This window comes from Pseudonocardia sp. NPDC049635, assembly GCF_040659795.1.
In the GTDB taxonomy this organism is placed as follows: Bacteria; Actinomycetota; Actinomycetes; order Mycobacteriales; family Pseudonocardiaceae; genus Pseudonocardia.
The window spans coordinates 1-55,264 of the sequence record NZ_JBFAON010000013.1 but is presented as its reverse complement, the minus strand read 5'-3'; the positions used below and the strand labels follow the sequence as shown (position 1 = coordinate 55,264).

General features: G+C 72.2%; 60 protein-coding genes and 1 tRNA gene (1 of these 61 cut by a window edge). 40 read left to right on the top strand and 21 right to left on the bottom strand.

All coding sequences use genetic code 11. From position 1 onward, the window contains the following. The 4 genes from AB0J24_RS17075 to AB0J24_RS17060 all read left to right on the top strand — a co-directional run. Window positions 1–10, top strand: the 3' portion of a protein-coding gene (locus tag AB0J24_RS17075) for a hypothetical protein (protein ID WP_358682171.1). It extends 845 nt beyond the left edge of the window; the window shows 10 of its 855 coding nt (coding positions 846–855); its start codon lies beyond the left edge, outside the window; it ends in the stop codon at window positions 8–10. Window positions 11–89: 79 nt separating this feature from the next. Further along, complete coding sequence (locus tag AB0J24_RS17070) at window positions 90–737, top strand: hypothetical protein (protein WP_358682168.1); 648 nt, start codon at window positions 90–92, stop codon at window positions 735–737. A gap of 90 nt (window positions 738–827) precedes the next feature. Next, the gene (locus AB0J24_RS17065; protein WP_358682165.1) at window positions 828–2,096 is read left to right on the top strand and encodes an SDR family NAD(P)-dependent oxidoreductase; all 1,269 of its coding nucleotides are present in this window, start codon (window positions 828–830) and stop codon (window positions 2,094–2,096) included. A gap of 53 nt (window positions 2,097–2,149) precedes the next feature. After that, window positions 2,150–3,145 (top strand): adenosine deaminase, encoded by a 996-nt coding sequence (locus tag AB0J24_RS17060; protein ID WP_358682162.1) that lies wholly within the window; start codon window positions 2,150–2,152, stop codon window positions 3,143–3,145. Window positions 3,146–3,154: 9 nt separating this feature from the next. Here AB0J24_RS17060 and AB0J24_RS17055 read toward each other — a convergent pair whose 3' ends face one another. Continuing rightward, complete coding sequence (locus tag AB0J24_RS17055) at window positions 3,155–4,753, bottom strand: NAD(P)/FAD-dependent oxidoreductase (RefSeq protein ID WP_358682159.1); 1,599 nt, start codon at window positions 4,751–4,753, stop codon at window positions 3,155–3,157. 152 nt (window positions 4,754–4,905) lie between these two features. On the opposite strand from AB0J24_RS17055, the gene AB0J24_RS17050 reads away from it, so the two are divergent. From AB0J24_RS17050 to AB0J24_RS17040, 3 genes are read left to right on the top strand one after another with little or no spacing between them, the layout of a single operon-like run. After that, entirely contained in the window at window positions 4,906–5,679 is a 774-nt protein-coding gene (locus tag AB0J24_RS17050; RefSeq protein WP_358682156.1) for an SDR family oxidoreductase, read from the top strand. Further along, complete coding sequence (gene pyrE / locus AB0J24_RS17045) at window positions 5,676–6,233, top strand: orotate phosphoribosyltransferase (protein WP_358682153.1); 558 nt, start codon at window positions 5,676–5,678, stop codon at window positions 6,231–6,233. The genes AB0J24_RS17050 and pyrE overlap by 4 nt, the downstream gene beginning before the upstream one ends. Before the next feature lie 50 nt (window positions 6,234–6,283). Further along, entirely contained in the window at window positions 6,284–6,883 is a 600-nt protein-coding gene (locus AB0J24_RS17040; RefSeq protein WP_358682150.1) for an RNA methyltransferase, read from the top strand. Between the two features lie 11 nt (window positions 6,884–6,894). On the opposite strand, the gene AB0J24_RS17035 is transcribed toward AB0J24_RS17040, so the two are convergent. Together AB0J24_RS17035 and AB0J24_RS17030 are read right to left on the bottom strand one after the other, a co-directional pair. Further along, the gene (locus AB0J24_RS17035) at window positions 6,895–7,311 is read right to left on the bottom strand and encodes a hypothetical protein (RefSeq protein WP_358682147.1); all 417 of its coding nucleotides are present in this window, start codon (window positions 7,309–7,311) and stop codon (window positions 6,895–6,897) included. Beyond that, a complete protein-coding gene (locus tag AB0J24_RS17030) occupies window positions 7,308–7,985 on the bottom strand; it encodes a sigma-70 family RNA polymerase sigma factor (protein WP_358682446.1) in 678 nt (225 codons plus the stop codon). The genes AB0J24_RS17035 and AB0J24_RS17030 overlap by 4 nt, the downstream gene beginning before the upstream one ends. 222 nt (window positions 7,986–8,207) lie before the next feature. Between AB0J24_RS17030 and fbaA the strand changes: the two genes are divergently transcribed. From fbaA to AB0J24_RS17010, 4 genes are all read left to right on the top strand, one after another. Beyond that, on the top strand, window positions 8,208–9,236 hold the full coding sequence (gene fbaA / locus AB0J24_RS17025; RefSeq protein WP_358682144.1) for a class II fructose-bisphosphate aldolase: 1,029 nt from the start codon (window positions 8,208–8,210) through the stop codon (window positions 9,234–9,236). Between the two features lie 73 nt (window positions 9,237–9,309). Continuing rightward, window positions 9,310–9,723, top strand: coding sequence for a DUF3151 domain-containing protein (locus AB0J24_RS17020; protein WP_358682141.1), 414 nt, complete (start codon window positions 9,310–9,312; stop codon window positions 9,721–9,723). 46 nt (window positions 9,724–9,769) lie between these two features. Next, a complete protein-coding gene (locus tag AB0J24_RS17015) occupies window positions 9,770–10,912 on the top strand; it encodes an FUSC family protein (RefSeq protein WP_358682138.1) in 1,143 nt (380 codons plus the stop codon). A gap of 172 nt (window positions 10,913–11,084) precedes the next feature. Further along, on the top strand, window positions 11,085–11,765 hold the full coding sequence (locus AB0J24_RS17010; protein WP_358682443.1) for a lysophospholipid acyltransferase family protein: 681 nt from the start codon (window positions 11,085–11,087) through the stop codon (window positions 11,763–11,765). 3 nt (window positions 11,766–11,768) lie between these two features. Here the strand turns inward: AB0J24_RS17010 and AB0J24_RS17005 are convergent, their stop codons facing one another. Beyond that, complete coding sequence (locus tag AB0J24_RS17005) at window positions 11,769–12,470, bottom strand: hypothetical protein (RefSeq protein WP_358682135.1); 702 nt, start codon at window positions 12,468–12,470, stop codon at window positions 11,769–11,771. 91 nt (window positions 12,471–12,561) lie between these two features. Here AB0J24_RS17005 and AB0J24_RS17000 point away from each other — a divergent pair, with 91 nt between their 5' ends. Next, complete coding sequence (locus tag AB0J24_RS17000) at window positions 12,562–13,836, top strand: adenylosuccinate synthase (protein ID WP_358682132.1); 1,275 nt, start codon at window positions 12,562–12,564, stop codon at window positions 13,834–13,836. A gap of 23 nt (window positions 13,837–13,859) precedes the next feature. Here the strand turns inward: AB0J24_RS17000 and AB0J24_RS16995 are convergent, their stop codons facing one another. The 5 genes from AB0J24_RS16995 to nth are packed head-to-tail and all read right to left on the bottom strand — an operon-like array spanning window position 13,860 to window position 18,538. After that, entirely contained in the window at window positions 13,860–15,056 is a 1,197-nt protein-coding gene (locus AB0J24_RS16995) for an MFS transporter (RefSeq protein WP_358682129.1), read from the bottom strand. Between the two features lie 59 nt (window positions 15,057–15,115). After that, on the bottom strand, window positions 15,116–16,321 hold the full coding sequence (locus tag AB0J24_RS16990; protein ID WP_358682126.1) for a MarP family serine protease: 1,206 nt from the start codon (window positions 16,319–16,321) through the stop codon (window positions 15,116–15,118). Beyond that, on the bottom strand, window positions 16,318–17,064 hold the full coding sequence (locus tag AB0J24_RS16985) for a CoA pyrophosphatase (RefSeq protein WP_358682123.1): 747 nt from the start codon (window positions 17,062–17,064) through the stop codon (window positions 16,318–16,320). Before AB0J24_RS16985 ends, AB0J24_RS16990 begins: the two co-directional genes overlap by 4 nt. After that, on the bottom strand, window positions 17,061–17,726 hold the full coding sequence (locus AB0J24_RS16980; RefSeq protein WP_358682120.1) for a TlpA disulfide reductase family protein: 666 nt from the start codon (window positions 17,724–17,726) through the stop codon (window positions 17,061–17,063). The genes AB0J24_RS16985 and AB0J24_RS16980 overlap by 4 nt, the downstream gene beginning before the upstream one ends. Then, complete coding sequence (gene nth, locus AB0J24_RS16975) at window positions 17,723–18,538, bottom strand: endonuclease III (RefSeq protein WP_358682118.1); 816 nt, start codon at window positions 18,536–18,538, stop codon at window positions 17,723–17,725. The genes AB0J24_RS16980 and nth overlap by 4 nt, the downstream gene beginning before the upstream one ends. A 237-nt stretch (window positions 18,539–18,775) precedes the next feature. On the opposite strand from nth, the gene AB0J24_RS16970 reads away from it, so the two are divergent. The 4 genes from AB0J24_RS16970 (at window position 18,776) to AB0J24_RS16955 (ending at window position 21,872) form a co-directional block, all read left to right on the top strand. Continuing rightward, complete coding sequence (locus AB0J24_RS16970; protein WP_344021712.1) at window positions 18,776–19,024, top strand: hypothetical protein; 249 nt, start codon at window positions 18,776–18,778, stop codon at window positions 19,022–19,024. A gap of 163 nt (window positions 19,025–19,187) precedes the next feature. Continuing rightward, window positions 19,188–19,862 carry a Crp/Fnr family transcriptional regulator gene (locus tag AB0J24_RS16965; protein WP_358682115.1) on the top strand — a complete coding sequence of 225 codons (675 nt, stop codon included), beginning with the start codon at window positions 19,188–19,190 and terminating at the stop codon, window positions 19,860–19,862. Between the two features lie 43 nt (window positions 19,863–19,905). Further along, window positions 19,906–21,165 carry an MFS transporter gene (locus tag AB0J24_RS16960; protein ID WP_358682113.1) on the top strand — a complete coding sequence of 420 codons (1,260 nt, stop codon included), beginning with the start codon at window positions 19,906–19,908 and terminating at the stop codon, window positions 21,163–21,165. Then, window positions 21,162–21,872 (top strand): hypothetical protein, encoded by a 711-nt coding sequence (locus tag AB0J24_RS16955; protein ID WP_358682110.1) that lies wholly within the window; start codon window positions 21,162–21,164, stop codon window positions 21,870–21,872. Before AB0J24_RS16960 ends, AB0J24_RS16955 begins: the two co-directional genes overlap by 4 nt. A 2-nt stretch (window positions 21,873–21,874) precedes the next feature. On the opposite strand, the gene AB0J24_RS16950 is transcribed toward AB0J24_RS16955, so the two are convergent. Continuing rightward, the gene (locus AB0J24_RS16950) at window positions 21,875–22,693 is read right to left on the bottom strand and encodes an MBL fold metallo-hydrolase (RefSeq protein ID WP_358682107.1); all 819 of its coding nucleotides are present in this window, start codon (window positions 22,691–22,693) and stop codon (window positions 21,875–21,877) included. Then, window positions 22,690–23,493: an NUDIX hydrolase gene (locus AB0J24_RS16945; protein WP_358682104.1), complete on the bottom strand. Its 804-nt coding sequence runs from the start codon at window positions 23,491–23,493 to the stop codon at window positions 22,690–22,692. The genes AB0J24_RS16950 and AB0J24_RS16945 overlap by 4 nt, the downstream gene beginning before the upstream one ends. 52 nt (window positions 23,494–23,545) lie before the next feature. Between AB0J24_RS16945 and AB0J24_RS16940 the strand changes: the two genes are divergently transcribed. Next, entirely contained in the window at window positions 23,546–24,430 is an 885-nt protein-coding gene (locus AB0J24_RS16940; protein ID WP_358682101.1) for a Gfo/Idh/MocA family oxidoreductase, read from the top strand. On the opposite strand, the gene AB0J24_RS16935 is transcribed toward AB0J24_RS16940, so the two are convergent. From AB0J24_RS16935 to AB0J24_RS16920, 4 genes are read right to left on the bottom strand one after another with little or no spacing between them, the layout of a single operon-like run. Beyond that, window positions 24,431–27,607 carry a hypothetical protein gene (locus tag AB0J24_RS16935; RefSeq protein ID WP_358682099.1) on the bottom strand — a complete coding sequence of 1,059 codons (3,177 nt, stop codon included), beginning with the start codon at window positions 27,605–27,607 and terminating at the stop codon, window positions 24,431–24,433. It lies immediately after the preceding gene. A 12-nt stretch (window positions 27,608–27,619) separates the two neighbouring features. Then, window positions 27,620–28,192, bottom strand: a complete 573-nt coding sequence (locus AB0J24_RS16930; RefSeq protein ID WP_358682096.1) for a hypothetical protein — start codon at window positions 28,190–28,192, stop codon at window positions 27,620–27,622. A gap of 11 nt (window positions 28,193–28,203) precedes the next feature. After that, window positions 28,204–28,659, bottom strand: a complete 456-nt coding sequence (locus AB0J24_RS16925; RefSeq protein ID WP_358682093.1) for a RidA family protein — start codon at window positions 28,657–28,659, stop codon at window positions 28,204–28,206. Next, a complete protein-coding gene (locus AB0J24_RS16920) occupies window positions 28,656–28,826 on the bottom strand; it encodes a DUF4177 domain-containing protein (protein WP_085914543.1) in 171 nt (56 codons plus the stop codon). Before AB0J24_RS16920 ends, AB0J24_RS16925 begins: the two co-directional genes overlap by 4 nt. A gap of 179 nt (window positions 28,827–29,005) precedes the next feature. On the opposite strand from AB0J24_RS16920, the gene AB0J24_RS16915 reads away from it, so the two are divergent. Both AB0J24_RS16915 and AB0J24_RS16910 read left to right on the top strand, forming a co-directional pair. Continuing rightward, window positions 29,006–30,040: an ArsA-related P-loop ATPase gene (locus AB0J24_RS16915; RefSeq protein ID WP_358682090.1), complete on the top strand. Its 1,035-nt coding sequence runs from the start codon at window positions 29,006–29,008 to the stop codon at window positions 30,038–30,040. Continuing rightward, window positions 30,037–31,182, top strand: a complete 1,146-nt coding sequence (locus AB0J24_RS16910) for an ArsA family ATPase (protein WP_358682087.1) — start codon at window positions 30,037–30,039, stop codon at window positions 31,180–31,182. Before AB0J24_RS16915 ends, AB0J24_RS16910 begins: the two co-directional genes overlap by 4 nt. 12 nt (window positions 31,183–31,194) lie before the next feature. Here AB0J24_RS16910 and AB0J24_RS16905 read toward each other — a convergent pair whose 3' ends face one another. Together AB0J24_RS16905 and AB0J24_RS16900 are read right to left on the bottom strand one after the other, a co-directional pair. After that, the gene (locus AB0J24_RS16905; RefSeq protein WP_358682084.1) at window positions 31,195–31,890 is read right to left on the bottom strand and encodes a class I SAM-dependent methyltransferase; all 696 of its coding nucleotides are present in this window, start codon (window positions 31,888–31,890) and stop codon (window positions 31,195–31,197) included. Window positions 31,891–31,935: 45 nt separating this feature from the next. Continuing rightward, window positions 31,936–32,310 carry a WhiB family transcriptional regulator gene (locus AB0J24_RS16900; protein WP_358682081.1) on the bottom strand — a complete coding sequence of 125 codons (375 nt, stop codon included), beginning with the start codon at window positions 32,308–32,310 and terminating at the stop codon, window positions 31,936–31,938. A 163-nt stretch (window positions 32,311–32,473) separates the two neighbouring features. On the opposite strand from AB0J24_RS16900, the gene AB0J24_RS16895 reads away from it, so the two are divergent. The 6 genes from AB0J24_RS16895 (at window position 32,474) to AB0J24_RS16870 (ending at window position 39,978) form a co-directional block, all read left to right on the top strand. Next, window positions 32,474–34,945 carry a penicillin-binding protein gene (locus AB0J24_RS16895; RefSeq protein WP_358682078.1) on the top strand — a complete coding sequence of 824 codons (2,472 nt, stop codon included), beginning with the start codon at window positions 32,474–32,476 and terminating at the stop codon, window positions 34,943–34,945. 397 nt (window positions 34,946–35,342) lie between these two features. After that, on the top strand, window positions 35,343–35,777 hold the full coding sequence (locus AB0J24_RS16890) for a hypothetical protein (RefSeq protein ID WP_358682075.1): 435 nt from the start codon (window positions 35,343–35,345) through the stop codon (window positions 35,775–35,777). Window positions 35,778–35,958: 181 nt separating this feature from the next. Continuing rightward, window positions 35,959–37,896, top strand: a complete 1,938-nt coding sequence (locus tag AB0J24_RS16885; RefSeq protein WP_358682073.1) for an MFS transporter — start codon at window positions 35,959–35,961, stop codon at window positions 37,894–37,896. Further along, window positions 37,893–39,044, top strand: coding sequence for a DNA polymerase III subunit delta' (locus AB0J24_RS16880; protein WP_358682070.1), 1,152 nt, complete (start codon window positions 37,893–37,895; stop codon window positions 39,042–39,044). Before AB0J24_RS16885 ends, AB0J24_RS16880 begins: the two co-directional genes overlap by 4 nt. A 209-nt stretch (window positions 39,045–39,253) precedes the next feature. Then, complete coding sequence (locus AB0J24_RS16875; RefSeq protein ID WP_358682067.1) at window positions 39,254–39,592, top strand: AbrB/MazE/SpoVT family DNA-binding domain-containing protein; 339 nt, start codon at window positions 39,254–39,256, stop codon at window positions 39,590–39,592. Continuing rightward, window positions 39,589–39,978 carry a type II toxin-antitoxin system VapC family toxin gene (locus AB0J24_RS16870; RefSeq protein WP_358682064.1) on the top strand — a complete coding sequence of 130 codons (390 nt, stop codon included), beginning with the start codon at window positions 39,589–39,591 and terminating at the stop codon, window positions 39,976–39,978. The genes AB0J24_RS16875 and AB0J24_RS16870 overlap by 4 nt, the downstream gene beginning before the upstream one ends. A gap of 451 nt (window positions 39,979–40,429) precedes the next feature. On the opposite strand, the gene AB0J24_RS16865 is transcribed toward AB0J24_RS16870, so the two are convergent. Together AB0J24_RS16865 and AB0J24_RS16860 are read right to left on the bottom strand one after the other, a co-directional pair. After that, the gene (locus AB0J24_RS16865) at window positions 40,430–41,059 is read right to left on the bottom strand and encodes a hypothetical protein (RefSeq protein ID WP_358682440.1); all 630 of its coding nucleotides are present in this window, start codon (window positions 41,057–41,059) and stop codon (window positions 40,430–40,432) included. Next, window positions 41,031–41,417 (bottom strand): hypothetical protein, encoded by a 387-nt coding sequence (locus AB0J24_RS16860; RefSeq protein WP_358682061.1) that lies wholly within the window; start codon window positions 41,415–41,417, stop codon window positions 41,031–41,033. Before AB0J24_RS16860 ends, AB0J24_RS16865 begins: the two co-directional genes overlap by 29 nt. A gap of 519 nt (window positions 41,418–41,936) precedes the next feature. Between AB0J24_RS16860 and AB0J24_RS16855 the strand changes: the two genes are divergently transcribed. The 3 genes from AB0J24_RS16855 to AB0J24_RS16845 all read left to right on the top strand — a co-directional run bounded on the left by AB0J24_RS16855 (window position 41,937) and on the right by AB0J24_RS16845 (window position 43,803). Beyond that, window positions 41,937–42,013, top strand: a tRNA-Thr gene (locus AB0J24_RS16855). 194 nt (window positions 42,014–42,207) lie between these two features. Then, window positions 42,208–42,993, top strand: a complete 786-nt coding sequence (locus tag AB0J24_RS16850; protein ID WP_358682059.1) for a tyrosine-type recombinase/integrase — start codon at window positions 42,208–42,210, stop codon at window positions 42,991–42,993. 525 nt (window positions 42,994–43,518) lie between these two features. Further along, window positions 43,519–43,803: a hypothetical protein gene (locus AB0J24_RS16845; protein ID WP_358682056.1), complete on the top strand. Its 285-nt coding sequence runs from the start codon at window positions 43,519–43,521 to the stop codon at window positions 43,801–43,803. On the opposite strand, the gene AB0J24_RS16840 is transcribed toward AB0J24_RS16845, so the two are convergent. After that, on the bottom strand, window positions 43,785–44,291 hold the full coding sequence (locus tag AB0J24_RS16840; protein WP_358682053.1) for a hypothetical protein: 507 nt from the start codon (window positions 44,289–44,291) through the stop codon (window positions 43,785–43,787). The two genes, AB0J24_RS16845 and AB0J24_RS16840, sit on opposite strands and share 19 nt — an antisense overlap. A gap of 293 nt (window positions 44,292–44,584) precedes the next feature. On the opposite strand from AB0J24_RS16840, the gene AB0J24_RS16835 reads away from it, so the two are divergent. The 8 genes from AB0J24_RS16835 (at window position 44,585) to AB0J24_RS16800 (ending at window position 51,979) form a co-directional block, all read left to right on the top strand. Beyond that, complete coding sequence (locus tag AB0J24_RS16835; RefSeq protein ID WP_358682051.1) at window positions 44,585–44,806, top strand: hypothetical protein; 222 nt, start codon at window positions 44,585–44,587, stop codon at window positions 44,804–44,806. Window positions 44,807–44,860: 54 nt separating this feature from the next. After that, window positions 44,861–45,067, top strand: a complete 207-nt coding sequence (locus AB0J24_RS16830) for a hypothetical protein (protein ID WP_358682048.1) — start codon at window positions 44,861–44,863, stop codon at window positions 45,065–45,067. A gap of 110 nt (window positions 45,068–45,177) precedes the next feature. Next, window positions 45,178–46,257, top strand: a complete 1,080-nt coding sequence (locus AB0J24_RS16825; protein WP_358682045.1) for an ATP-dependent RecD-like DNA helicase — start codon at window positions 45,178–45,180, stop codon at window positions 46,255–46,257. After that, entirely contained in the window at window positions 46,254–47,414 is a 1,161-nt protein-coding gene (locus AB0J24_RS16820) for a bifunctional DNA primase/polymerase (RefSeq protein WP_358682042.1), read from the top strand. The genes AB0J24_RS16825 and AB0J24_RS16820 overlap by 4 nt, the downstream gene beginning before the upstream one ends. Before the next feature lie 889 nt (window positions 47,415–48,303). Continuing rightward, window positions 48,304–48,537 carry a helix-turn-helix transcriptional regulator gene (locus tag AB0J24_RS16815; protein WP_358682039.1) on the top strand — a complete coding sequence of 78 codons (234 nt, stop codon included), beginning with the start codon at window positions 48,304–48,306 and terminating at the stop codon, window positions 48,535–48,537. Window positions 48,538–50,451: 1,914 nt separating this feature from the next. Next, complete coding sequence (locus AB0J24_RS16810; RefSeq protein WP_358682036.1) at window positions 50,452–51,174, top strand: hypothetical protein; 723 nt, start codon at window positions 50,452–50,454, stop codon at window positions 51,172–51,174. Beyond that, entirely contained in the window at window positions 51,174–51,524 is a 351-nt protein-coding gene (locus AB0J24_RS16805; RefSeq protein WP_358682033.1) for a hypothetical protein, read from the top strand. Before AB0J24_RS16810 ends, AB0J24_RS16805 begins: the two co-directional genes overlap by 1 nt. An 86-nt stretch (window positions 51,525–51,610) precedes the next feature. Continuing rightward, window positions 51,611–51,979 (top strand): helix-turn-helix domain-containing protein, encoded by a 369-nt coding sequence (locus AB0J24_RS16800; protein WP_358682030.1) that lies wholly within the window; start codon window positions 51,611–51,613, stop codon window positions 51,977–51,979. A 266-nt stretch (window positions 51,980–52,245) separates the two neighbouring features. Here the strand turns inward: AB0J24_RS16800 and AB0J24_RS16795 are convergent, their stop codons facing one another. Next, the gene (locus AB0J24_RS16795) at window positions 52,246–52,470 is read right to left on the bottom strand and encodes a helix-turn-helix domain-containing protein (RefSeq protein ID WP_358682027.1); all 225 of its coding nucleotides are present in this window, start codon (window positions 52,468–52,470) and stop codon (window positions 52,246–52,248) included. Between the two features lie 127 nt (window positions 52,471–52,597). Between AB0J24_RS16795 and AB0J24_RS16790 the strand changes: the two genes are divergently transcribed. The 4 genes from AB0J24_RS16790 (at window position 52,598) to AB0J24_RS16775 (ending at window position 54,881) form a co-directional block, all read left to right on the top strand. After that, window positions 52,598–52,789 carry a hypothetical protein gene (locus AB0J24_RS16790; protein ID WP_358682024.1) on the top strand — a complete coding sequence of 64 codons (192 nt, stop codon included), beginning with the start codon at window positions 52,598–52,600 and terminating at the stop codon, window positions 52,787–52,789. Further along, window positions 52,786–53,046 (top strand): hypothetical protein, encoded by a 261-nt coding sequence (locus AB0J24_RS16785; protein ID WP_358682021.1) that lies wholly within the window; start codon window positions 52,786–52,788, stop codon window positions 53,044–53,046. Before AB0J24_RS16790 ends, AB0J24_RS16785 begins: the two co-directional genes overlap by 4 nt. Before the next feature lie 230 nt (window positions 53,047–53,276). Continuing rightward, complete coding sequence (locus tag AB0J24_RS16780) at window positions 53,277–53,654, top strand: hypothetical protein (RefSeq protein ID WP_358682019.1); 378 nt, start codon at window positions 53,277–53,279, stop codon at window positions 53,652–53,654. A gap of 81 nt (window positions 53,655–53,735) precedes the next feature. After that, window positions 53,736–54,881 (top strand): FtsK/SpoIIIE domain-containing protein, encoded by a 1,146-nt coding sequence (locus AB0J24_RS16775; protein ID WP_358682016.1) that lies wholly within the window; start codon window positions 53,736–53,738, stop codon window positions 54,879–54,881. The last annotated feature ends 383 nt before the right edge of the window (window positions 54,882–55,264 follow it).

Below are 55,264 nucleotides of genomic sequence, written 5' to 3'. Positions count from 1 at the left end.
GCCCGGATGAACCAGCGGCACCCGGAAGGTGCACGTCCGGGCCGTGGCGCTACCACCTCGGCACCCGGATCGGGACTACGCTCCGCGGCATGTCGGTCTGGTTCGTCATCGCAGTCGTCGCGATCGTCGTCGGCGTCGGTCTGCTGGTCTTCGACCGGTTCCGTGGCGGCGCCACGCGCGACCGGAAGCGGTGGGCGTCGATGCGCGAGTGGGAGTACCTGGACTCCGATCCGGTGCTGCCCAGCCGCTGGCGTTACGGGACGATCCACCAGGGCGGGCCGGGTGTCGCCCGCAACCTGGTGTCCGGCGACGTCCCGACGCCGGACGGGCCGCGCCGGGCGCACGCGTTCGACCACGAGCAGGCCGGGCGGATCAGCTCCGTGCTGTGCGCGGTCCAGGTCCAGCAGTCGCTGCCGGCCGCCGTCGAGCTGCGGCTGCCCTCCGCCCCGCTCCCCGACGATGCCGGCCTGGACCTGTTGGAGCCGGTCGGCGAACGCTACGCCTTCGTGAGTGACGCCGAGGCCGTGCGCCCCCTGCTCACTCCGCGGCTGGCCGACGCCAGCGACGCGGTCGGTGAGGACGTCGAGCTGCTCTGGGCCGAGGACGCCTGGGTGCTCGCAGCGGCGCCGGTCGGCATCTCCGCCGACCGGATGCAGGATCTGCTCGCCGATCTCGCCGAGGTGGCGACGGCACTCGAAGAGGGGATGCACGCCAAGCGCCCCGCGATCGAGTCCTGATCAGGCCGTATATACGTAGCGTAGATCAACGGACACGGGAAGTGACCACCCGATTGTGCTAGCCCGATCGGGTCTCGATACCCTTTTCGGGTGGCTCTGGCACTCATCACCGGCGGTGGCTCCGGGATCGGCGCGGTACTGGCCGACCGGTTGGCCTCCCGCGGACACGATCTGATCCTCGTCGGCCGGGACCCCGAGCGGCTGCACGTGACGGCGCGGGCGCTCACCGCCCGGTACGGCGTCCGCGCCGACGGCCTCGTCGCCGATCTCGCGACCCGGCACGGGCTGTTCCGGATCGAGGCGTTGCTCGGCGGACCGGGCGCCCCCGCACTCGAGGTCCTCGTGCACGACATCGCACAGCACGGCGTCCCGCAGCACGGGGTCCCGCAGCTCGGGGTCCAGCAGCACGGCGTCCAGCAGCACGGGGTCCCGCAGCTCGGGGCCCCGCAGCACGAGGCTGCGGCTCGCGGTGTCTGGGCGCACGAGCGTCCGGTGCACGGCACGGCGCCGGGACACCCCGGGACCGCTGTACCCCGGACCGCCGTACCCGGGGCCGTCGACGAGCAGCAGACGCGGATCGACCTGGGTGTCACCGCGACGATGCGGCTGACCCACGCCGCACTGCCCGGCATGCTGCGCTGCGGCTCCGGCACGGTGATCGCAATCGGCGCCCCACCCGGGCCGGACGACGACCCGGCGACCGCCTGGGCGCTCGCCTTCACCGCCGGCCTGGCCGCCACGCTGGAGGGCACGGGGGTACGGGCGGTCACCGTCCGCACCGAGCGGGCCGCCGAGTCCGCGCTCGACGGTGACGGCCCGGCCGGGCAGGTGGGCGCGGCCACGCCCGGAGCGGCCCTGCTGGAGCTGCCCCGGCGCGCGGTGTCCGCCGGCCTGCGCGCGGCCCGCCGCGGCGCCCAGCTCGTCTCCGACGCCACCCGCGAGCCGTTGATGCCGGCCGGTGCACCGGGTACCCCGGCCGCCCCGGCGTGCGGGGACGTCCGGCAGTCGGCCCGGGAGGTCCCGGCCTGCGGCGGAGTCACGACGGCCCGGGTCGCCCCGGCGGACCGGGAGGCGACGACGGCGCCCGCGCGTCCGCGCCGTCCCGCCCCCGCCCCCGGGTGCGACCGGGCCGCTGCCGCGCCGCCGCTGCACACCCCGTCGCGGCTGCCGGACCTGCCCGCGCGGCCCGGCGCCGGCCGCTCGGTCGGCGCGGCGCCCGGCTGCGGTCGGTCCGACCACTACGTCGCCGGATCGCTGCGGACCCCCGAGCAGCGTGCCCGCGCGGCCGCCGCGGCCCGTAACCGCGCGCGTCGCCGGATCGACTCGGCGCATCTCACGGTCACCGTCACCGGCAGCTGACCCGGTGTCCCGGCGGGGTGGCAGGCACCCCGCCGGGCCGGGATGATCGCCGGATGACGACGACGGGGACCCCACCGCTGCCGAAGGCGGAGCTGCACCTGCACATCGAGGGCACCCTCGAACCGGAGACGGTCCTCGAGCTCGCCGACCGCAACGACGTCGCGCTGCCCTACCGCGACGTCGAGGACCTGCGGTCCCGCTACGAGTTCACCGACCTGCAGTCGTTCCTCGACGTGTACTACGCCAACATGGTCGTGCTGCGCACCCGGGACGACTTCGCGGAGCTGGCGTCGGCGTACCTGCGGCGTTGCCCCGGTGAGGGGGTCCGGCACGTCGAGATGTTCTTCGATCCGCAGGCGCACACCATCAGGGGGATCCCGATCGGGGACGTGATCGGCGGGCTCACCGACGCGATCACCGAGCACGCCGGGACCGTGTCGGCCGGGTTGATCCTCTGCTTCCTGCGTGACCGCCCGGTGTCCGAGGCGCTGGACACGCTGCGGGCCGCCGAGCCGTACCTGGACCGGGTCATCGGCGTCGGCCTGGACTCCGCCGAGGTCGGGCACCCGCCGTCGACGTTCACCGAGGTCTTCGCCCGGGCCCGGGGCCTGGGGCTCAAACCGGTGGCGCACGCCGGCGAGGAGGGCCCGGCCGACTACGTCCGGGAGGCGCTCGACGAGCTCGGCGTGCTGCGGGTGGACCACGGCATCCGGGCGATCGAGGACGACGACCTGGTCGCGCGGCTGCGCCGCGACGGCACCCCGTTGACCGTCTGCCCACTGTCGAACGTGCGCCTGGGCTGCGTCCCCGGCATCGGCCTGCACCCGCTGCCCGAGATGCTCGCCGCCGGGCTGAAGGTGTCCGTGCACTCCGACGACCCGGCGTACTTCGGCGGGTACGCCGACCGGAACTACGCCGCGGCCCGGGACGGTCTGGGCCTGTCGGCCGATGCGCTGCGGGCCCTCGCCGCGAACTCGATGGAGGCGTCCTTCGTCGATGCCGGCACCCGGGACGCGCTGCTCGCCGAGGTCGCGGCCTGGCGGGGTTGACCGCCGGGATCAGGCCGTCGCGGCCAGCCGTACCGGGCGCAGCGGCTCCAGCGGCCGCCCCGCACCGGTCCGGCCGCGCTGCGCGTGGAACGGCGAGAGCCGGAACCGCCGCGTCCGCAGCTGGTACTCCGCGGTGTTGGCCGGCCACATCACGACGTTGACGCCCTCGTCGTTCTGGTAGTAGCTGGAGCAGCCACCGGTCTCGTAGACGGTGCGGGCGGACCGCCTGCGGACCTGGGCGGTCCAGCGCTGCTCGACCTCCGGCCGGACGTCGACGGACCGGATGCCCTCGTCGGCCATCCGGCAGACCGCGTCCGCGACGTAGCGGGCCTGTGCCTCGGAGAACAGCAGCGTGGAGCTGGCCCCGCTGGTGGCGTTCGGGCCCTGCATGAGGAACAGGTTCGGGAAGTCCGGGCAGGTCATCCCCAGGTAGGCGCGCGGATTGCCGTCCCAGCGGTCGTGCAGCGAGCGGCCGCGTGCATCGCGTAGCCGGCGCGCGATCGGCGCGCTGGCGCCGACCTGGAAGCCGGTGGTCAGGACGACCGCGTCCACCTCGGCGCGGGTGCCGTCCCCGGAGACGAGGGTGCGGCCCTCGACCCGCACCAGTCCGCCGGTGTGCAGGGTGCAGTTCGGCGCGCTGATCGCGGGCAGGTAGGTGTTCGACACCAGCGGGCGCTTGCAGGCGTAGTCGAAACTCGGGGTCAACCGGGCGCGCAGCTCCGGGTCCGGGACCTGCGTGGCCAGGTGCCTCCTGCCGACCCTGGTCAGCGCCTCGCGCAACAACCGGGACCGCCGGGTCGACGCGAGCAGCTCCGCGCCGGCGTAGATCAGGTCGAACTGCATCTTGCTCAGGGTCGGGCTGGCGGCCAGTGCGCGCCGGGTCCACCGGCCGACCGGGTTCTCCGGTTTCGGCATGATCCAGGCCGGGGAGCGCTGCAGGACGTGCAGCTCGGCGACGTGGGGCTGCAGCTCCGGGACGAGCTGGACGGCGGTGGCCCCGGTCCCCACCACGGCGACCCGCTTCCCGCCGAGATCGACCGAGTGGTCCCAGCGGGCCGAGTGGAAGACCGGGCCGTCGAACCCGGCCAGGCCGGGTACGTCGGGCAGCTTCGGGTCGGCGACCAGGCCGGCGGCGCTGACCAGGACGTCGGCGGTGAACCCGCCGAGCGGCGTGTCGATCCGCCAGTGGCCTGCGTCGTCGTCCCACTGCGCGGAGTGCACGTCGGCCCCGAACCGGACGTGCTGGGACAGTCCGGTGGACCGGGCGAGCCTGCGCGCGTAGTCCTGCACCTCGTGCCCGGGCGCGTACAGCTCCGACCAGCCGGGATTGGTGATGGCCCGGAGCTGGTAGAGCGGGGAAGGGGTGTCGACGCCGACGCCGGGGTAGGTGTTGTCCCGCCACACCCCGCCGACGTCGTCGGCCCGCTCCAGCAGGACGAAGTCGTGCACGCCGCGGCGCAGCAGTGCCAGCCCGACCGCCAGACCGGTGAAGCCCGCGCCGATGACGGCGACCCGTGAGTGCCGGGGTGATGCTCCGGTCGGAAGCCCGCCGGCGTCCGGCGAGGACGGATCGGCCGGTCGCTGCAGCGGCGGCGCCTCGGACGTCATACCCACGACGGTAAAGGCTCCGTAACGGTCGGGCACGCGAGAGCGGTCCGTCTCACGGCGTTACACCGCGTCATTGTCGCCGGGGTCATATCTACCGATCGGTAGCCACCTCGCGCTGCATGATCGCGGGTGCCACGGACTAGGGTTGCCCGGTGCCCTCCGTCATGATCACGGGCGCGTCGTCGGGTATCGGGGCCGCCTTCGCCGACCGCCTCGCCGCGGACGGCCGGGACCTCGTCCTCGTGGCCCGCGACGCCGACCGCCTGCAGTCCGCCGCGAACCGGTACCGCGACCTCGGCGTCGCGGTCGAGGTGCTGTCGGCCGACCTGGCCGACGCGCAGGAGCGGCTGCGGGTGGTCCGGCGGCTGGCCGACCCGGACGTCGCGCCCGTCGACCTGCTCGTCAACAACGCCGGTCTCGGGCTCGCCACGTCGTTCCTGGCCAGCGAACCCGCCGATCTGACCCGTCAGCTCCAGGTCAACGTGGCGAGCGTGCTGGAGCTGACCCGCGCGGTGCTGCCCGGCATGGTCGACCGGGGCGCCGGCGCCGTGGTGAACGTGGCGAGCGTCGCCGGGTTCCTCGCCGGGGTCGGATCGAGCTACCCGGCGGACAAGGCGTGGGTCATCTCGTTCACCGAGGGGGTCGCGGCGTCGTTGCAGGGCACCGGGGTGCGCGCGATGGCGCTGTGCCCCGGGTACGTACGTACGGAGTTCCACGCCCGCGCCGGGATCGATGTCGGCGCCCGGCGCGGGCCGCTCTGGCTGGAGGCCTCGCAGGTCGTCGACGAGGCCCTCGCGGATCTGGACAGGGGACGGGTGGTGTCGGTGCCCTCGAGGCAGTACAAGGCGATCGTCGGGCTGGTCGGGGTGCTCCCCCGCGGCGTCCTGCGACGGATCACGGCGAGTTTCGACCGGGACCGCACGTGAGCGCGCACGCCGACCGGGCCCGGCTGGCCGCCCTGGTGCGGGAGATCGCCGTCGTGCACGAGCGGGTGACGCTGTCCTCCGGTGCGGAGGCCGACTACTACGTCGACCTTCGCCGGGTGACGCTGCACCACGAGGCGGCGCCGCTGATCGGCAGCCTGCTGCGGGCGCTGACCGCGGACTGGGCCTACAGCTCCGTCGGGGGGCTGACGCTCGGGGCCGACCCGGTCGCCACCGCGGTGCTGCACGCCGCCGCGCAGGAGCCGGACGCCGCGCCGGTGGACGCGTTCGTGGTGCGCAAGGAGACCAAGCGGCACGGTCTGCAGCGGCTCATCGAGGGCCCGGACATCGCAGGCCGGTCGGTGCTGGTCGTCGAGGACACCTCGACCACCGGCGGGTCCGTGCTCACCGCGGTCCGGTCGGTGCGCGACGCCGGCGCCGACATCGTCGGGGTGTGCACGGTCGTCGACCGGGACACCGGGGCGCGGCAGGCCGTCGAGGCCGAGGGAGTGCCGTACCGGGCGCTGCTGGGGCTGGCGGACCTGCAGCTGGGGTGAGCCGGTCCGAACCCGGGCCGAGCGAGTGGACGGTGCCGGGGCAGGTGGGCGTGGGGCCCTGGGCGGGGCCGTGGCCCGACGGTGACCGGTGGGACCCGGAGCTGCTCGAACACGGCGACCGGCGCAACGTCGTCGACGCCTACCGGTACTGGCGGCGCGAGGCCGTCGCCGCGGACCTGGCGGCCAGGGCCCACCCGTTCCACGTCGCGATCGAGAACCTCGGGCACGACCACAACATCGGCACCGTCGTCCGCACGGCGAACGCGTTCGGCGCCGGCGGGGTGCACATCGTCGGACGACGGCGCTGGAACCGGCGCGGTGCGATGGTCACCGACCGCTACCTGACGGTGCACCACCACCCCGAGGCGGCCGGTCTCGTCGGGTTCGCCCGGGAGCGCGGGCTCGCGCTGGTCGCCGTGGACAACCTGCCCGGCGCGACGCGGCTGGAGGAGACCGAGCTGCCCCGCGACTGCGTGCTGCTGTTCGGCTCCGAGGGGCCGGGGCTCTCGCAGGAGATCCGGGACGCCGCCGATCTCGCCGTCTCGATCGCCCAGTTCGGCTCCACCCGGTCGATCAACGCCGGGGTGGCCGCGGGGATCGTCATGCACTCCTGGGTCCGGCGTCACGCCGACCTGTCCGACGCCTGGTGACCGGACCGGTCTCAGCCCAGCGCGGGCAGCGCCCCCGGCAGCAGCACGGACACGAGTGCGATGCCGCCGCCCAGCAGTGCACCGACGAGCAGCGCGATCAGGGCGGCCCACAGGATCTGGACCCGCACCGCCCGGTTGTCCGGCGCCGGGCGTGCGGACGCGACCGGCGCCACCGCCGGCCGGTGCTGCTGGGGCGGCACCGGGCGGGGCGCGACGGGCGGCGGGACCCGGCCCGGACCGCGGGGCGGGGCCGGTGGTGGGCCGGCCGGGCGGGGCGGGGGCATCGGACGGCCACGGGCCTGCGCGTGCAGCGCCTCGCCGACCCGGCGCTCGGCCTCGTCGCGGTACGGGTCGTGCGCAGTGTCACGGTACGGGTCGTGCGCGGTGTCACGGTACGGGTCGTGCGCCGTGTTCTGCGGCCCGGTCATCGCGGCTCCTCCGGACGGCGCGGCACGGGTGCGCCGGCGCGCTCCTCCATGATGCGGGCGACCGCGTCGAGCGCCCGGCTGGCCGTCGACTTCACGGTGCCGCGGCTCATCCCGGCGGCCTCGGCGATCTCGGACTCGGTCAGGCCGCCGTAGTAGCGCAGCACCAGCACCTCACGCTGGCGTGGCGGCAGCAGGGCCAGCGCGTCCACCACCGACTGGTGTTCGGCGGACAGCATCGCCAGCGACTCCGCCGACCGGGCGTTCGCCGCGTGCGGCGGCACGTACTCGCGGGCGGTGCGGCGCCGGCGCAGCACCGAACGGGAGCCGTTCACCACGGCGGCGCGCAGGTAGGCCACGGCGGCCGTCTCGTCGCGCAACCCGGTCCAGTGCCGGTGCAGGCCGGTGAACGCCTCCTGCACCACGTCCTCCGCGGTGGCCGGGATGTCGACCAGGAGCATCGCCAGCCGCATCAGCCGCAGCCGGTGGTCACGGTAGAGATCGGCCAGGGTGAGCGGCTTCTCCTCGGCGGGCACCTGCTGCTGCCCGCCGGACCCGCCCGGGCCGTCCGGAACGGTCGCGAACGGACCGCTGCCCTCGGGCGCCGGTCTGCTGTCGATGGCGCGCAACCGGCCCAGCGTCCGGTCGACGGCGTTCTCGGCCCGCTCCTCCTCCACACTCAACAGCCTAGCGACCACCTCCGACACGGTCCGCGGGCTCGCCCTCCCGGGCCGCCGGAGGGGGCGACCAGGCCCGTCCGGCGGGTCACGAGCGGGTCCGAGCGGATCACTGCCCGTACGGGGCGGTCGGGGTGAAGCGGGTAGGTGATACTGACCCGGAGAGCACGTGCTGCACCGAGCCGTGACCCCGATGAGTTCCCGATGACGAGGAGGCCACCCGTGCCGATCGCCACGCCCGAGATCTACAACCAGATGCTGGACAACGCCAAGAGCGGCGAGTTCGCCTACCCGGCGATCAACGTGACCAGCACGGAGACGCTGAACGCGGCGCTGCGCGGGTTCGCCGAGGCGGGGTCGGACGGGATCGTCCAGGTCTCGACCGGCGGCGCGGAGTTCCTCTCCGGTACCCGGGTCAAGGACATGGTGACCGGCTCGGTCGGCCTCGCCGAGTTCGCCCACGTCGTGGCCGAGAAGTACCCGGTGAACATCGCCCTGCACACCGACCACTGCCCGAAGGACAAGCTGGACGGCTTCGTCCGCCCGCTGCTGAAGATCAGCCAGGAGCGGGTCGCCGAGGGCCGTGACCCGCTGTTCCAGTCGCACATGTGGGACGGCTCCGCGGTGGAGCTGGAGGAGAACCTCGCGATCGCCGCCGAGCTGCTCGACGAGGCGGCCAAGGCGAAGATCATCCTGGAGGTCGAGATCGGCGTCGTCGGTGGCGAGGAGGACGGCGTCGCCAACGACATCAACGACAAGCTCTACACCGCCCCCGGTGACTACGAGCGCACCGTCGAGGTGCTCGGTGCCGGCGAGAAGGGCCGTTACCTGCTCGCGGCGACCTTCGGCAACGTGCACGGCGTCTACAAGCCGGGCAACGTGAAGCTCCGTCCGGAGATCCTCAAGCAGGGCCAGGAGGTCGCCCGCGGCAAGCTCGGCGCCGGCGCCGCGGACAAGCCGTTCGACCTCGTCTTCCACGGAGGTTCCGGTTCGCTGCTCGAGGAGATCCACGAGGCGCTGAGCTACGGCGTCGTCAAGATGAACGTCGACACCGACACCCAGTACGCGTTCACCCGCCCGATCGCGGCGCACATGTTCGAGAACTACGACGGTGTCCTCAAGGTCGACGGCGAGGTCGGCAACAAGAAGGCCTACGACCCGCGGTCGTACCTGAAGAAGGCCGAGGTCGCGATGAGCGAGCGCGTGATCGAGGCGTGCGAGGCGCTCAGGTCCGCCGGGAAGGCCCTCTGAGATCCGGGCGCCGGGTCGTCGGGGCCCCGGCCCCGGCGACCCGTGGCCGGCCGTGCGGCGCCACAATGGCGGCATGAGTCTGCACGGCAACCTGCTCGAGCCCGACGACACCCGCCTGCCGGTGGACCCCGCCGCCGCCGAGCTGGACGGTGGTGCCGACCCGGCCGCGGTGGCCGCGGCCCATCCGTCGTCGAGCATCGCCTGGGCGGTGCTGGCCGAGCGGGCGCTGCAGTCCGGGGAGACCGTCGCCGCGTACGCCTACGCCCGCACCGGCTACCACCGCGCGCTCGACCAGCTGCGCCGCAACGGCTGGAAGGGATTCGGTCCGGTGCCGTGGTCGCACGAGCCGAACCGCGGCTATCTGCGCTCCTGCGGGGCGCTGCTGCGTGCCGCGGCCGCGATCGACGAGACCGCCGAGGTCGAGCGGTTGCGCACGCTGATCGCCGACTCCGACCCGGCTGCGCTCGCCGCGCTCGGCATCGACTGAGAGGGGCCGTTCCGGTGCCGGAGGCCCCCGCGCCGGGGGACCGGGCGTGACGGGCACGACGGGGCCGCTGGCCCGGGTGCGGGCGCGCGGGCGGCGTGGTGCGCGCCGGGTGCGGGCGTCCTGGCTGCCGATCCTGCAGTGCGCGGTCGCCGCCGGGCTGGCCCTGTGGGTGGCGGGTGACCTGCTCGGCCACGTCCGGCCGTTCTTCGCGCCGATCGCCGCGGTGATCAGCCTCGGCGTCTCGCTGAACTCGCGGTTGCGCCGGGCCGCCGAGCTGGTCGTCGGCGTGAGCCTCGGCGTGCTCGTCGGGGACCTGATCATCGCCGAGATCGGCAGCGGCGTCTGGCAGCTGATGCTGGTCGTCGCGCTGGCGATCACCCTCGCCACCTTCTTCGACGGCGGCAACCTGATCGTCGCGCAGGCAGGTGCGTCCGCGGTACTGGTGACGACACTGCTGCCACCGGGTGACAGCGGCGGCATCGACCGCTGCGTGGACGCGCTGGTCGGCGGCCTCGCCGGGATCCTGGTCGCGGCCGTGATCCCGGTGAACCCGATCCGGTTCGTCCGGCGCTCGGCCCGCCGGGTGCTCGACGACCTGGTCACGGTCCTGACCGACGTCGCCTCCGCACTGCGCCGGAACGACCGGGAGTCCGCCGCCAGGGCGTTGCGCAGGGCCCGCGACACCCAGACCGCGATCGACGAGCTGCGGACCGCGGTCGGGGCGGCCGGCGAGGTGGCCGCCGTGTCACCGCTGCACCGGCCCCGCCGGCGGATGCTGCGCCGCTACCGGGAGCTCACCGACCGCGCCGACTACGCGCACCGCAACGCGCGGGTGCTCGCCCGCCGGACCCTCGCCGCGCTGGAGGACCACGAGCACGTCCCGGAGGAGCTGCCCGAGGCGATCACCGAGCTGGCCGCGGCCGTCGGCGCGTTGATCCGCGAGCTCGGTCAGGACGGGGACCGGGAGCGCGCCCGGCCTGCGTTCCTCGACGCCGTCGGGCGGTCCCCGGTACTGGCCGATCCGTCGGCCACGACCGGCCCGCGGGAGGGCACGCCCGCGGTCTCGGTCCCGGTGCTCGTCGCCCAGGTCCGGTCGATCGCGCTCGACCTGCTGCAGGCGACCGGCATGAGCCGGGCCGAGGCGCTGCACGCGCTCCGTGACCGGATCCCGGACGCCGACTTGGGCTGATCGGGGGAAGGGGGGTTCCGTCACGGTACGGTCACGGAGCAGAATCAGCGCTGCTCGGCGCCGGGGCGGTTCGTCCCCCAGCACGGTGTGGTGCCGCCGTTGCCGTCGTTGTCGCCGTCGACCGCACCGATGCCCGCACTGCGAGCGTCGCCCAGTGATCGGGGTCCGCCACGTGCAGTTGCTCATCCGCTACGTCCTCGCCCCCCTCGTCCGCCTGCTGTGGCGGCCCGCGGTGCACGGCGCGGACCGGATCCCGGCCCACGGACCGGTGATCCTCGCCGCGAACCACCGCGCCGCCGTCGACACCGCCTTCATCCCGCTCGTCGCGGCCCGCCGGGTGGCGTTCCTGGGCAAGGCCGAGTACTTCACCGGCCGCGGCGTGCGCGGCCGCCTGATGGCGTCCTTCCTGCGCGCGCTCGGCTACATCCCGGTCGACCGGGGGAACGCCCGTGCCGGGCTCGCCGCGCTGGCCGCGGGGCGCGACGTGCTGCGGGCGGGCGGCGTCTTCGGGATCTACCCGGAGGGCACCCGCTCGCTGGACGGCAGGCTGCACCGCGGGCACACCGGGGTGGCCAGCCTGGCGCTGGCCACCGGCGCGGTCGTGGTCCCGGTGGGGCTGCGCGGGACGGAGCGGGTGCAGCCGGTGGGCCGGGTGTTCCCGCGCCTGGCCCGGGTGGAGATCCGGTTCGGGGCACCGCTGGAGTTCAGCCGCTACGAGGGGCTGGAGGGCTCGGCCGCCATCCGCCGTGCGGTCACCGACGAGATCATGGACGCCATCGCGGACCTGTCCGGTCAGACCTACGTCGACTCCTACCACCGGCGTCCCGACCAGTCGCTGCCCGCCGCCGCCTGACCGTCAGGCAGGCAGCACCGGGTGCCAGGGCTCGGTGTGCTCGTACCAGGCCCAGCGCCGGACGGCCCGCGGGTACGGCTCGCCGTCGCGGACGGGTGTCGAGCCGGTGGAGCCGATCTGGATCGCCCGTCCGGCCGCCGCGGTCACGCCGCGCCCGCCGCGGACCCGCACCCCGGCCGGCCCCGCCTCGACGACGAGCGCCGGGACCCGGCCGTGGAACACCCGGGTCGCGTCGCAGTAGGCCTCGCCGTGCAGGTCGCGGAACTCACCGCGGCCGACCAGCACCCCGCCGTTGTCGTCGCGCACCAGCGGTTCCGGCCGGGGCTTCCCGGACCGGGCCAGGGCGGCGGCCTCGGCGGGTGACACCGGGAACCCCCAGCAGCGGGCGGCCGCGGAGCGGCGCGACACCGGCAGGTAGGCGACCTCGGTGCCGAGCTCCCCCGCCCGCAGGAGCCGGACCAGCACCGCGGCCAGGTCGGCGTCCTCACCGTGCACGATCAGCCGGGCGCCCGGGTGCTCGGCGAGCAGCGGATCGACCTCCGCCCGGCCGGGCCGCGGGCCGACGGTGACCGAGCGCACCGCGGGATCGGACGCGAGTGACGCCGGTACCCGTTCCCGGCGCCCGGCGGGCCGGATACCGTAGAACGCACCACGGCGGCGCTGCGGAGCGCAGACGAGCAGTACCGCTTCGGGATCGGTCGACACCACTTGATCGAGTACCCTCCTCGCCGCGGAATCCGGTAACCACGCCCGGGTCCGCGGCCGTGACGAGCGTGTGTGAACTGGAGTCTCTTACATGCCCGCAATCGTGTTGATCGGCGCCCAGTGGGGCGACGAGGGCAAGGGCAAGGCGACGGACCTGCTGGGCGGACAGTTCGGCTGGGTCGTCCGCTACCAGGGCGGCAACAACGCCGGTCACACCGTCGTCACGCCGGACGGGCGCGACTTCGCGCTCAAGCTCATCCCGTCCGGGATCCTCTCGCCGGGCGTGAAGAACGTCATCGGCAACGGCGTGGTGGTCAACCCCGAGGCGCTGATCGAGGAGAAGGCCGGGCTGGAGCGCCGCGGCGTGGACACCTCCGGCCTGCTGATCTCGGCCGACGCGCACCTGATCATGCCCTACCACGTGGCGATCGACCGGGTCACCGAGCGTTACCTCGGCAAGGCCAAGATCGGCACGACCGGCCGCGGCATCGGCCCCGCCTACCAGGACAAGGTCGCCCGGGTCGGTGTCCGCGCGGCGGACCTGCTCGACGAGAAGATCCTGCACCAGAAGGTGGAGGCGGCCCTCGAGCTGAAGAACCAGATCCTGGTCAAGGTCTACAACCGGCGCGCGCTCGACTTCAACGAGGTCGTCGACACGGTCCTGGAGCAGTCCAAGGAGTTCGCCGACAAGATCGTCGACACCCGGCTGTTGCTGAACGAGGCGCTGGAGCGCGGCGAGACGTTGCTGCTGGAGGGGTCGCAGGGCACCCTGCTCGACGTCGACCACGGCACCTATCCGTTCGTGACCAGCTCGAACCCGACCGCCGGTGGCGCGTCCGTCGGTTCCGGCATCGGCCCGAACAAGATCACCCGGGTGATCGGCATCCTGAAGGCCTACACCACCCGCGTCGGCTCCGGTCCGTTCCCGACCGAGCTGCTCGACGAGATGGGCGACTGGCTGCGCAAGACCGGTGGCGAGGTCGGGGTGAACACCGGCCGGGCCCGCCGCTGCGGCTGGTTCGACGCCGTGATCGGCCGCTACGCCGTGCGCGTCAACGGGATCACCGACGTCTTCCTCACCAAGCTGGACGTGCTGTCCGGGCTGGAGACGGTGCCGATCTGCGTCGGCTACGAGGTCGACGGCCACCGGGTCGACGAGATGCCGATGACCCAGACCGGCTTCCACCACGCCGTCCCGGTGTACGAGGAGATGCCCGGCTGGTTCGAGGACCTCTCCGCTGCCCGCACCTGGGAGGAGCTGCCGGCCGCGGCCCAGGCCTACGTGCTGCGGATCGAGGAGCTCATCGGCGCCCCGGTCTCCGCGATCGGCGTCGGCCCCGGGCGGGAGCAGACCATCACGCGCTGAGCCCTGCCCGGCACCGGCGGGGATCAGCTCGGCGGCGAGCTGCGCTCACCGGACACCGGGGTCACCCCGATGGCGGCCAGCGGGGCGAGCGCGGCGAGCGCGAACCCGACGCCGTAGCCGGTCGCGCCGACCAGCGCGCCGAGCGCGGCTGGCACCATCGAGGCGACGGCGTTCTGCCCGGTGTTCTGCAGGCCCAGCGCCCGCCCCGACCACGCCGGCCCGGCGAGTTCGGCGGTGCTGGTGAACGCCAGCCCGTTCGGTGCGACGGTGACGACCGCGCCGACGGCCAGCATCGCCACCGCGAGCCATCCCGCGACCGCGTCGCCGAGCGCGAACAGCAGCAGCACGGCCGTCGCACCGGCGGCGATCCGGCGCATCGGGCGCAGCCGCGATCCGACCCGGTCCGACCAGATCCCGGTCACGATCCGTCCGATCGCCCCTGCCACCTGGCTCGCGGCGACGAACGCACCGGCCGCGGTGACGTGCCAGCCCTGCTCGCGGACCAGGTACTCGGTGGCGAACGCGGCGACCGCGAACTGGGGGACGACCAGCAGCGCGCTCGCAGCGTGCACCCGCCACAGCACCGGGGTGCGGTACGGCGAGCGGACCGGCGCCGCCCCGGGGACCCGCGCCGGCCGGGGCGGGTCGGGGGCGAGGAGGAGCACCAGGACCGCCGTCAGCACGCACAGCACCGCAGGGAGCAGCAGCGACCGGAACGGTCCGACGACCCCGGCGAGGGTGGGCAGTGCCAGCCCGGCCAGGGCGACACCGAGCGGTTGCGCGGTCTGACGGATCCCCATCGCGGCGCCCCGCTCGTGGGCACCGAACCAGCCCATGACCATCCGCCCGCTGGCCGCGAACACCGATGCGGCACCGGCCCCGCCGAGCCCGAGCAGCACCAGCAGCAGCGGACCGGGCGGTGCCTGCGCCAGTGCGGCCCCGGCGACGGCGAGCGCGCACAGCAGCAGCCCGGCGCTCATCACCCCCCGCTCGCCGTGCCGGTCGGCGAGCGCCCCCCACAGCACCAGCGTGCACAGCAGGCCGGCCGTGGGCGCCCCGACGAACGCGCCGGCCTGTGCCAGCGTCAGGCCGGCCGAGTCACGCAGCAGCGGGACCAGGAACGGCATGCCGTAGACGAACGAGCAGGCCGCGGTCTGCGCGGCCACCCCGACCGCGAGCACGAGCCAGCGACGACGGCTGCGGGTCACGTCGGAGGGCACCCCTCCACGCTAGGGTCCGTCTCAGCAGGTGGCGAATCTCTCCCACTGGTTGGGATATCTCAGGAGGCGCACTCCCCGGTGCCGACCGGCTGCGAGCCGCTGCCGGCGGCGACGCCGAGCGCCTGCGCGACCTGCTCGGCGGTCAGCACGAAACCGGTCTCCGAGTCGTCCAGCGCGGCGCCGAACACCACACCGACGACCTGGCCGTCCGGGTTGATCATCGGGCCACCGGAGTTGCCGGAGCGGACCACCGCGCGGACCGTGTAGACGTCGCGGAGCACGCTGCCCTGCTCGTAGATGTCCGGTCCGCGCAGCCGGATCCGCTCGCGGACCTTGCCCGGTGTCACCGTGTAGGGCCCGTCCAGCGGGTAGCCGAGAATGATCACGTCGTCGCCGACCCGCGCCGGGTCCGGGGTGAACCGGAGCGGCTCCTCCTCCAGCGCGGGCACGTCCAGCACGGCGACGTCCACCTCGGGGTCGTAGTGGATCACCTCCGCGTCCAGCTGGCGGGTGCGGCCGGACGCGGTTGTGACCTCCACGGTCGTGCTGGACGTGCCCGCGACGACGTGCGCGTTGGTCATGATCCGCTGCGGGGCGACCACGAAACCGGTGCCCTCCAGTGCGCGACGGCAGGCGGGGGCCCGACCGCGGACCTTGAGCACCCGGTCCCGCACCTCGGTCACGACCGGGGACCGGGCGAGCGTGGCGTCCGGTGGGCCGACCACGGCGATCGGGGTACGCGTGAACGGGCTGACGACGTCGGGGAAGCCGGAGTCGTCGAGGATCTGGCGCAGCTCGGCGGGCAGCCGGCGCGCGGCGTCCGGCATCACGCTGTCCACCCCGGCCAGCACCCGCGAGTCGCGGACCCCACTGGTCAGGGTGGCAAGGCTGGTCGAGGCCAGCGGCAGCGCGATCAACCACGCGGCCACCACCACGGCCACCGCCTGCACCCCGGCACCGAGCGCCGAGTCGACCTTGAGGGTGCCCTCGCGGCGGATCCGGTCCCGGACGAAGCGGCCCAGGTAGACCCCGGTCGCCTCGCCGAGCGCGACGAGCAGCACCACCGCGCCGATCCCGAGCAGCACCTTCGCCGGTTGTGACTCCACCTGCTCGGCGAGCAGCGGCGCCAGGCGCAGGCCCAGCACCGCCCCCGTCAGCACCCCGAGGAACGACAGCAGCGCGACGGCGACCCCGTGCCGCCAGCCCGATGCCGCCGCCAGCAGTGCCAGGATGACGACCACGACGTCGACCCAGCTCAGGCTCACCGGCCCACCTCGTCGGGACGGTCGGCGGGGTCGGTCACTGGTACTCCTCGCGGGTGTCGCTGCTCCGCCCGGGCGTTCGCCCAGGCCTCGTCGAGGTTCTCGATCCGCGTGCCGTCCCAGGGGCGTTCCCAGCCGGAACAGTGCAGCAGTGCGGACAATAGGCCCCCGGTGAAACCCCAGATCACCAGCCCCGAGATCCGGAAGGCCGGCCCGGTGTAGCCGCTCGGGCCGCGCACGGTGAACCGGTTCGCCGGGTCGGCGAGCTCCGGCACCGGCACCCGGACCACCCGCGCGACCTCGGCGGGGTCGATCGCCCGGACCGGTGCCGGGGCGGCCCAGTGCGCCAGCACCGGGGTCACGAGATAGCCGGTCGGCGGGATGAACAGATCGGGCAGCACGGCCAGCGGCACGACCCCCGCCGGATCGAGGCCGGTCTCCTCCTGCGCCTCGCGCAGCGCCGCGTGCACCGGGCCGGGGTCGCCCGGGTCCAGCGCACCCCCCGGGAACGCGACCTGCCCGGCGTGCGCGCGCAGGGTGGCGGCCCGTTCGGTGAGCAGCACGTCCGGTCCGTCGGGCCCGAACAGCATCAGCACGGCCGCGCGCCGCGCCGTGGTTTCCCGGCCGCTCGGGTCGCGCCGGTCGCCGAACCAACCCGGGTCGAGCCCCAGCGCGCCCTCCACCAGCGGTTTCAGCGGTTCCGGTGCGGCGTCGGGATCCGGTTCGGGCACGACCGTGGCGGTCACGACAACCGTTCCACGGCGGCCTCGACGTCGTCCGCGGTCCGGAACGGGATCGGCGGGTCGACCATCACCGGGGTGCCGTCGGCGCGGACGACGTAGTTGAACGGGAGCACCGGCGGCGTGCCCAGCACCGCGCGCAGCTCACCGCGCGGGTCGGTCAGCGCCGGGAGGGTCACCCCCAGCTCGGCGGCCAGGCCGAGCGCGGCCACCGGATCGTCCTCGACGTCCACGGTCAGCACGGGGAGCGCACCCGGCCGTGCCGCGTACTCCTCCAGGGCCGGCAGCTCCTCGCGGCAGGGCAGGCACCAGGACGCCCAGAAGTTGACCAGCGCGGCGCGGCCGGCGAGGACCTCACCGACGTCGACGGATCCCTCGGCGCCCAGACACGGCACGGTGATCCCGGCCAGCGGCCCGGCCGGCGGCGCACCGCTCGGCTCCGGGCAGGGGCGCAGCGCGGCGGACTCGCGGGCGGCGGCGAGCGCGGCCGGCTCGGCGGCGGCCGGGTCACCGCTGGGCAGGTTCGCGGGTGCGGCGCCACCCGGCGGACCGGTCACGGGCTGCGGCGCGGGAGCCGAGGGCCACAGGGCCCACACGCCGAGCGCGACCAGCACCGCGACCACTGCGGTGGAGACGATCTCCGATCGCGTGGCGCCGGCCCGGCTCACCGCCGGTCCCCGCTGCCGGCGACCCCCGCCAGCTCCAGCAACCGGTCCCGCTCCGGGCCTTTGACCAGCGCGGCGGCCTCGGCCGGGTCGGTCGGGCCGGTGCCGTAGGCGGGGCAGTCGGCCGCGAGGGTGCACGCCCCGCAGGCCGGCTTGCGGGAGTGGCACACCCGCCGCCCGTGGAAGATCACGTGATGGGAGACGATCGTCCAGTCCCGGCGGGGGACGAGTTCGCCCACGGCGTGCTCGACCTTGACCGGATCCTCCTCGGCGGTCCAGCCCCAGCGGCGCACCAGTCGCCCGAAGTGGGTGTCCACGGTGATCCCGGGGACGCCGAAGGCGTTGCCCAGGATGACGTTCGCCGTCTTACGGCCGATCCCGGGCAGCGTCACCAGCTCGTCCAGCGTGGCCGGGAGCTCCCCGCCGTGCCGCTCGACGACGGCGGCACCGAGGCCGATCAGCGCGGTCGCCTTGTTCCGGTAGAAGCCGGTCGGCCGGATCATGGCCTCCAGCTCGGTGCGGTCCGCCCCGGCGTAGTCGGCCGCCGTCGGGTAGCGCGCGAACAGCGCGGGGGTGACCTGGTTGACCCGCTCGTCGGTGCACTGTGCGGAGAGGATCGTGGCCACGGCCAGGTCCAGCGGTGTGGAGAAGTCGAGCTCGCAGTGCGCGTGCGGGTAGGCCTGCGCCAGTGCGCGCAGTATCCGGTTCACCCGCCGGGCCCGCCCGATCGGGCTCTCCCCGGCGGCGACCCGCGCGGCGAGGCCGGCGGCCGAGCGCCGGGTGGGCCGGGCCGTCCGTCGGGCGGAGGTACTCACGTCACAGAGCGTACGGGGGACCCCTGACCGTCGTGCGGCGTGTCGCGGACCGGGCCCACGGCCCCGTCCGTCCGGTCGGCGTAACCATCGACGGTGCAGGACGGCGGCGAACGGTCGCCGATCCCCGCCGAATGCCGCCCGGCCGCCGGTCGGGGTCACGAACGTGTCACGAAGCGGCCGCACCGGCTACCCCCGGGGCGGCCGCGAACGATGCAGTAGGAGAGGATCGGAGGCGCCATGACTGCCTGGTTGAGCGTCCTCGTCCCGCTGCTCGTGATGTTCTTCGCGCTCGGGATGGAACGAGTCGAGTCCCGTCTGCGGGAGTCCACGGTGCGGCAGGACGAGTTGGACGAGATGCTCGAGCAGCCGCGCCCGGACGAGGTACGGGCCCTGTTCCGGTCCGGCACGAGCCGCGCGCTGGAGCTGTTCCGCCTGCGTAACCGGCGTCGGCGGGGGACTCGTCGCAGCCAGGTTCCGTCGGCGTGACAAGATCGTAACGGGGCCCGCGGCGCGCCCCGTACACGCAACAGGCCCGATCGGATGAGGATCCGATCGGGTCAGTGGTGCGCACGTGTGTGGCGAAGGCCTCTACACTGACGCGCCGACGACCCGCCGTGACGATCGCGGCCGGTGAACGAGGAGCATTGCAGTGGATGAGGTTCTGATCCGGGCCGGGATCTTCCAGGGAGTTGAGCCCCAGGCCGCCGAGGCGCTGACCGAGGCGCTGGAGACCGCCGAGTTCTCCCGTGGGCAGGTCATCTTCTCCGAGGGCGAGCCCGGTGACCGCCTCTACATCGTGGCCGGGGGGAAGGTGAAGCTCGGCCGCAAGTCGCCCGACGGCAGGGAGAACCTGCTGATGGTGGCCGGTCCGTCCGACATGTTCGGCGAGCTGTCCATCTTCGACCCGGGCCCCCGCACGTCCTCGGCGACCGCGGTCACCGAGGTCCGCTGCTACACCATGGACCGCACCGCGCTGCGCGAGTGGATCGGCAAGCGGCCGGAGATCGCCGAGCAGCTGCTGCGCGTGCTGGCGCGCCGGTTGCGCCGCACCAACAACATGCTGGCCGACCTGATCTTCACCGACGTCCCCGGCCGGGTGGCGAAGTCGCTGCTGCAGCTCGCCCGCCAGTTCGGGTCGCAGGAGTCCGGTCTGCTGAGGGTCACCCACGACCTCACGCAGGAGGAGATCGCCCAGCTGGTCGGCGCCTCGCGGGAGACCGTGAACAAGGCGCTCGCCGATTTCGCGCACCGTGGCTGGCTGCGGCTCGAGGGCAAGAGCGTGCTGATCCTGGAGCCCGAGCGGCTCGCCCGCCGCGCCCGCTGAATTCGGTGGTACGCCCGTACCAGACTGTGTGAGGCTGGGCGGCGTGCCCGCTTCCCCGTCCGACTACCGCGCGGCCCTGCGCGCTCCCGGTGCGACCGCCCCGGTGTGCGCCTCGCTGATCGGTCGCTTCCCGATCGCGATGCACAGCCTCGCGACCCTGCTCTACGTCCGTGAGATCGAGGGCTCCTACGCGGTGGCCGGGGCGGTGTCGGCGTCCCTGATGGCCGGCACGGCGCTCGGCGCGGTCGTGCAGGGCCGGGTGCTGGACCGGTTCGGCCCCAGCCGTCCGCTGCTGGCGCTCGTCGCGGTGTACGTGCCCGCGGTCGCCGGGATGATCGCCTGTATCGAGGCGCGGGCGGCGCTGCCGGCCCTCCTGCTCGTCGCGTTCCTCACCGGCGCCGTGACGCCGGCGCTGGAGGGTTCGTCGCGCGCGCTCTGGACGGACCTGGTGCCCGCCGGTCGGACCCGCGAGGCGGCCTACAACTACGAGGCGATCAGCCTCGAGACGTTCTTCGTCCTCGGACCGGCGCTCGCCGCGCTGCTCGTCGTCGGCACCCCGTGGCCCGGTACCGCGCTGCTGGTCGCCGTGGCCGCCGAGGTCACGGGGACGGCCTGGTTCGCGCTGACCCGCGCGGTGCGGCGACGTTCGGCCCGCATCCATGCCTCCCGGGCCGCCGCGACGCCGACCCGCGACACCGGACTGCTCGGCGTGATCGGCCGCCCCGGGCTGCGCACGGTCGCGCTCGCCGCGCTGGGCTTCGGGATCGTCGCCGGGACGGCGGAGGTCGGGGTGCTGGCGGCCACGGAGTTCGCCGGGGAGCCGGCCATGGGCGGCGTCCTGCTGTCCGCGTGGTCGGTGGTGTCGGTGTTCGCGGGCGTGCTGTACGGGCTGAGCCCCCGGCCGCGGTCGCTGGGGCTGCGGCTGCCGGTGCTGCTGGGCGGGTTCGGCCTGCTGGTGACGGCCATGGGCCTGGTCTCCCCGCTCGGTTCGCTCCTGGCACTCACCGTCGTGACGCTGGCGGCGGGGGCGCTCATCACGCCGCAGGTCACCGCCCACTCGCTGGGGGTCGAGCGCACAGCGCCCGCCGACTCGGCCACCGAGGCGTTCAACTGGGTGGTGACGGCGGCCGTGCTCGGTGTCTCGGCCGGTCAGGCGGTGTCCGGCGTGATGATCGACCGGTTCGGTCCGGCCGGGTACGCCGCCGGCGGGGTGCTCGGAATGGTGCTGGCACTGCTGCTGTGGACACGCCGGGCGACCGTGGCCGGAACTGCGGAGCGCGAACCGGCCGGGAGCGTGCGGTGAACGGGGCAGGGGCGCTGCGGCGGCTGCGGGTCGTGGTCGCCGCCGACATGTCCGCCGCGGACGTCGCGCACGATATCGGCCACCTGGACCGGGTCGCCGGGCTCGCGGCTCGGCTCGCACTCCGTGAGGGGCACGACGGCTTCGTCGCCGCCGTCGCCTCGTACGTGCACGACCACCACCGGGCCGCCGAGGCCCGGCTCGGACGGGTCGTCGCACCCGCGGAGTGCCGCGACCAGGCCCGGGACGCCCTGCGCCGCGCCGCGATCGAGGAGGCGCTGTGGGAGCCGGTGCTCGACGCCGTGGAGGCCACCGGTCACTACACCTTCTCCGCAGGAGGACCGGGGCCCCGCCCCGAGGGGGCCGCGGCCGCGATCGCGGCCTGCCTGCACGACGCGGACATGCTCGACGCCATGGGGGCCACCGGGATCGCCCGCGCATTCGCCTACGGCGGGGCGATCGGCGAGCCGCTGTGGGATCCGGACGCGCCTCCGGACCGGTCCCCGGAGGGTTACCGGTCCGGGCCCACCGGTTCGGTGGTCGCGCACTTCCACGAGAAGCTGCTACGGCTGCGCGGCGAGCTGCGGACCGCGGCCGGCCGGGAGATGGGCGAGCGCAGGCACGCCGCCCTCGAGGAGTTCCTGCGCCGGTTCCGGGAGGAATGGGTGGAGGCGCTCGGTGACGACGAGACGGCCCCGCCCGGCCCCTGAGCTCAGCCGCGCAGGTGGTCGAGCTGGGCCCGGACCGACTGCTCGGCGGCGTCCCACAGCGAGGTGTCGACGTCGGCGTACACCAGCTCCACCACGGCGCGTGGCGACGCGTCCGGCCCGAGCGCGGCCAGCGCGGCCCGGACCTGGTCCAGGCGCTGCTCGCGGTGCGTGAGGTAGGTGGTGGCGATCTGCGCGGCGTCGCCCTGCTCGGGGCCGTGCCCGGGCAGCAGCGGGGTGCCCGCGGGCAGGTCGGCTATCCGGCGCAGCGAGTCCAGGTAGGGCCCGAGCGCGCCGTCCGGGTGGGCGATGACGGTGGTGCCCCGGCCCAGCACGGTGTCCCCGGCGAGCAGCGCCGCACCGTCCGCGCCCGGGCCGGTGAGCAGCAGCGACACCGAGTCGGAGGTGTGCCCCGGCGTCGCCATGACCGCCAGCTCGACACCTGCCGCGGCGATCACCGTGCCGTCGGCGAGCGGCTCGGTGCCCGCGGCCAGCGACGGGTCGGCGGCGTACACCGGCGCACCGGTGAGCTCGACGAACCGGCCGATCCCGCCGGCGTGGTCGGGATGGCGGTGGGTCAGGACCACGGCGGCCACCGGTGCCCCGTCGGCGAGCGTCTCCAGGTGGGTGCCGTCGTCCTCACCGGGGTCGACCACGATCCGCTCCCCGGAACCGGGCACCGACACCACCCAGGTGTTGGTGCCCTCCAGCGTCATCGGCCCGGGATTGTGCTGCAGCAGCACCGAGGCCAGCGGGTGCACCGGGCGCAACCCGCCGTAGAACGGATGGCTCGTCGTCGGTCGCTCGTCTCGCCGGCCGCTCATCGCACGGTCTCCTCGTAGCGCCAGTCGGGATCTCCGGGCAGCGTCACGACCGAGATCCGGCCCTCCCGCCGGACCTCCGGCGTGACCGGGGAGATGTCGCGGCGGGCGGCGGCGTCGAGCACCGCGGCGGCACTCGTGTGCCGGGCCAGGTCCTGCAGCGTGTGCAGGGTGGGCGGCATCAGCGAGAGCTCACCGGCCGCGTACCCGGCCAGCGCGTCGGCGGGGGCCCACCAGCGGGCCTCCACGGCCTCGGTGGTGGCGTCGTCGGCGACCTGCCCGTCGGGGACCTCGGCCACCAGGAACGCGGTGTCGTAGCGGCGCGGGCTCCCCGGCGGGGTGATCCAGCGGGACCAGGGCACCAGCAGGTCGGCGCGCAGCTCCAGGTCGTGCCGGTCGAGCAGCGCGGGCAGCGTGACGCGGCGCGCCTCCAGGTCGGCCCGCCAACCGGCGGCCTCGGCCACCGGTCCCGGCGCGCACCCGGGCCGGGCCGCGAGCAGCACCCCGCACTCCTCGAACGTCTCCCGGACCGCGGCCGTGACCAGCGCGGCGGCCAGCGTCTCGGGCTGGCCGAGGCGGGAGCCGAAACGGGCCGGGCCGGGACCGCGCCAGCGCCCCGGATCCGGCACGTCGTCGGGGGAGACCCCGCCGCCGGGGAACACCGTCATCCCGCCGGCGAACACCATCCCGGTGACCCGCCGCTGCAGGAACACCTCCAACCCGCCGCGCTCGGGGGAGTCCCGGACGAGCAGCACGGTGGCTGCGGGTCTCGGCTCGACCGGTCGCGGAGCTGCGGTGCCCATGGTTCCGGACCCTAGGTCATCCCCGCGGCGCCCGGACCGTGAGAATGCCCGCATGCGGATCGGTCTCGTCGGCGCCGGGCCCTGGGCCCGCACCGTGCACGCACCGGCGATCGCCGGCCATCCGCGCTGGACCGCGGCCGGGGTCTGGGCCCGCCGCCCGCCGATGGCGGCCGAGGTCGCCTCGGTCAGCGGTGGTCCCGTCCACGAGCGGATCGACGACCTGTTCGACGCCGTCGACGCCGTCGCGTTCGCCGTTCCGCCCCGGGTCCAGGGTGAGTTCGCGGTGCGGGCGGCGGCGGCCGGGAAGCACGTCGTGCTGGAGAAGCCGCTGGCCGCCGACCTGGCGTCCGCCGAACGGGTCGCCGCCGCGGTCGACGCCGCCGGGGTGTGTTCGGCGACGGTGCTCACGCTGCGCTTCGATCCGGCGACCCGGGCGTGGCTGGAGGCGATCCCGGCGGGCCCGCACGGCCCGGACACCACCGGCACCGCGCGCTGGTTGTCCGGGGCGCTGCTCGGTGGCCCGTTCGCGGCGTCGGCGTGGCGGGCCGAGCACGGTGCGCTGCTCGACGTCGGCCCGCACCTGATCGACCTGCTGGACGCCGCGCTCGGCCCGGTCACCGGCGTCGACCAGGCGCGCCGCGACGAGCCGGACCTGTGGCGGATCGGGCTCGCGCACGCCGGCGGGGCGCGCAGCACGCTCACGCTCTCGCTGCGGATGCCGGTCGATCCGACCGAGTTCGAGGTGTCGGTCGTCGGTGCGGCGGGCCGGCACCGCCTGGGCACCCGCCCGGCCGACGCGGTGGCCTGTTACGCCCGGCTGCTCGACGATCTCGCCGACGCGGTCGCCGCGGGCGATCCTCGGCTCCCGGTCGACGCCCGCCGCGCCCTGCACCTGCAGCGGGTCGTCGACGAGGTACGGCGGACCGTCGGGCGGTGATCAGGGATCGGTGCGGGCGGTCCCGTTGCGCGGGGTCGGCTCGCCGCCGTTCTCCCGGGCCGCTAGCTCCTCGTGCAGGCGCTGCAGCAGGTCCTGCTCGGTCGGGCTGAGCCGGTCGGCCAGGCTGCCGGGCGGTTGCGGCCGGGGCTGCGGTGACGGCCGCGGGACGCCGTTGCGTTCGGCGGGCGCGGCGGCGGCGCTCCCGGCTGCATCGTCGGCCACGAGCAGGTGCCGGGGCCGGTGGGCGCCACCGCCGGCGGGGCTGCCGGACGGCGGCGGTGCCGGCGCGTCGACGATCGGCACGCCGGGTGGCGGGGTCGGGGCGTCGGCCGCGGGGCCGTCCGGAGCGACAGGCCCGGAGGTGGTGCCGGCGTCGCCGATCCACGCCCCGGACGCCCAGTCCCGCAGCCAGGTGTCCTCCTCGGCGGCCGGCAGCGACGGTGCCGGGCTCGGGACGGCCCGCAGCGGCGGCGGCCCGTCACCGGAGCGGGGCGTCGGGCCGGGCTCGGTGGCGCGGAACGCCGCCGGTCCGTCTCCACCGGTGTCCGGTGCGTGGCCGGGCCCGGGCCTCGGGGACGCCGCGGCCGGGTACGGCGACGGGTCACGGTCCGGTCGCCCGTTGCCGCCTGCTCCGGTGCCGATCCCGGGGCGGGTCGGTTCCCGGCCGGTCCCGCCGCCGGTCGTCATCCAGGCGTCCGTCCGTGCCGTCGCGTCGGCCGGCGGGCCGGGGACGACCGACAGCCCGGACGCCGGGGCGACCGGTTCGGCGGGCCGGTGCGCCGCGCGATCGGGTAGCGGTGTGCCGGGCGAGGGCTGCCCGGCGGCGGCGCCGGAGGGCTCCGGACTCCCACCGGGATCGCTGCTGGTGGGGTCCGTGCCGGCGGGGCGTCCACCCGGCTCGGTGGACTCGAACCAGTCTCCCCCGGCGTGCCCGCGCAGTGCGCGGATCGGAGGTGAGGGGCGCGGCGCGGGATGCACCGCCGCGGCGGGCGTCTCGAGGTCGGCCAGGCGGTCATCGGTACCCGGCGCCACGGGCTCCTCCGGGCCGGCGACGTCGAGCGGTCCGGTGCCGGGTACGGGTTCTGCTCCGGGGCCGGCCGACCGGTCGCCCGGCCGCTGCTCACCCGTCGGGACCGGAGCCTGGCCCGGCGCTCGTGCAGCGGCGGGCTCCCCCGTCGTCGCGGCGGCCGCGGAGGGCGCGGCGGTGCCGGCCTGCTCGCTCCGGTCGGCCGGTGCGAAGCGGGTGGGCGAGCCGGGCCGGGCCGGGCCGTCCTGCTCGCCCCGGTCGGCGCGTGTGAACCGTGCAGGGCGCTCGGACGACGAGGAGTCGGCGGGCGCCGATGGCGCGGCCTGCTCCGCTGTGCCGGGTGGTGTTGCTGATTCGCGCGGCTCACTCTGGGCGGTCGGCTCGAACGAGGCGTGCGGCCCGGGCAGCTCGGACGGCTCAGCTGATCCGAACGGCTCGAACGATCCGGACGGTTCGGACCGTTCTGGCGATCCGAACGCCTCGGACGACCCAGACGACTGAGACGACTCAGATGGGTCGGATGAGTCGAGCGGCCGAGGGGGTTCCGACGGCTCGGGTATCCCGGACGGCCCGAACGCTTCGGACGACCCGGACGCCCCGGACGGCCCGAACGCTTCGGACGACCCGAATGCCTCGGACGGCCCGGATGGCCCGAATGCCTCGGATGCCTCGGACGGCCCGAATGCCTCGGACAGCCCGAACGCTTCGGACGACCCTGACGACTCGAACGGCTCGGCGGCCTCAACAGGCTCGCCCGGCGGGAACGGTGCGGCCGGCCCGTACGCCGAGCCGGCGCCGTGCCGCGCGGACGGGAAGCCGAACCTGGACTGTTCGGACCGCCCGGACCGCTCGTCCGGTCCGGACGACCCAGCTGACCCGGCCGGTTCGCTCGTGCCGGGCCGCGAGTCCGGGCCGCGCAGCGCGGACAGGGAGCCGAACCTGCGCCGCTCCGTCGGGTCGGTCGGAGAGCCGGCACCGGGCTGTGTCGACGGGGCGCCGGATCCGGGCAGTGCGGACGTGCGACCGGGATCGTGGTCGGGTGCGGAGGTGCCCCGGCCGAACAGCGACGGCGCGCCCGCCCGGTGGCGCTCCGTCGCCGGACCGGCGCCGCGCTCCTCGATGGGGGCCGCGGGACCGGGACCGAACTCGGCCTGTCCGTCGACGGCCCCGGGTTCGCGTCGCCGGTGCTCGGTGGCCTCGTCGACCGCCCGGGGCAGGTCCCGGTCCGGTCGCGAGCCCCGGTCCCGGTCCGGTCCCGTGGGCAGGTCCCTGCCCGGCCCCGTGAGCCCGGCAGCCCGGCCGGACCCGGTGAATCCGGCGTCGCGACCGGACCCGGTGGGTCCGGTGGGCCCGGTGGACCCGGCGCGGGCGGTGGGCCCGGCCGACGTGCTGGATGCTGCCGCGTCGGCCGGAGCCGGGTCCCGGCGGGCCCCGGAGCGCTCGTCGTCGGTGCCGGCCGGAGGCGGCGGGACCGAGCGGTGCGGCCAACCGTCGCCGGGCGCGCGCCGGGCCGGCCGGACCCCCGCCGGGATCGACCGCTCGTCGACGCGAGGCGTGGGTTCGGCTGCGTCGACCGGCAGCGGCACACCTGCGGCCCGAGCAGCCCGGTGGTACGCGGTGTCCTCGTCGTCGCCGCCGAGAACTTCGACCGACGCGGCGAGCCCGGCCCGCCGCAGGGCGGTCTGCGCCTGGTAGGTCAGCACCTCGGCGGAACCGCCGCCACTCGTGCGGGCCAGCAACAACGGGTGCGGAAGCGGTCCCGGTGCGGAACCGGCCGGGGTCGTCCGCCAGGCCAGCCGCCAGCCGCCGTCGGGAACCGGGACCCCGGCGAGCGCGTCGGCGACGGCCGCGGTCTCCGCTGCCGGTCCACCGCCGGTGAAGCGGTGCGGCATCGCCGCGACCGAGGCGGGGTCACCACGGGGCAGGCAACGGTCGGCGTCGGGCTGGACCCGTCGCGCGGCGGCCTCGGCGATCAGGTCGAGCCGCACCGACGGCGGCAGCACGACCCGGCCGGCGACCAGTTCGGCCACCAGCAGTTCCAGTGCGTGCCCTTCCTCGCCGACGGCGACGAGCTCCCGCCCGGTGGCGAGCAGGTCGTCGTCCACCCGGCCGGCCAGCTCCAGCAACAGCCGGTACGTGGGGTCGGACATGGGGCCTCCTTGTCAGCCGGTGGGCGCCGGCGACCTGCTCCACAGCGACGCGGCGGCGGCGCACGCCGCCGCGTGGTACGGGGTCGGCGGGTCGTCTCCGACCCAGACCTCCACCTGTGGCACGTGCTCGCCGTGCACCCGCAGCAGACGCTGCAGGACGGCGGTCAGCTCGACCGGCCGGTCCGCCGCTCGGACCAGCAGGACCCGCGCGGCGTCGTCCCGCGCGGCGACGAGCAGTTCACCGGCGCCGACCGAGGACACGACCGACACGGCCGACCATGCGGACAGGTTCGCCTCACCCGGCCCGAACGACGGCGGGGGCGGGGGTGCGCCGGCGAGTACCGCGTCGACCAGGCGGCGCGACGGCGATCCCGGGACGACGACCTGGGCCAGCAGGGCGCGTTCGGAGTCGGTGATCCCGATCCGGTGCCGCAGCAGCGTCCGCGGCAGGGTCGCGCTCAGCGCGTCCGAGTCACCGGCGGCCAGCCAGTTCCGCATCCGCCACAGCAGCTCGTCCGGAACCCGCCCGGCCAGCTGCAGCAGCAGCTCGTGCCCGGCCTGTGCGGTCCCCTCGGCTGCACCCATGGCCCGTCCGCTCAGCCGACCTCGACGGTCAGCTCGACCTCGACCGGGACGTCCAGTGGCAGTACGGCGACCCCGACCGCGGAGCGGGCGTGCGCCCCTGCTTCGCCGAACACCTCGCCGAGCAGGTCCGAGGCACCGTTGATCACTCCGGGCTGCCCGGTGAAGGACGGGTCGGAGGCCACGAAGCCGACCACCTTGACCACGCCGGTGACGGCGTCGAGGCCGACCAGGTCGTCGATCGCGGCGAGCGCGTTCAACGTGCAGATGCGGGCCAGGCGGTAGGCCTCCTCCGGTGTGACGCCGGCGCCGACCTTGCCGGTCGCGGCGATCGCACCGTCGACGAAGGGGACCTGGCCGGAGGTGAACACCAGGTTCCCGGTGCGCCGGGCCGGGATGTAGGCGCCGGCAGGCGCCGCGACCGCGGGCAGGGCCAGGCCCAGCTCCTCGAGGCGGGCGAGTGCGCTCACTGCTGCACCGGGCGCTTGAAGAAGGCGACGAGCTGCTCGGCGTTCGCGCCGGCCGTGACGGTGACCAGCTCCCAGCCGTCCTGCCCGAAGTTGTCCAGGATCGCCTTGGTGTTGTGGATTAACAGGGGGGCGGTCAGGTATTCCCATTTCACAGCCGGGGAGCTCATGGCCGGACTCTAACCCGGCGGTCCGTGGACGGGCCGCACTCCCGCGACGGATGGCGGTCTGACTGCGACGGGCGTCGGTGTGGGGCCCGCCTCGTCGACGGGCCGCCCGCGGAGGTCCTCCGTACGGTGGACGTGTGACGACGACCGTCCACCCCGGCCGAGGGGACAGTGGAGACAGCGTGACCGGCACAGGTCCTCCGGTGGCCTGGCCTGCCGCTCTCGCGCGGGCGCGGCTGCACGTCGTGTCCGGCAAGGGGGGCACCGGGAAGACCACGGTGGCTGCGGCGCTCGCGCTGGCACTGGCCACCGGCGGACGGCGCGTGCTGCTGGTCGAGGTCGAGAACCGGCAGGGCATCGCGCAGGTGTTCGACACCGCGCCGCTGCCCTACGAGGAGCGCAGGATCGCGGTCGCACCGGGCGGCGGCGAGGTCCGCGCGCTCGCGGTCGACACCGAGGCCGCCCTGCTGGAGTACTTCGAGATGTTCTACCGGCTGGGTGTGGCCGGCCGGACGCTGCGCCGGATGGGTGCCATCGAGTTCGCGACCACCCTCGCCCCGGGCCTGCGTGACGTGCTGCTCACCGGTAAGGCGAAGGAGTGCGTCACCCGCACCGAGTCCGACGGACGGCCCGCCTACGACGCGGTCGTCCTCGACGCGCCCCCGACCGGCCGGTTGGTCACCTTCCTCGACGTGACCAAGGCGATGGCCGACCTGGCGAAGGTCGGCCCGATCCACGGCCAGGCCGAAGGGGTCAACCAGCTGATCCATTCACCGCTGACCGCGGTGCACCTGGTCACGTTGCTCTCCGACCTGCCGGTCAGCGAGACCCTGGACGCGGTCGCCGAGCTGGGCCGGGCGCAGATCGGGGTCGGCACCGTCGTCGTCAACCGGATGCGTGAGCAGTGGCTGCCGGACCGGTCGCTCACCGCCGCGGCCGGGGGCCGGGTGGACGCGGGCCGGATCCGCAACGGGCTGCAGAGCGCCGGGATCGAACTCGCCCCGCACGAGATCGACGGCCTGGTCGCGGAGACGGTGGAGCACGCCGTCGCGGTCGCCGGGGAGACCGCCGCGCTGCGCAGGCTGGACACCGAACCCGACCCGCCGTTGCCCCGGCTGACGCTGCCCGAGGTGCTCGGTGGCGTCGACCTGGGTGCGCTCTACGAGCTCGCGGAGTCGATGACGGCACAGGGCGTGTGGCTGGAGGCCCGCCGATGAACGAGCTCGACGTGCTCGACGTCGACGCGCTGATCGACGACCCGGCGACGAAGGTCGTCGTCTGCTGCGGCTCCGGTGGCGTCGGGAAGACGACGACGTCGGCGGCGCTGGCCCTGCGGGCCGCCGAACGGGGTCGTCAGGTCGTCGTGCTCACCATCGACCCGGCGCGCAGGCTGGCGCAGGCGCTCGGCCTGGACGAGTTGTCCAACGACCCGGCGCCGGTCCGGGAGGCGCGCGGCGACCTCGCGGCGATGATGCTGGACATGCGGCGCACCTTCGACGAGATGGTGCAGGGCCACGCCCCGCCCGACCGGGCCGAGAAGATCATCGAAAACCCGTTCTACCAGGTCATCTCGTCGTCGTTCTCCGGTACGCAGGAGTACATGGCGATGGAGAAGCTGGGGCAGCTGGTCGCCGCGGGCACCTGGGACCTGGTCGTCGTCGACACCCCGCCGTCACGCTCGGCGCTGGACTTCCTGGACGCCCCGCAGCGGATGTCGCGTTTCCTCGACGGCCGGATGATCCGGTTGCTCGCCGCGCCGGCCCGGGCCGGCGGCCGGGGCCTGAGACGCATCGTCGAGGCCGGTTTCGGTTTGTTCGCCAAGGCGGTCGGGACGATCATCGGCGGCCAGATGCTGCAGGACGCGTCGGCGTTCGTCCAGGCCTTCGACACGCTGTTCGGCGGCTTCGCCGAGCGGGCCGAGAAGACCTACGCGTTGCTGCGTTCCCCGGGCACCGCGTTCCTGGTGGTCGCCGCACCGGAACCGGACGCGCTGCGTGAGGCCGCCTACTTCACCGACCGGTTGACCTCGGAGGACATGCCCCTGGCCGGGCTGGTGCTGAACCGGACGCATCCGGTGCTGGCGCCGGTGTCGGCCGCCCGCGCCCGGGCCGCGGCCGAGCAGGTCGGCGGGCCCGGTTCGCAGATCGCGGCGGCGGTGCTGCGCCTGCACGCGGACCGGGTCGATCTGCACGAGCGCGAGGAGCACCTGCTCACCCGGTTCTCCGCGGCGCACCCGTTGGTGCCGGTGGTGCGGGTGCCGTCGCTGGCCGGTGACATCGCCGACCTGGACGGGCTCCGGCGCGTCGGGAGCCTGCTGGCCGGCGACACCGGGTCCGGGGCCGCGGCGGCGGGGAGCTGACCGGCCGGCCGGTCAGACCATCTCGAAGAAGATCATCGGATTGGTGGCGGTGCCGCGCGCCCCGGTGAGGCCGATCTCGGCGCGTACCCGATCCAGCAGACGCAGGGTGCCCCGGGCGGCGGGCCGGGCGGCGGTGAACCAGTCGACGTCCCGCTCGCGCAGCCAGCGCAGCACCTCGGCGCCCTCGGTGAACGGACGGGCCCAGCGCAGATGGAAGACGTCGTGCACGCTCGTCGGGGTGCCCCGCGTGATCCGCGGGAACAGGTTCGCCAGGTACCAGCGGGCGAACCGGCGCCCGTGGTCGGCGTCCACGAACAGGTAGCCGGTGTCCGCCGGGATCTCGTCGGCGGTGTCCCGGACGTCGCCCCGGTGGAAGGTCCACCGGTCCCGCGCCAGCTCCGGCGGGACCGACCGCCGCACGTGGTCGACGAGGTCGAACGAGTGCAGGTGGCCGTGCCCGTTGTCGCGCAACGCGGACAGCATCCAGGTGGTGGACCAGCCGTGGTGCGTCCCGATCTCGACGACGTGGGCCGGTCGGTGGTGGCGCAGCAACAGGTAGGTCAGCTCGGCCTCGACGTCGTCGAGCTGGGGGACCACCGTGGGCGAGGTGTCGAGGAAGGCCCGCTGCTGCGCGATGACGGCGGCGAGATCGTCGGCGTAGCGCCGGTAGAGGCCGCTCAGGAACGCCGGGCGGTCGGTCGTCTGCACGTTCCGGATCCTGTCACGGGTGATCGCGACCGGTGGGGACGGCGGTCAGGCACCGCGCGTCCGACCGGAGTAGTGGTCGGTGCGCGCCCGGCCGAGCAGCTCCGCCCAGTCGTCGACGTCCGGGCGGCGGCGCAGCAACGCGCGGCGTTCCCGCTCGGTCGTGCCGCCCCACACACCGAACTCGACCTGCTGGTCGAGCGCGTGCGCCAGGCATTCGGTGCGGACCGGGCAGGCGAAGCAGAACTCGCGGGCCTCCCGCTGCCGGGCCCCGGTGACGAACAGGTCCTCGGCGTCGGCGGTGCGGCACCGGGCGGCGGCCCGCCAGTTCCAGACCGCGCCCGACGGCCGCGGCCGGGCCGGACGCAGCCGGGGTTTCCCGGTGCGGCGCGAGTCGATCGGGGTGACGTTGTTGTCGGTCATGACGAGGGCCCCTCGGCGGTCCGGGCGGGCCTCCCAGCGGGCCCGCGTTTGCGACACCCCCGATTCTCGGGAGCGCGGGCCGTCACCGGCAGCGCGCAAAACTACGCAACCCGGGGGCCCGGGCCTCACGGATTCGACACGCCGCGGGTCGTACGCTTGGACCGTGAGGTTCCCCCGGCGTCTGCTCCGCCCGATCGGCGTGCTCGCGGGCCTGTGCGTCCTGCTCGGCGTCATCACGGCCGGGATGGCGTTCCCGCTGGCCGGTGGGCTCGGGGTGGTGTCGAACGCCGCCGGGGACAGCGTCACCTCCAGCGCGGTCGACCTGGTCAACAACCCCGTCCCGCGGACGACCACGCTGACCGACTCCGAGGGGCGCCCGATCGCCTACCTGTTCGACCAGAACCGGACAGAGGTGACCAACGAGCAGATCTCGCCCGCGATGAAGGCTGCGACGCTGGCCATCGAGGACCGCCGGTTCTACGACCACGACGGCGTGGACTGGCAGGGGACGCTGCGCGCCGTCGTCGCCAACTCCACCTCCGGCGACGTCGTCCAGGGCGCCTCGACGCTCACCCAGCAGTACGTCAAGAACTACATGCTCTACGTCGAGGCCCGGACCGAGGCCGAGCGGCTCAAGGCGACCGAGCAGACCGCGGCCCGCAAGCTGAAGGAGGCACGGGTCGCGCTGCAGCTGGAGCGCCAGCTCAGCAAGGACGAGATCCTCAACCGCTACCTGAACATGGTGTTCTACGGCAACGGTTCCTACGGCGTGGCGGCGGCGGCACGGACGTACTTCAACACCACACCGGACCGGCTGACGGTCCCGCAGGCGGCGATGCTCGCCGGGATGGTCCAGTCGACGACCCGCTTCGACCCCGTCCGGAACCCGGACACCGCCACCCAGCGCCGGAACGTGGTCATCGACCAGATGCGCGACCAGGGCATGATCGACGAGGCCCAGGCGGAGGAGGCCATGGCGGCCCCGATCGGGATCGTGGACCCGCTGGTCCGGGTGCCGAACGGCTGCATCGGCGCGGGTGACACCGGCTTCTTCTGCAAGTACGTCGTCCAGTACCTGACCGAGGCAGGCTTCACCGAGGAGCAGATCCTCCGCGGCGGCTACACGATCCGCACGACGCTGGACCGTCGGGCGATGCAGGAGGTCAAGGCCGCACTGGACCGCGAGGTCGCGCCGGACACCCCGAACGTCGCGAACGTGATGTCGCTGGTGGCGCCGGGCAAGGAACAGCACCGGGTGCTGGCGATGGGTTCGAGCCGCACGTTCGGGCTGAACGCCGACGCCGAGGAGACCAGCTACGGCCTGCCGTACCAGCCGGTGAACCTGGGCGCCGGCTCGACGTACAAGATCTTCACCGCGGCCACCGCGCTGGAGAAGGGCCTGGGCATCAACTACTCGATGCAGGTCCCGCCGTCCGGTTACGCGTCCCCGATCTACGCCGACGGTGGCGGGCGCCCGGTGCCCGTGCGCAACGCCAGCGAGGGGCTCCCGCCGCGGATGAGCCTCACCGACGCGCTCGCCCAGTCGCCGAACACCGCGTTCATCAAGCTTCTGGAGTTCACCGGGGTCCCGGACGTCGTCGACATGTCGGTCCGGCTCGGGATGAAGTCGCTGGCGACGACCCCCTTCGTCGACCCGGGCACCGGCCGGCGGACCGACCGCTCGATCGCCGAGGTGATCAAGGAGCAGAAGCTGGCGTCGTTCACCCTCGGTGTGACGCCGACCAGCGTGCTGGAGCTGGCCAACGTCGGCGCCACGCTGTTCTCCGAGGGCATGTGGTGCCCGCCGTCGCCGATCGACTCGATCACCGACGCGAACGGTGAGGACGTCCCGATCACCGAGGAGCCCTGCCAGCAGGCCGTCGAGCCGGGACTGGCGAACACGTTGGTGCACGGCATGAGCCAGGACGACATCTCCGGCACCTCGGCGGCCGCGGCGCGAGCGGCGGGCTGGACGCGACCGATGGCGGGCAAGACCGGTACCACCCAGCAGAACAAGTCCGCGGCGTTCCTCGGAGCGGTGCCGGAGATGTCCGGCGCGGTCATCACCTTCGACAACTCGAACTCCCCGCGTCCGCTGTGCGACGGCGGCAACGGCCCGTTCGCCTGCAGCAACGGCAACATCTTCGGTGGCAAGACACCCGCCCGCACCTGGTACGGCGCGGTGTCACCGCTGGTGGCGGGGACGCCGCCGACCCCGCTGCCGCCGCCCGACCCGCGTTACCTCGACGGCGGTGCCGAGTCCCGGATCCCGGACGTCGTCGGCCGCTCGCTGGGCGCGGCCCGCGCGGAGCTGGAGGGCGCGGGCTGGCAGGTGACGACCCGGACCGTGGACAACCGGGCCCCGGAGGGGACCGTCGTCGGGCAGGAGCCGCGCGGCGCGGCGCTACCGGGTGAGCAGGTCACCCTGCAGATCAGCAGCGGGACGGTGCCCGCCCCTCCGCCTCCTCCCGGGCCGCCGCAGGGCGCGGTCCCGCCCGACGGCGAGGGCCCGCCACCCGGGGACGGCGGGTCCCCGAACGGTGATCAGGGCGAGGGTGATCAGGGCGACGGTGGCCAGGGGGACGGTGGACCACCGCCCGGTGAGAACGGTGACGGGCCTCCCGAGGGCGGCTGACCGATGGTCCGTCGGCCGGGCACGACCATCACCCGGTCGGGCGTGGATCGGCGGTGAAGCGCTTCGGGACGGGGCATCGCTGCTGGTCACGACCTAGCATGCGAGCATGGCCGTGCGGTGGAGGAGCAGGCGCACCGCGCCGGCCCCGGCCGACGAGGGACGCTGGGGCGTGGCGCGGTTGGTCGCCGAGCGCGAGGCCGCACGGCTGGCCTCCGCTCGGGCCGGCCGAGTCCCGGTGGCGGACAGCGATCCAGCGGCCGAGAGCGATCCGGGGGGCGGCAGGGCCCCCGCGGCCGAGAGCGAGCCGGCGGCTGAGAGCGATCCGGTGGCCGAGAGTGATCCGGCGGGCGGAAGGGGCCCCGCGGCCGACAGTGATCCGGCGGGTGACAGGGGCCCGGTGGCCGGCACCGGTTGCGACGAACATCCCGATCCGCGGGTGGGGCGTGACGCCGCTCCGGCCGCGCCCCGGACGGAGGACGGCGAACCGGTGCCGCACCCCGGCCCCGTCTCGCTCGAGGTGCCCCGCGGCACAGGGGTTCCCGGGCCGCGGACACCGGACCCGGGGCGCCCTACCCTGCCCGCTCCCCGGCGCGCACCTGCCGAGCCGTCCCGCGGGCTGCCCTCCCCCCGGGGCCCGATCGGCGGCACCGAACCGCAGGCGCTGATCTACCGCCCACCCGCGGTGCCGGCCCGCCCGCCGGTGGAACTCGAGCCCGGGCTGATCGGCTTCTCCCGGCTGACCCGCGGACGCCACGGCGCGCGGGCGTTCACCCTGGCTTTCGTGGCGATCTACCTGGTGATCGTCGTCCAGACGCTGTCGACCATCTTCTGAGGCGCCGGGCGCGGCCCGCGGACCGTCGGACGTCCCGACTACCCTGGCCGTCAGGGCGCCCCCGATCCCCGGAGTTCCCGAGAATCGTTGTCCGCCACGGTCGCGATCCGTGAGGAGGTGAGCCGCGATCACCACGCCCGCGTCACCGCAGCCCGCCTCCACCGCGCACCGGATCTCCTCGGTGCTGGCGATCCCCGCGTTCCGCAGGCTGTGGTCGGTCACCGCGCTCACCTCGACCGGTGAGTGGATGTCGTTGCTGGCGCTCACGTCGCTGGCGACGCATCTCACGGCGGGCGCCGGCTACACCGCGCAGAGCTTCGCGCTCGGCGGGGTCGTCGCCACGAAGCTGCTTCCCTCGTTGCTGCTCGGGCCGCTGGCCGGGGTGCTGGCCGACCGGTTCGACCGGCGCAAGGTCATGGTCACCTGCGACCTGCTGAAGTTCGGCCTGCTGATCTCGATCCCGTTCGTCGGGTCGCTGTGGTGGCTGCTCGTGGTCACCCTGCTGATCGAGCTATGCACCATGTTCTGGATCCCGGCCAAGGACTCGGCGGTCCCCAACCTGCTGCGCCGGCCGGACCAGATGGAGGCCGCCGCCCAGCTCGGCCTGGTCGTCACCTACGGCGTCGCGGTCCTCGCGGGGGCCGGGCTCTTCGCGCTGGTCAGCAAGGTCGCCCCGCTCGTCGACACCGATCCGGTGACGGTGGTGCACATCGCGCTGCTGGTCAACTCGTTCGCCTTTCTCACCTCCGCGCTGGTCGTGTTCTTCCGGATCCCGGAGGTGTCCGGGCGGACGAGTGCGGCGGACCGGCGGCAGGCGCCGCCGTCGATGCTGTTCCTGCTCCGCGACGGCTTCCGGTTCGTGGTCGACACCCCGCTGGTGCGCGGCCTGGTCATCGGCATCGTCGGTGCCTTCACCGCGGGCGGCGCGGTGATCGCCACCGCCAAGCTCTACGCGTCCAGCCTCGGTGGTGGTGACGCCGCGTACTCGGTGCTGTTCGGGGCGGTGTTCGCCGGGCTCGCGATCGGAATGGGGATCGGGCCGCGGCTGGCCCAGCGGCTGCCGCACAACCGCTTGTTCGGCACCGCCATCGTCGCCGCCGGACTGTCGCTCGTCGTCGTCTCGGTGGCCGTGCACCTGTTCATGGCGATCGCCGCGGTCATGTTCGTCGGTGCCTTCGCCGGGATCGCCTTCCTCACCGGGCTGACGATCATCGGCACCCAGGTCGCCGACGGGATCCGGGGCCGGATCAACGCCTTCGTCCAGTCACTGGTGCGGTTGGTGCTGCTCGGCTCGATGTCACTGGTGCCGGTCGTGGTCGGTCTGGTCGCGGCCCGGACGATCACCGTCGGTGGGGCCGAGTTCCTGGTCGACGGCACCCGGTTCGTGCTGGCGGGGGGCGGCCTCATCGCCGCGGTGGTCGGCACCATCGCCTACCGGCAGATGGACGACCGCGGGTTCGAGCCCCTGGTCAAGGAGCTGGTCTCGGCGCTGCGCTCCGGTGAGCGGCGTACCGGCGCGGGTGTGCTGATCGCGGTCGAGGGGGCGACACCGCAGGACACGGCCGATCAGGCACGCCGGCTCGCCGGCACGCTGCGTGGGCTGGGGTACGACGTCGTCGAGCCGGAGCACCCCGAGCAGGCCGGGGCCGAGGCCGAGCTCGCGGGGTTGCGCGCGAGGGCACTCGCCGCGGCCGCGGCACGGGCGGACCTCGTCGAACGGGTGGTGCGGCCCTCGCTCGCCGCCGGAGCGGTCGTCGTCGTGGACCGCTTCGTGGCCGGGCCGCTCGCCCGGTTCGGGGTCGCCGCCGAGCAGACCGGTACCGGGCCGGACGACGGCGAGCTGCAGAGCCTCGCCCGCTGGGCGACCGGCGGCCTGCGCCCCGATCTGACGGTGTTGCTGGACCGGGCGCCGCCGGCCCGCCCGGAGCCCGGGGTGGCTGGTGTCGAGCACGCCCGGGTACAGCGGCTGCTGGCGCGCGCCCTGGGCCCGGAACCGGGGCGGCACGTCGTCGTCGACGCCGACGGTGACAGCGACGAGGTCGCCGCCCGTGTCCGGGACGGTGTGCTGCCGCTGCTGCCCGGGGCGCCGGGTGTCGTCGTGCCGGAGGGAAGGCCGTGAGCGTCTGGGCGGACGTCGTCGGCCAGCCCGCCGCCGTCGCGGAGCTGGGCGCGGCGGCGTCCGATCCCACCGCCATGACACACGCCTGGTTGTTCACCGGGCCCCCCGGCTCCGGGCGCTCCAATGCGGCGCGGGCCTTCGCGGCCGCGCTGCAGTGTCCGTACCAGGGTTGCGGTGAGTGCGCGTCCTGCCGGACGGTGCTGGCCGGCACGCACTCCGACGTGCGCGAGGTCGTCCCGGAGGGCCTGTCGATCTCGGTCGCCGAGATGCGCTCGCTGGTGCAGCTCGCCGCACGTCGTCCGGCGACCGGCCGCTGGCAGATCGTGATCATCGCCGACGCCGACCGGCTCACCGAGGGCGCGTCGAACGCGCTGCTCAAGGCGGTCGAGGAGCCGGCCCCGGAGACGGTGTTCCTGCTGTGCGCACCGTCGGACCACCCCGACGACGTCCCGGTCACGATCCGCTCCCGTTGCCGGATGGTGCATCTGCGCAGCCCGTCCGCCGAGGCCGTGGCCGGCGTGCTGCGCGACCGCGACGGGATCGATCCGGAGCAGGCGCAGTGGGCGGCGTCGGTGTGCGGCGGGCACGTCGGCCGGGCCCGGCGCCTCGCGCGTGACGCCCAGGCGCGGGCCCGCCGGGAGGAGATCCTCGGCGTGCCGACGAAACTGCGCCGCCTGGGTGATGCGTTCTTCCACGCCGAGGCGTTGATCCGGTCCGCGGAGGGTGAGGCCGAGGAGCTGCGGTCCTCCCGGGACGACGCCGAACGCGAGGAACTGGCCGTCGCCATGGGTGCCGGCGGCACCGGCAAGGGCGCTGCGACGGCCGCCCGGTCGGCGAAGGCAGCCGAGCGCGACCTGGAGAAGCGCCAGAAGAGCCGTGCGACCCGGACCCAGCGCGACGCCCTGGACCGCGCCCTGGTGGACCTCGCCGGCTTCTACCGGGACGCGATCGTCGTCGCGTGCGGCGCGCAGGTGCCGCTGACCAACCCGGACCGGGACCGCGAGGTCCGGCTCGCCGCGTCCGAATGGGGGGCGGAGTCGTCGCTGCGCAGGCTGGAGGCGGTGCTGGCCTGCCGGGAGGCGCTCGAGCAGAACGTCAAGCCGCGGATCGCGGTCGAGGCGATGATGACCGCCCTGCACCGGGGATGACCGGCCGCTGAGCCGCACCGTCCTGCTCGACGTGCTCCCCGCGGCACTTCCGGTCCCGCGCACGGGGTCGCACTTCCCGGCCGCGGGACTCGCCATCTCGGCCGCACTCGCGTCGTCGATCCGCGCTTCGTGGCGACCATGTGCCTGCGGTGGCGCAACAAGGAAGTCTGTGGCGAGGTTTCTGCAGGTCCGGCTGCTAGGGTTCGACTGTGTCCGTCGTTGATGGCCCGGTGCCGTCCGGGGAGGTCACCGCCACTCGAGACGGGCGTGTGACGATCCCGGCACAGCTGCGGCGAGCGGCGGGGATCGAACCGGGGTCGCGGTTGGTGCTCTACCTCGACCACGGCCGGGTCGTGATCGAGGAACGGGCGCACCTGCTGGCCCGTATCCAGCAGGAGGCGATCGACGCCGCCACCGCCGCCGGGATCACCGGCAGCGCCGTCGACGAACTCCTGGCCGAGCGCCGCGCCGAGACCGCCCGCGACAGCGACACCCCACCCACCATCGCCGATACGGGCGCCCCGGTCGGAGACGGTGGTGCGCCGTGAGCGTGGTCCTTGATGCCAGCGCGATCCTGGCCCTGATCTACCGCGAACCCGGCCACGAACGCGTCGCCGCGGCGCTGCCCGGCGTGATCGCCTCCACCGTCAACTGGGCCGAGGTCATCACCACCCTGACCCGACGCGGCCACCCCGACCCCGTGACCGCCACCGAAGCCATCCGCGCACTCGGTATCGACCTCGCCCCGTTCACCCCGCACCAGGCCGTACAGGCCGGGCTGCTGTGGACCACCACCGCCCCGGCCGGGCTGTCCCTCGGCGACCGTGCCTGCCTCGCCACCGCCCACACCACCGACGAGGCCGACACCGTCCTGACCAGCGACCGCGCCTGGGCCGACCTCGACAGCAGCACGCGGATCGAACTCATCCGGTAGGAACACCGAGGCCTCCCTGGCCGCGCAGCAACGGTGCGCCCGTGCTCGGGTGATGCGCCGTGGGAGCGGTGGATGCCCTCGCCGACGGTGGTGACCCGGGCGGGGCTGGTCGGGTCGGGCAGGTCCTGGACGGAGTGAAAGAGCCCTGGACGGAGTGAAAGAACAGAACGGCTGGCGGCCGTGCGCTGGCCCGTGGACACCCACGCGTCGGCCTGAGACACCGGCCGTGCGGGTGGCCGGCTACAGCTTGACTGCTGCGGTGGCGCCGGCGGGCGTCGGTGGTCCCGTCCTTCGCCTCCGGTCGGCCGGGCGGCAGGTGTCCGTACGGCCCGGCCCACTTACGTGTCGAGCTGAGTCTGGTCGCGGACGAAGGCCGCATCATGTCCCGCCGACACTCCGAACCATCTGCATCAGCTCGATTACAGCGGCTCACTGAGGTCAAAGATCACGATCAGTCGACGCGAACACCGTAGGCCTCGGTGATGTCGTCCAGTATGGCGTTCGCCGCGCGGTAGCCTTGGCCCCGCATCCAGACCTCGAAGTCGACCTCGAACAGCGTCCCCTGCTGGACGGCGGGGATCGTCTGCCACACCGGTAGCCGGGTCGCCGCCTCCAGCACGCCGTCCTCGGTGCTGTAGGTGAAGACGTAGTCGCCGACGGCCTCCGGCAGTAGTTCCAGGCTTGTCTCGTAGTAGAGTTGGTTCGCCCCGCCGGCACCACCGGTGAGCTGGGCGCCGGGGATCGGTGGGGCCAGGGTGAGCCCGGCCTCGGTCATCACGCGTCCCGAGTCCATTCCCGCGGTCATCACCCGCACGTGGTCGCCCATGATCCGGAGCAGGGACACGGGCCGTGCTGCGTCGGGAACCTCGGCGAGTGCGGCGCGTACCCGGGAGAGGCGTTCCTCGTAGGCGGCAGAGGATTCGGCGAGCTGGTCCGCCCGCCCCAGCGCTTCGGCGACCTGAGCGGCCACCCGTCGGAAGTCCTGCTCGCCGGTCAGGATCGGGACCGCCGGTGCGATCGCGTTCAGCTGGTCGTGCCTGGCGGTGTCGAGCTCACGCCCGGCCGGCTGGTTGTAGAGGATCAGGTCGGGATCCTGCTGGCCGATCCGCTCGGTGTCGACGCCCCCCCTCGTCGTAGGCGCCGATGTCGGCGATGTCGGCGCCGTCCGTGCCGAGGTAGGCGGGGAACCCCGAGCGTGATCGCGGAGCCGCGACCGGCACGACGCCGACCTCCAGCGCGGTGTCGAGGAACGCCGGGAAGGCCAGCACCACCCGTTGTGGGTCTGCAGGCACCTCCGTGCTGCCCATCACGTGCTCGACCACACGGGTCGCACCGGCGTCGGCCCCGGTGGGGCGCTCGTCGCGGGCGCAGCCGCTCAGTAGGACCAGGGCCACCAGCGCGGCTGCCGCGACGACTGTGCGCCGTCCGGATCGTGTCATCGTCATCCTCCTCATCGCGGCGACCGCCCGCGTCGGGGACACGGCGCCGTGGGTCTTTCTCAGGGGTGCCCGCCCGGGTCGGCGGCTCGAACTGAAGTTAGGCTAACCTGAATTAGTCGACAATAGTCAAGCGTGATCGATCCCACGGGGACCTTCGAGAATCACTCCCGCCCCGTCGCCGACCCGTCCGATCACGCGAGCACGGCGCCCCGCCTTCGCGCCCGCAGACGCTCGACGAATCCCCGGTCACCCGTTCCCCTGCACCAAACATCGGTTCGTTGCAGATCGGGTACGGCGCACTCGACCGGCCGTCAGGCCAGGTTGACGAGAAGGGGGTGGGCGCACGCTGGGCGAGACCATTGCACCCGACCCGGTACCGATCGCCACCCACCGCATCAGCACCGGGCCGAACGGGGTCACGTGGGTGATCCGGAGGACGCGCCCCTCTTTCGACCGATCAACTTTGGCAGGGGTGACGCGGGGGGACGGGGGCCGGTCGCTACACTTGGCCCGCAGCACGCCGCCTTAGCTCAGTCGGCCAGAGCAACGCACTCGTAATGCGTAGGTCGCGGGTTCGACTCCCGCAGGCGGCTCCATCAGGGCAAACGCTCCCGGACTAGATCAACCACTGGTCCGGGAGCTACGCACTATGAACCATCGTCGCGCCCCACGCAGTCCCTCCGAGGACGGTGCACCGAGGGCGCTTGCCTCTCCGGGGTCCGTCACTCTGGCCGTCGCGGTCTCTGATTGGCGGCTGGCACTGTGCGCCGCGAACAGGGCGCCCAGAACGGTGGAGGTCTACCTCCAGGCCGGGGAGAAGCTGGCCGAGTACCTGGGTGATGAGCACCCGGTCGCGGAGATCACCCATCGGGACCTTCAGCGGTTCCTGGTGGCGGTCGCCGAGACGCCCCACCAGCGGACCGGTAGACGGGTCTCGGATTCCTACGTCGCCGGCCTGTACCGGCGGCTCCAACAGCTGTTCAAGTGGCTGGAGGACGAGGACGAGATCCAGACATCACCCTTCCACCGGCTCCGGCCCCCGGCGGTGCCGGAGAAGCCCGTCCGGGTCCTGTCCGAGACCGAGATCAAGAGTCTTCTCCTGACCAAGGACCGCAGGACCCAAGCCATCGTCAGGGTGCTTCTCGACACCGGGGTCCGGGTCTCCGAGCTGGTCTCGATGACCAGAGCCGACCCGGGTCTCGTGTACGGCAAAGGGCGCCGGTCCCGAACCGTCTACTGGGGAGACAAGACGGAGCTGGCCGTGCGTAGATGGCTCAGGACCCGCCGGGACGACTGGCCCGCGCTCTGGGTCAGCCGGGAAGGCCCGCTGACCACCGACGGGGTCCGACAGATGATCCGCAGACTCGGGAGGGAGGCCGGCGTCCCCGGACTCCACCCTCACGTGTTCCGCCACACCTTCGCCCACTACTGGCGCTTGTCAGGCGGTTCCGAAGGGGACCTCATGCGCTTGGGAGGATGGCGGTCCCGCCAGATGCTGGACCGCTACGGCGCCTCGGCCGCCGATGAACGAGCCCAAGAGGCTCACCGGCGCCTCGGGTTGGGAGATCGGTTCTGATGATCGTTCGTCCTGTGAGTAGAGACTTTATCCGGAAGATCGGCGATATCCTCGTCACCAGGACTCATGGACTGCCGATTAGTGACCCGATCAGCATCCGCCATCGCGTCCCAAACAGCGATGTACGCCTTGACTGTGTTGATGGTGATGGTGGAGCGATCAGCGAACTGACCTGCGGAGACCTTCCCGGAAGTGTCAGATTTGACACTTACCCCGGACTCGCTCAACTCCACGCACCGTGCGGCGAGCATCGCTACGTAGCTCTTGTCCCCACGGTCGATCTGGCCGGCTCGCTCGGCGTCCAGCTCTACGCCTCGGGCGACTAGCGTTTCTACCTGTCTCCAGTAATTCGCTAGCCCCTAAACGGTAAGACGCTCTCCAGCGAGGAAGGTTGCTCCGATTCTATGACAACCTCAGAACGGCGCCAGGCGTCTTCTAAGACAGGAGGGAGCAAAAGGCTCTCTCGCTGTTCTGGGAGTCCCGATGGTTGTTATTGACGAAGTGTCTTGGCTACTCCGGGCCAGCATGCCCAACGAGCGCTGGCTGGAGGTGGTGAGCAGTATCCAAGTAACCGGCCCGGACGCATCGCTGTACGCCCGGCTGGACGACTTCCTCCGGGGCGGATGCTGGGAAGAGATCGAGACCTGGTGTGGCCCGGAGGCCGGGTTCTATCACCAGGAAGCTTGGCACACGATGATCCGGATGGACTTCTGGTGCACCGGACCCGAGTGCGGGCGGTTCCACGAGTCCGCCGGCTACGGGGACGTGGTCCGCTGGGAGAGGCCTGTCCTTCACTCGATCCCGAGCTGACTACTGACCAGTTCCCGGGCACGGGCCGTGGCCTGGCCACCGCTACGGCCCTTGCTCGTGGGGGTCAGGAAGCCTTCCTCCCGGGCACGGGCGACATGGGATTTCACTGTGGCCATGGGCCGGCCGATGGCCACGGCGAGATCATCGAGGACGCCTCGGCCAGGAAGCTTAGAGACCTCCTCATAGGCGATGGCGAGCGTGGCCAGGTACTCATCGGTGAGCTGGCCGCCGGCTGCCTGCCAGGCCGCAGTCAGTCGGGCAAGCACGTCATGGTCCGCGTCGTCCCGGCTCGCCAGGAACCGACGACGGTTCCGCTGCCGGAGCTCATCGTGCCTGAGCTTGTCAGTGAGCGCGCGCCAAGCCTGTTGTAGCTGGGTTAGGTCTAGCTCTCCGGTACCCACTGCCCGGACCGTGACCTCCACGATCCGGCCATCCTCCCTGGTCAGAAGCAGCTCATAGGGGCTTACCACGGTCTCTGTCTCTCGCATGCGACCAGGTTAGCACTGCTCCAACTAGAGCAACTTTCAATCGGTGCTGGTGCTAGCTAGCTATGTAGCGGTACTGTCGCCTCGACTGCCGGGAGGCAGACAGGGGGTTGGCTCTGGCCGGCTCCCGAGGGCGACCGGGTCACGTGCAACAGCCGAGCGTGCTACCGGAAACGCCAAGGGGCGAGCCGACCAGGGCCACCCCGAACGGGGTGACCACGGTGGTGATCTTCGATCACCGCCCAGGGCCGTCCCGACCAGAAGGAAGTGATCACTACACATGAGAGGAACTGACCATGATCGAGAACCCAGTTGACTTCTACCTGCTCCGCCCCGCCAAGCGGATGGGCGGCCGACAGCTCGACGCGAGGACGGTCCCGGCGCCGGCCGGAACGATCTGTTTCGAGTTCGCCACCCACGAGGAGGCGATGAGGTACGTCGAGTTCGTCCGAGGACACGAGATGCCGGTCCACCCGCTGTTGGACGACGAGGACGGACGGATCGTCCTGCTGACGTGATCGCGGCAGAGCGTCTGCCGCTGCTACGCAAGATCAAATAATCAAGGAGAAGTGATGACACGAGTATGGAGCAAGCCGGAGCAGCCGGACCAGGAGCTGACGCCGGTCTGGATGGTCGCCAAGAACTGTGGGAAGCCCCCACGAGACATGATCGAGACTCTGGAGCTGCTGGGGCTGACGACCACGATCGACAGCTCCGGGTCGGTCGCGGTCTACAAGAACGATCTTTTCGAGGTGTTCACCCGGGCCGGTGGCCGGTGAGCACCGCTGTTGCGGAGCGTCCGCTCACCCTGGACCCGGACCAGACCGAGGCTGTGGCCGCAGTCGGTGCTTGGCTCTCGGAGCGGTTGGCGGACCCGAAGGTGCCGCAGGTGTTTCGACTCTCGGGGCCGGCGGGGTCCGGGAAGACCACGATCATCAGGACGATCGTGGAGCAACACGAGGATCTCAAGGTCGCGGTGACCTCCCTGGCCGGCAAGGCGTCGGACGTCCTGCGGTCCAAAGGCCTCCCGCAGGCGGTGAACCTGCATCAGCTCTGGTACCTGCCGCTGCCGCACCTGATCGAGGAACGGAACAGCCTGGAGTTCGAGCTGAAGTACGGGGATCTCGATCCGGCGGCGGCGGACTGGACCATCCGGCGGATCGACGAGCTGGAACGGACGATGTTCATCCCGGCTGAGGACACCGAGCATGACTTGATCATCGTCGACGAGGCGTCGATGGTGGACGCCAAAGTCACGCAGGATCTTCTCCAGTTCGGTCGGCCGATCCTGGCCGTCGGCGACGCGAACCAGCTTCCGCCGGTCGGGAAGACCCCGCCGGGCCTGGTCCCGCTGTTCGCCGACCAGGACCCGGACCACCGGTTGACCCGGAACCACCGATCGACGGAGGCTCCGCTGATCACGGCTGCGGCCGAGGCGGCCATCAGCGGCCTGCCACTGCCGGCCGAGATCGTGGTCTCGCCGGACGATGTGCGGCCGGAGGAGTACGACGTGGTGATCGTGTCGCAGAACAAGTCGCGGTGGCACTACGTGAAGCGGGTCCGGGAGGCACGTGGGCTTCCGACCCGACTCCCGGTGGCGGGTGACGAGATCATGATCTTCCGCAACGATCGTGAGCGTCGGCTGTTCAACGGGATGATCGTGCGGGTCGATCAGCTCCGGGTGGCGGACGCGGTCCCCGATATGGCGACCGTGGTGTTGGACGACGGGACCATGTTCCCGCTGGATCTTCGGGGGTTCGTCAACCAGAAGAGTCTGGACGAGGCACTGAAGCAGTCGCCGTTCGTAGTGGCGAGCTGGTCCGAGGCGATGACCTGCCACAAGGCTCAGGGATCGGAGTGGCCGAAGGTCCTGGTGGCCGACCAGCAGGGTGAATGGACCGGGACGAGTCACCGCTGGCTGTACACGGCGGTGACCCGCGCCCGCTCTGAGGTGGCGGTGGTCGCATGAGGTCCGCGACCAGGGAGCGGGCGATCGAGCACTACCGGTCGCTCGGCCTGCCGCTGTTCCCCTACACCGTGGAAGGCAACGGCTTCAAGAACTGGCCCAACCCCGCGATGATGGCGGGGTTCGAACACCTCTTGCCGAAGGTCCGGGTGTTCGGGGTCGCACTGCCGTCCGGGTTTGTAGTGATCGACATCGATGCCGATCGAGGTGGGGATCTCGCAGCGCTGGAGCGTGCGTTCGGAGCACTGCCGCCGACCCTGACGGTGCAGACACCGTCTGGACCAGCCAATAAGCACCTGTACTTCCGGACCGCTGAGTCGCTGCGGTCGTCCACCGCGCTGGGCGGCCTGTTCCCCGGGATCGATTTCCTGGGTACGGGCAAGCCGGTCAAGGCGGCCAGCTCGTACCGGCTGACAGGAGACCACCAGCGGGAGATCGAGGTCCCCTACTACTTCCAACGCCCGATCCTGGAACCTGCTCCGCTACCCGCGGCGCTGGAACAGGTCTGGCGCGCGCGGCAGTCCCCGGAGCTGGAGGCCGTGGGGTTCGAAGAGTCTCCGGGTGGGCGGCTTGCCACGTGGGAGAAGCGGTTCGTGCGGAACCAGCTCAAGCGGGAGCTACAGCGGGTGGCCGAGGCCGGCCCCGGAGGCCGGCACGACGTTCTGATGTCAGCAGCGTTCCGGGTGTTCCGGGACGCGGCCCTCCTCGGGGAGGACCCGCACCAGTACGACCAGAAGATCACGGAGGCGTACCTGGAGTCCGGTGGCACGGACTATCCGGAGCTGGAGAAGCAGCTCCACTACACGAAGCTGTTCGCCGCCAAGAACCCTCGGTGCCGGCCGTCGTTCTCGGCTCGCCACCGGGACGTGGACCCGGACGTTGCTGAGTGGGCCGACCGGGCGCACGCCACCTGCAAGAAGAACCAAGGCAACAAGCGGGAGCTGGTCTCCGTCCTGGCCCGGTCAGCCAGGCCGGACCCCGACGGCAGGTTCGTCGTCCGGACAGCGGGGACGGTGATGGCGGAAATGATCAAGGTGGACCAGTCCCGGGTCTCCAGGTTCCTCGCAGAGCTGGAAGCGGACGGGTTCCTGCACTCCGGGTCTGGCCAGTACACGCTGGAGGGCGACCACTGGGTGCCGCACTGGAGGTTGGATCAGTAGACAGCAAGATCATTTGCACCTAAGGGGGCCTTCAGGGGCCGGGACCCGGCGGAAGCCCGGCGCCTGGGGGTGCTCCCCCCAGTCGAGATCGTATATAGGCGATGAGGGCGGGTGAGAGGAGCCCCGCCTATATATGTATGCGGATACAGGACGTTTCCGCAGGTCAGAGCGTTGATGGTTGCATAGTGCAACAGTGTAGGAAGAGATGAGATGATCATTCAGGACGCCGATGAGGACGAGATCGACCACCGAGGCCCACCGCCTTCGGGCCTGGTGACCGACTACCGGTCTCCTGGTCCGGAGCTGACCCACGAACCCAACATCGGGTGGTTCGTGGAGGCCAACGACGAGGAAGTCAACGGTGAGGCTCCGAACCACCCGGAGCACTGTCGGTACTGCTCAGCGCCCCTACTGGAGCTGAGCACCGAGCCATGGGTCTGTGCCGTGACCGAGCAGGATGTCACGGTCAGGCCGGCTTTCACCGGTTGGGACGGCGCGAGGCAGCGGACCATGGAGTGCTGCTGTACGCCGTGCCTGTTGTGGTCTCGACCGAAGACGGCGGGACGCCCCAGGAAGGTGTGCGAGCACAGCGAGTGCCGCAAGCGCTACGAGCGTGAGCGGAAGCGCCGGCAGCGGAAGCCGTGCCACGGCGGTGAGGGTTCCGGACGCCCGATCACGGGTGATGGAAGTCACTTCATAACAGGCCGGAATTCTGCTTAAACTGTCCCGATAATTCCTTGTATTAATAGAGGGGTAAGGTCCCTGGCCCCTCACCGAGAAGATCAGCGAGCGCTCTTAGGAGCGTAGTCCTCTCACCTGAGCCCCGGAGGTTTCACTACCTCCGGGGCTTTCTTATGCCCAAATGCTTGAACAACACCTGGCAGGAGCCATGAACAGCGTTGCTGTAGAGAAGACCAAGACAGCGTTCGGTGTCCGAGCCGCGCTGTCGCTGATGCCTGAGAACAGTCAGGTAGCCAAGGCCGCCCGGCTGGGCTGTTCCGTTCAAACCTTGTACCGCTGGTGCTCGGGCGCCGCGTCACCGTCGGAACAGTCTCTTGCCCGGCTCGCCCGGTGCGCCGGCGTGGAGCAGGAATGGATCAGGCGCGGCGGGATCGACGAGTGAGCGGGACAAGCGGTTCTGAGCAGCGCGAGGATTCTCGCCCGCCTTTCACCGGGTCAAAGGAGCCTTGTGGCCGGGAAGGCTGTGATCAACCTATAGTTGCTGATCTACCGTACTGCTCAACCCTCTGTTCTGCACTCGCCAACAAACTCGCTCGGCGACGGGAGAAGCTGAGATCAGTTCAAGCCTCTGAGCGTGATCCCGAGATAATCCGGTTGTTCACCGAACGGGTAGAAGCCCTGGAAACCGCTGCCGAGTGGATCGATGCCGATCGGCGAGCGGGTGATGAGTTGAACGAGATTTTCCGGCAACGGTTTAAAGAACAGTCCAGGCGTGGTGAAAGGTGATCCCGGACAAGGGTCCGGGTAGCCCCTGCTCCGGGTGCGGTCTACCCCTGCCCGGGTCGGCGCACCCCAGGGCCGTCTACTGCGAGGACTGCAAGGTCCGGACCGCCCCGGGCGCGGTCCAGTGCCCGTTGAGGTACTGCCTGCGGTGGTACCGGCCGGACCCCCGCCGCCCTCACAGGTGCACCCGGGGGCCGGACAACGAGGACGGGCTAGCAGAGCTAGAGGCACAGCAGGACTTGCGGGTGCTGCACGGGCCGCCGGCCCCGCCGCGTGCGCTGGGCTTGCAATGAGAGCACAGGACAGTAGCGCTCTGGGTACAGAGCGCAGCAGAGCAGAGCAGGACTACGCACAGCGTGCAGCAGCAGTGCAGCGTGCAGTGGCACAGCAGCTTCCGCCGCTGCTAGTGGCAGGACTACAGCAGCGGTTGGCAGAGGCAGCGCTCCGGCTGCACTGGGAGCGCGTGGCCGCAGAGCTTGCAGCAGAGCTCAGGGGGGGCGCCGACCAGCAGCGCCGGCCCGGGGGGTGTACCCCTCCCGCCCGCCCGCGAGGCCGCCCCGTATTGCGGCCAAAAGATCTTGTACGTCGCAGACGTTCCCAGGACTTCCCGAAAGGACTAAATTGGACACAGACCAGCCCAGCGGCCTCGGTCCCGCTGGCCAGAAACTCTGGACCGAGATCATCAAGGTGTACGACCTCGCTCCGGGCGAGGTCCGGATGCTGGAGGACGCCTGCCGAGAGGCGGACCTCATCGCGGCGATGGAAGCCGCCTGGATCGCCGAGGGCCAGGCGTTCACCGCACGCGGCTCTCAGGGGCAGGTGGTTGCTCACCCCGTCGTGAGCGAGCTACGCCAGCACCGAGGGACGCTCCGCCAGATCCTCGTGGGCCTCAAGCTCCCGCACCCCGACGACGAAGTACCCGAGCGAGAAGACGCCGGCCCGATGAGTGGCAACCCACGGGGCCGCCACGAGTCCTCGCGACCTCCGGTCGCTCCGATGAGCCGACAGGACAGCGCCAGAGTCGCGGCCCACGCGCGTTGGCACAGAAAGCCTGCTCGTGGCCAAGCTTAAGAACCGGAAACCCAAGACTGGTGGACCTTCACCACACGAACTACGGCGAGAACAACTACGCCAGTACCGAGCCGCCATCGTGGAGCGATGCGGCCCGGATTCCCTCCTCCTCCAGAACCCGGTATTCCGGGAGTTAACCGACCAGGTTACCGACCCTCGTGGCCTTCCGGCCTCACGGGAGATCGAGAGCAATAGCAATGACTAGTGACAAGCCACTGACCCCAGGAGGTCAGTACCTCTACGGGATGCTGAAAGGCGTTCCGGCTGTGGAAGCCCGAAAGTACGGGCTTCTGAGCGACAACCCAAAGAACGCTAAGGCGCCTGAGCAGTACGATCGCCGACCTTCCCCCGGAGGTGGTCGGACGGATCATCCTGACGGTCGCCCGAGAGCGACTGATTCATCCGCCGGCCACGGAGCCGGTGACCCGATCCCGTCTGCGGATCGTGACCGCACTGCCTTTTTCGACATGATTTTCGACCGACTTAACGGAGGATTCCACCGATGAACATCGACACTATTTCCAAGCTGAATGACTACGCTCAGATTCCGGGACGGTTCCAGGCCGCCGGTTTGGAGGTGCCGGAGGGTTTCGCCTGGGCCGTGGACGCCTACCGGTGGACGGTGGACGTTCCGGCGATGCCCGTGATGGATCGGATCATGACTGCCAGGACCAACCAGGAGTTCCAGAAGGCAGCGGCTGAGTACGTCCACGCTGTTGAGCAGCACAACGCGTTCGCGGGCCCGGTCGCCCAGGAGATCAACCGGACTCGCGGGTCGGTCCTGATGAACGCGTTCAAGCAACACAAGCCGGAGCTGCTGGAGACCGTCATCGCCGCCTACGACCGGCAGGCCCAGACGGTCGGGCCGCTCCTGGCCGGGCTTCCGGAGCTCCGGTCGGCCAACCTGTTTTCTCTCGGTGTCGAGACCGCTACCGCGCTGGTGGCCGCGCGGGAGGAGGTTGACACGCTCCGGACGATCCTGGGTGCTTATCTCGCCATCCTGAGCGAGCGAGAGCCTAAGGTGCCCGGAGAGTCGTTCCTGGTCAGGCTCGCTGAGTTCGAGGACTCGCGACAGCTCGCGGAGGCTGCACGATCAGTGCACCAGGACGGAGCGACTGCTCCGGTCTCACCGTTCCTCGGGCTGGTGACCGCCGGCGCCCGGCTCCGGCTGGCGACGCCGTCGGATGCCAGGGACCATCTGCGACAGCTCCAGGACGCCGCCTGATGGGCTGGCCCTGGAAGCACAACTCCCGGGTAACGAGCACCATCGAGATCATCATCAAGCCTGACGGCGTAGACGTAGAGATCGAGGATTCCCGAGACGCCCGGAAGGCGATGAGACTCGCCTACCAGGCGGAGCAGATCCTAGAAGCCTGGCGAGCAGTAGATGAGGCCGAGGCCGAGTACGAGCGTGACCAGTGGAACGCTGCCGCTACCTCTGATCAGGTTTTCAACGCAGGCATGGACCACCTCAGGACGATGGCCGCTGATGGCCATCTCGGCGCCAAGATGATCCTGGACCCGTGGACCGAGGACCAGAGGATTCTGGTCGATAAGATCAGAGACGGAATGTAGCCCTCAGACCCCGCGCTGGGCCCTCAGAAGGCCCGTAGAGCGCGTCTTATCATTCCCGAGGGTGATTACCTACCCTCGGGATAAAAGTGTCTCAGATTCGCTCTCCTGAGGCAGGAACGGGCCTTCTAGAGGCTGCCGAGAAGAACGCTCTCGCCTACACGTTGAACCTGGCCCGTAGGAACCTCACCGTAGAGGTTCGGCGCGGCCTGGTTGCCGGTCTCCGGGCCGATGGGAAGACTCAACAGGAGATCGCGGACACGCTTGGTGTGTCTCGTCAAACTGTGCAGTTGGACCTGAGCAACGACGACGTTGCCAACATTGGCAACGTCCCCACCACCATCACGGACACCAAGGGTCGACAGCAGCCGACCCGCAAGCCGCGGAAGGCGGCCGAGAAGGCTTCGCCGGCCAAACCGCGTGTAAACGTTGACCAGACTCAACCGAAAGGACGCTAGCCTTCCGGCGCTTCGCAACGGAGTGCTCGCGACCGAAAGGAGGTGAGAAACATTCAGAACAACAACCCGAAGGGCAGTTGTGAGGCTTCGCAGTCTCGGACTGCTCAGACTGTGACTATCGGCTACGCCGTTGAGAACGGCATGGCTTTTCCGGTCGTCGGCTGGACCGACGATCATCGTCCTGTGATCCGGGACGGCGATGAGTCCCGACCGATCACGGCGAGCGTCTGGCCCGACCAGGCCACGGCGCTCTTGACTGACCAGGGCTAAGCTCTGCCCGAGGGCCCGGCTTCAGGGTCGGGCCCTTCTGTCTGGCGTGACGCCTCCAGTTGCGCCTTGACCTTCTCCAGGTCGAACCGAGCTTGCCCGCCGTGCGTGGTGACCTCTGGCGTGATCACACCGTCTTTGACCCACCGGAAGATCGTTGTCCGGCTCACTCCGAGGGCAGCGGCGACTTCGCTGGAGCGCAGTAGTCGCTGGTCCCTGGGCACCTGGTGATCCTCTCATCCGCAGGTCGGAAGGCGAAACCAACCTGCCGCTTGTAACCGATGGAACAGTTTGCTAGCGTCGTCCGTAACCGATGAAACCGTTCGAACCGATGGGACAGGCGGAGTGAGGATGGGTACCGAGTCAGCACTGACTGAGACCACGGTCCAGGTCACGATCACCAAGGCGGTCTGGGAGCGGATCGCCGTGGTGGAGCCGGGTCCGGAGGAAGCCGGCCTGGAGGTCTATCAGGAAGCGGCTTCTTGGTTGGCGGGGTTCCTGCTGGGTTCGGTCCGCGCGGCTGTCTGTGAGGACCCGCGATGACCATGCTGTTGCTGCTCACCGTGTTCGTGGACGTGGTCCGGCCTGGCCGTGGTCTGGTGACGGGCCAGGGCTGGCAGGGCGAGATCGTCCGGGACGGGTCTGCCTACTCGGTGGAGAACCAGGATCAGGAGGTGATCGGGCGCGTTCGGTCCTACCGGGACGGCGCCCGGCTGTTAGCCGAGCACTACGGCCACCCGGGCCAGGGTGTCCGGGTCGACATCGATCATGAGCATCGTCGCCGAGGGCGGTTGTTGTGAGCCGGTGTTGGGGTGGCAACTCTGAGGGTCGCCACCGCCTGGACCGGAGCAAGCCGCACGGACCGTTGTATTACGCCCCGATTCTTCCGCCGTCACGGCGCACGGAGCGGGTCGTCCTCGCTCTCGCCGCCGGAGCACTACTGATTCTTTCTATTCTCGCGCTGTTCGCATTCTGAGCCCGCAGGGCTATTCACCAACACTGAGAAACCACACCGTAGGAGAAGACTGTCATGCGATCGATCCCTGTCGACACCAGCAAGGTCCAGTTCATCGGCACCGGGAAGGTTGCCGAGCGAGCGGAGTACGTGGAGCTGTCCAACGGTGAGCGTCGCCGGTCCGGTAACCAGGCGACCGATCCGGACACCGGTCTCCCGCTGTACGTCGTGGACGTCCTGGTCAACGACCCGGAAGCTCAGCGGGCCGAGATCGCTGCGGTGAAGATCCCCAGCGCTACCCCGCCGGAGACTCAGATGGGTCAGCCGGTGGCGTTCCGTGACCTGGTCGCGGTCCCGTACGTCGATTCCCGGTCCAACCGAGTGGCTATGTCGTTCCGTGCGAGCGGTATCGACACCGGTCACCAGCGCGGCGCCAAGGATCAGGCCGCGTAACCCCTGTTCCGTCCCCTTCCCGGCCCGGCCAGCTCTCTTCCCCGGAGCTGGTCGGGCTTTCTTTCTGTCTGAGGAGAATCTGTGCTCTGGTGGCGCCGGACGGCTCCGGATCGAGCCGACCAAGCTGAAGTGGACCGGTTGGTGGAGTCCTGGTCCCGGGTCTGTGAGTCGATCGGCCTCACCGATGACCGGGACACGGTTACCGGGGTTACCCATGTCGTTCCGAGGATCGAGCACGTCACTCTGGGGGGCCGCTGTGCGGAGCACGCGACCGAGGAACGAACCTGTGGTTGCGCTCCCGCGCCGACCGTGTTGTCGGTCCGGCTGGTGCCCGGGATGCTGGTGGAGGACATCAGGGACAAGGGTCGGCGGATCGCCCGGTCGATGGGTGCTCAGAGCCTTCGGGTCGAGGCCCGAGGGTTCACCCATGCTCTGGTCACTCTGCTCACCGAGGACCCGCTTGACCGGGTCCTGAGCCTGCCTGAGGGGCCGTTGACCGGTCCCGTCCTGATCGGTACCGATGAGCAGGGCCAGGACCTCACCGCCGGCCCTGCGGACCTGGGGCACCTGGCCGTCCAGGGCGCCACAGGCTCCGGGAAGTCAGCGTTCCTGTACGCGCTGCTCTCCCAGCTCGCCGCCCGCGACGGCGTCACCGTCACCGGTGTAGACCCGTCCGGCATCCTGCTCCGGCCCTTCCAAGGGTCCCTGTTGGGACTGTCTGATCCCGAGATCATCGCCGACCACGTGCACCGGCTGGTGGTCGAGATGGACCAGCGGATCAAGCGTATCCCTCGTGATCGGGACTGCCTGCCCGAGTCCGAGGGTCTGCGGTTCTTGGTGTTCGAGGAGTACCCCGGACTGCTCCGCTACCTCGACGCTGCCGACCCCAAGATCGGCAAGCGAGTCCGGGCCCTGGTGGCTCGCCTGCTCGCCGAGGGCCGCAAGGCCGGCCTTCGGGTCATCCTCGTTGCCCAGCGAGCCGAGGCAGCCGTGATCGGCTCCACCGAACGCGGCCAGTGCTCTACCCGGGTCTCGTTCCGAGTGGACGGACCCGACGCGGTCAAGCTGCTACACCCCGACGCTGATCCCGATACCGCTGCTGCTCACGCATCTTCGGTCCCGGGCGTGGCCCTGGTGTCCTCGCCCGGCCGGCCCCTGACCCGAGTCCGGGCACCGTGGATAGGCGGCTACAGCGAGTACGTCCGCCGGATCAGTGATGCCGCGTGAGTGCCTGGCGTTCCCCTAAAGCCCCTGAGCGCCCGCAGGTCGCGATGGTTCTTGAACCTCCGGTTCGAGCCCCTGTCCGTCACGTCGGCACGCGTAGCGCGTGCACGGCCGCTGTAGGGCCCGCAACACCCGTCCCGTACCGCCGGCCGACCTCCGCAGGCTTGCGGGTCCTGCGGCGGCCGTGCTGTCCCTGGGATGCCGTCGTGATGGGCGGGGGCGGCCCCCTGTCCGGAGCCGAGGCCCCCGCTGGAGGCGTCCTGTGAACGGGTCCAGGGCCGCCGGCCCGGCCGCGCCGCCGAAGGCGGAAGCGGCCGGGGGGGGGGGGGCCCCCCCCCCGCGCGGGGAAAGGGGGGGTAAAGATCGGGGGGGGGGCCGGGGGCGGG

Excerpts from the sequence above, each read along its gene's own strand:
- AB0J24_RS17070 (WP_358682168.1), top strand. The coding sequence starts at position 90 with ATGTCGGTCTGGTTCGTCATCGCAGTCGTCGCGATCGTCGTCGGCGTC.
- AB0J24_RS17060 (WP_358682162.1), top strand. The coding sequence starts at position 2,150 with ATGACGACGACGGGGACCCCACCGCTGCCGAAGGCGGAGCTGCACCTG.
- AB0J24_RS17055 (WP_358682159.1), bottom strand. The coding sequence starts at position 4,753 with ATGACGTCCGAGGCGCCGCCGCTGCAGCGACCGGCCGATCCGTCCTCG.
- AB0J24_RS17035 (WP_358682147.1), bottom strand. The coding sequence starts at position 7,311 with ATGACCGGGCCGCAGAACACGGCGCACGACCCGTACCGTGACACCGCG.
- AB0J24_RS17020 (WP_358682141.1), top strand. The coding sequence starts at position 9,310 with ATGAGTCTGCACGGCAACCTGCTCGAGCCCGACGACACCCGCCTGCCG.
- AB0J24_RS17000 (WP_358682132.1), top strand. The coding sequence starts at position 12,562 with ATGCCCGCAATCGTGTTGATCGGCGCCCAGTGGGGCGACGAGGGCAAG.
- AB0J24_RS16970 (WP_344021712.1), top strand. The coding sequence starts at position 18,776 with ATGACTGCCTGGTTGAGCGTCCTCGTCCCGCTGCTCGTGATGTTCTTC.
- AB0J24_RS16950 (WP_358682107.1), bottom strand. The coding sequence starts at position 22,693 with ATGAGCGGCCGGCGAGACGAGCGACCGACGACGAGCCATCCGTTCTAC.
- AB0J24_RS16945 (WP_358682104.1), bottom strand. The coding sequence starts at position 23,493 with ATGGGCACCGCAGCTCCGCGACCGGTCGAGCCGAGACCCGCAGCCACC.
- AB0J24_RS16940 (WP_358682101.1), top strand. The coding sequence starts at position 23,546 with ATGCGGATCGGTCTCGTCGGCGCCGGGCCCTGGGCCCGCACCGTGCAC.
- AB0J24_RS16935 (WP_358682099.1), bottom strand. The coding sequence starts at position 27,607 with ATGTCCGACCCCACGTACCGGCTGTTGCTGGAGCTGGCCGGCCGGGTG.
- AB0J24_RS16930 (WP_358682096.1), bottom strand. The coding sequence starts at position 28,192 with ATGGGTGCAGCCGAGGGGACCGCACAGGCCGGGCACGAGCTGCTGCTG.
- AB0J24_RS16920 (WP_085914543.1), bottom strand. The coding sequence starts at position 28,826 with ATGAGCTCCCCGGCTGTGAAATGGGAATACCTGACCGCCCCCCTGTTA.
- AB0J24_RS16910 (WP_358682087.1), top strand. The coding sequence starts at position 30,037 with ATGAACGAGCTCGACGTGCTCGACGTCGACGCGCTGATCGACGACCCG.
- AB0J24_RS16900 (WP_358682081.1), bottom strand. The coding sequence starts at position 32,310 with ATGACCGACAACAACGTCACCCCGATCGACTCGCGCCGCACCGGGAAA.
- AB0J24_RS16860 (WP_358682061.1), bottom strand. The coding sequence starts at position 41,417 with ATGACACGATCCGGACGGCGCACAGTCGTCGCGGCAGCCGCGCTGGTG.
- AB0J24_RS16845 (WP_358682056.1), top strand. The coding sequence starts at position 43,519 with ATGCCCAACGAGCGCTGGCTGGAGGTGGTGAGCAGTATCCAAGTAACC.
- AB0J24_RS16840 (WP_358682053.1), bottom strand. The coding sequence starts at position 44,291 with ATGCGAGAGACAGAGACCGTGGTAAGCCCCTATGAGCTGCTTCTGACC.
- AB0J24_RS16835 (WP_358682051.1), top strand. The coding sequence starts at position 44,585 with ATGATCGAGAACCCAGTTGACTTCTACCTGCTCCGCCCCGCCAAGCGG.
- AB0J24_RS16830 (WP_358682048.1), top strand. The coding sequence starts at position 44,861 with ATGACACGAGTATGGAGCAAGCCGGAGCAGCCGGACCAGGAGCTGACG.
- AB0J24_RS16820 (WP_358682042.1), top strand. The coding sequence starts at position 46,254 with ATGAGGTCCGCGACCAGGGAGCGGGCGATCGAGCACTACCGGTCGCTC.
- AB0J24_RS16815 (WP_358682039.1), top strand. The coding sequence starts at position 48,304 with ATGAACAGCGTTGCTGTAGAGAAGACCAAGACAGCGTTCGGTGTCCGA.
- AB0J24_RS16810 (WP_358682036.1), top strand. The coding sequence starts at position 50,452 with ATGAACATCGACACTATTTCCAAGCTGAATGACTACGCTCAGATTCCG.
- AB0J24_RS16805 (WP_358682033.1), top strand. The coding sequence starts at position 51,174 with ATGGGCTGGCCCTGGAAGCACAACTCCCGGGTAACGAGCACCATCGAG.
- AB0J24_RS16790 (WP_358682024.1), top strand. The coding sequence starts at position 52,598 with ATGGGTACCGAGTCAGCACTGACTGAGACCACGGTCCAGGTCACGATC.
- AB0J24_RS16785 (WP_358682021.1), top strand. The coding sequence starts at position 52,786 with ATGACCATGCTGTTGCTGCTCACCGTGTTCGTGGACGTGGTCCGGCCT.
- AB0J24_RS16780 (WP_358682019.1), top strand. The coding sequence starts at position 53,277 with ATGCGATCGATCCCTGTCGACACCAGCAAGGTCCAGTTCATCGGCACC.